The sequence below is a fragment of the Aliiroseovarius crassostreae genome (assembly GCF_001307765.1).
GTDB lineage: Bacteria > Pseudomonadota > Alphaproteobacteria > Rhodobacterales > Rhodobacteraceae > Aliiroseovarius > Aliiroseovarius crassostreae.
In genome coordinates this window covers 1-57,671 of sequence record NZ_LKBA01000007.1, presented here as the reverse complement: position 1 = coordinate 57,671, position 57,671 = coordinate 1, and the positions used below count along the sequence as shown (strand labels likewise).

Annotated in this window: 50 protein-coding genes, 4 pseudogenes and 1 other annotated feature (1 of these 55 running past the window's edge); of the genes and pseudogenes, 21 read left to right on the top strand and 33 right to left on the bottom strand. The window is 54.7% G+C overall.

Annotated features, from left to right (window positions below; translation table 11 throughout):
• The 4 genes from AKJ29_RS10465 to AKJ29_RS10450 form a co-directional block, all read right to left on the bottom strand.
• Positions 1–2,355, bottom strand: the 5' portion of a protein-coding gene (locus tag AKJ29_RS10465; protein WP_074963693.1) for an AAA family ATPase. It extends 279 nt beyond the left edge of the window; the window shows 2,355 of its 2,634 coding nt (coding positions 1–2,355); its start codon is at positions 2,353–2,355; its stop codon lies beyond the left edge, outside the window.
• A gap of 212 nt (positions 2,356–2,567) precedes the next feature.
• On the bottom strand, positions 2,568–4,460 hold the full coding sequence (locus AKJ29_RS10460; RefSeq protein WP_055190665.1) for a type IV secretory system conjugative DNA transfer family protein: 1,893 nt from the start codon (positions 4,458–4,460) through the stop codon (positions 2,568–2,570).
• Complete coding sequence (locus tag AKJ29_RS10455; protein ID WP_055190663.1) at positions 4,453–6,261, bottom strand: relaxase/mobilization nuclease domain-containing protein; 1,809 nt, start codon at positions 6,259–6,261, stop codon at positions 4,453–4,455. Before AKJ29_RS10455 ends, AKJ29_RS10460 begins: the two co-directional genes overlap by 8 nt.
• On the bottom strand, positions 6,248–6,838 hold the full coding sequence (locus AKJ29_RS10450) for a helix-turn-helix domain-containing protein (protein ID WP_055190661.1): 591 nt from the start codon (positions 6,836–6,838) through the stop codon (positions 6,248–6,250). The genes AKJ29_RS10455 and AKJ29_RS10450 overlap by 14 nt, the downstream gene beginning before the upstream one ends.
• Before the next feature lie 211 nt (positions 6,839–7,049).
• Between AKJ29_RS10450 and AKJ29_RS10445 the strand changes: the two genes are divergently transcribed.
• On the top strand, positions 7,050–7,637 hold the full coding sequence (locus AKJ29_RS10445) for a hypothetical protein (RefSeq protein ID WP_235477423.1): 588 nt from the start codon (positions 7,050–7,052) through the stop codon (positions 7,635–7,637).
• Between the two features lie 123 nt (positions 7,638–7,760).
• Here the strand turns inward: AKJ29_RS10445 and AKJ29_RS10440 are convergent, their stop codons facing one another.
• The 4 genes from AKJ29_RS10440 to AKJ29_RS10425 all read right to left on the bottom strand — a co-directional run bounded on the left by AKJ29_RS10440 (position 7,761) and on the right by AKJ29_RS10425 (position 9,772).
• A complete protein-coding gene (locus AKJ29_RS10440) occupies positions 7,761–7,964 on the bottom strand; it encodes a hypothetical protein (protein WP_055190657.1) in 204 nt (67 codons plus the stop codon).
• Complete coding sequence (locus AKJ29_RS10435) at positions 7,961–8,269, bottom strand: hypothetical protein (RefSeq protein WP_055190655.1); 309 nt, start codon at positions 8,267–8,269, stop codon at positions 7,961–7,963. Before AKJ29_RS10435 ends, AKJ29_RS10440 begins: the two co-directional genes overlap by 4 nt.
• Before the next feature lie 448 nt (positions 8,270–8,717).
• Positions 8,718–8,897: a hypothetical protein gene (locus AKJ29_RS10430; protein ID WP_055190653.1), complete on the bottom strand. Its 180-nt coding sequence runs from the start codon at positions 8,895–8,897 to the stop codon at positions 8,718–8,720.
• Positions 8,894–9,772 (bottom strand): ArdC family protein, encoded by an 879-nt coding sequence (locus AKJ29_RS10425; protein ID WP_055190651.1) that lies wholly within the window; start codon positions 9,770–9,772, stop codon positions 8,894–8,896. The genes AKJ29_RS10430 and AKJ29_RS10425 overlap by 4 nt, the downstream gene beginning before the upstream one ends.
• A gap of 491 nt (positions 9,773–10,263) precedes the next feature.
• Between AKJ29_RS10425 and AKJ29_RS10420 the strand changes: the two genes are divergently transcribed.
• Genes AKJ29_RS10420 through AKJ29_RS10400 form a run of 5 tightly spaced genes read left to right on the top strand, consistent with a single transcriptional unit; the run spans position 10,264 to position 18,577 of the window.
• Complete coding sequence (locus tag AKJ29_RS10420; RefSeq protein WP_314732200.1) at positions 10,264–12,468, top strand: type I restriction-modification system subunit M; 2,205 nt, start codon at positions 10,264–10,266, stop codon at positions 12,466–12,468.
• Positions 12,465–13,724, top strand: coding sequence for a restriction endonuclease subunit S (locus AKJ29_RS10415; RefSeq protein ID WP_055190647.1), 1,260 nt, complete (start codon positions 12,465–12,467; stop codon positions 13,722–13,724). Before AKJ29_RS10420 ends, AKJ29_RS10415 begins: the two co-directional genes overlap by 4 nt.
• 2 nt (positions 13,725–13,726) lie before the next feature.
• Positions 13,727–14,335, top strand: a complete 609-nt coding sequence (locus AKJ29_RS10410) for a hypothetical protein (protein WP_055190645.1) — start codon at positions 13,727–13,729, stop codon at positions 14,333–14,335.
• 10 nt (positions 14,336–14,345) lie between these two features.
• Positions 14,346–17,405 carry a type I restriction endonuclease subunit R gene (locus AKJ29_RS10405; RefSeq protein WP_055190643.1) on the top strand — a complete coding sequence of 1,020 codons (3,060 nt, stop codon included), beginning with the start codon at positions 14,346–14,348 and terminating at the stop codon, positions 17,403–17,405.
• 35 nt (positions 17,406–17,440) lie between these two features.
• A complete protein-coding gene (locus AKJ29_RS10400; RefSeq protein ID WP_055190641.1) occupies positions 17,441–18,577 on the top strand; it encodes a DUF4268 domain-containing protein in 1,137 nt (378 codons plus the stop codon).
• 59 nt (positions 18,578–18,636) lie between these two features.
• Here the strand turns inward: AKJ29_RS10400 and AKJ29_RS10395 are convergent, their stop codons facing one another.
• Positions 18,637–18,834: a hypothetical protein gene (locus AKJ29_RS10395; protein WP_055190639.1), complete on the bottom strand. Its 198-nt coding sequence runs from the start codon at positions 18,832–18,834 to the stop codon at positions 18,637–18,639.
• 252 nt (positions 18,835–19,086) lie between these two features.
• Positions 19,087–19,389: pseudogene (locus AKJ29_RS10390) on the bottom strand (integrase core domain-containing protein); the annotation flags it as partial.
• Between the two features lie 43 nt (positions 19,390–19,432).
• Between AKJ29_RS10390 and AKJ29_RS10385 the strand changes: the two are divergent.
• Positions 19,433–20,842: an IS30 family transposase gene (locus AKJ29_RS10385; protein ID WP_074963704.1), complete on the top strand. Its 1,410-nt coding sequence runs from the start codon at positions 19,433–19,435 to the stop codon at positions 20,840–20,842.
• A 7-nt stretch (positions 20,843–20,849) separates the two neighbouring features.
• Here the strand turns inward: AKJ29_RS10385 and AKJ29_RS20045 are convergent.
• The 4 genes and pseudogenes from AKJ29_RS20045 to AKJ29_RS10360 all read right to left on the bottom strand — a co-directional run.
• A pseudogene (locus AKJ29_RS20045) lies at positions 20,850–21,781 on the bottom strand (IS3 family transposase); the annotation flags it as partial.
• Positions 21,378–21,494, bottom strand: a sequence feature (AL1L pseudoknot). It overlaps the preceding pseudogene by 117 nt.
• A gap of 161 nt (positions 21,782–21,942) precedes the next feature.
• Positions 21,943–23,235: a type II toxin-antitoxin system HipA family toxin gene (locus AKJ29_RS10370; RefSeq protein WP_055190632.1), complete on the bottom strand. Its 1,293-nt coding sequence runs from the start codon at positions 23,233–23,235 to the stop codon at positions 21,943–21,945.
• Entirely contained in the window at positions 23,235–23,480 is a 246-nt protein-coding gene (locus AKJ29_RS10365) for a helix-turn-helix domain-containing protein (protein WP_036560649.1), read from the bottom strand. Before AKJ29_RS10365 ends, AKJ29_RS10370 begins: the two co-directional genes overlap by 1 nt.
• Before the next feature lie 97 nt (positions 23,481–23,577).
• Positions 23,578–24,441 (bottom strand): hypothetical protein, encoded by an 864-nt coding sequence (locus AKJ29_RS10360; protein WP_055190630.1) that lies wholly within the window; start codon positions 24,439–24,441, stop codon positions 23,578–23,580.
• Between the two features lie 471 nt (positions 24,442–24,912).
• Here AKJ29_RS10360 and AKJ29_RS10355 point away from each other — a divergent pair, with 471 nt between their 5' ends.
• A complete protein-coding gene (locus tag AKJ29_RS10355; RefSeq protein ID WP_055190628.1) occupies positions 24,913–26,328 on the top strand; it encodes a tyrosine-type recombinase/integrase in 1,416 nt (471 codons plus the stop codon).
• Positions 26,329–26,357: 29 nt separating this feature from the next.
• Here the strand turns inward: AKJ29_RS10355 and AKJ29_RS10350 are convergent, their stop codons facing one another.
• Complete coding sequence (locus tag AKJ29_RS10350; RefSeq protein WP_074963695.1) at positions 26,358–26,978, bottom strand: hypothetical protein; 621 nt, start codon at positions 26,976–26,978, stop codon at positions 26,358–26,360.
• A gap of 849 nt (positions 26,979–27,827) precedes the next feature.
• Here AKJ29_RS10350 and AKJ29_RS19310 point away from each other — a divergent pair.
• Positions 27,828–28,169 (top strand): DUF6626 family protein, encoded by a 342-nt coding sequence (locus tag AKJ29_RS19310; RefSeq protein ID WP_139231389.1) that lies wholly within the window; start codon positions 27,828–27,830, stop codon positions 28,167–28,169.
• A gap of 134 nt (positions 28,170–28,303) precedes the next feature.
• Entirely contained in the window at positions 28,304–28,876 is a 573-nt protein-coding gene (locus AKJ29_RS10345; RefSeq protein WP_055190625.1) for a tyrosine-type recombinase/integrase, read from the top strand.
• 35 nt (positions 28,877–28,911) lie between these two features.
• On the opposite strand, the gene AKJ29_RS10340 is transcribed toward AKJ29_RS10345, so the two are convergent.
• From AKJ29_RS10340 to AKJ29_RS10330, 3 genes are all read right to left on the bottom strand, one after another.
• On the bottom strand, positions 28,912–30,606 hold the full coding sequence (locus tag AKJ29_RS10340; protein WP_055190623.1) for a hypothetical protein: 1,695 nt from the start codon (positions 30,604–30,606) through the stop codon (positions 28,912–28,914).
• Between the two features lie 47 nt (positions 30,607–30,653).
• Positions 30,654–31,715, bottom strand: coding sequence for a DUF4297 domain-containing protein (locus tag AKJ29_RS10335; protein ID WP_074963696.1), 1,062 nt, complete (start codon positions 31,713–31,715; stop codon positions 30,654–30,656).
• Between the two features lie 412 nt (positions 31,716–32,127).
• On the bottom strand, positions 32,128–32,673 hold the full coding sequence (locus AKJ29_RS10330) for an ArdC-like ssDNA-binding domain-containing protein (protein WP_235477419.1): 546 nt from the start codon (positions 32,671–32,673) through the stop codon (positions 32,128–32,130).
• A 477-nt stretch (positions 32,674–33,150) separates the two neighbouring features.
• Here AKJ29_RS10330 and AKJ29_RS10325 point away from each other — a divergent pair, with 477 nt between their 5' ends.
• From AKJ29_RS10325 to AKJ29_RS10300, 6 genes are all read left to right on the top strand, one after another.
• Positions 33,151–34,068 (top strand): GIY-YIG nuclease family protein, encoded by a 918-nt coding sequence (locus AKJ29_RS10325; protein ID WP_055190619.1) that lies wholly within the window; start codon positions 33,151–33,153, stop codon positions 34,066–34,068.
• Between the two features lie 86 nt (positions 34,069–34,154).
• On the top strand, positions 34,155–34,427 hold the full coding sequence (locus tag AKJ29_RS10320; protein ID WP_074963697.1) for a DUF4258 domain-containing protein: 273 nt from the start codon (positions 34,155–34,157) through the stop codon (positions 34,425–34,427).
• Between the two features lie 10 nt (positions 34,428–34,437).
• Positions 34,438–36,141 (top strand): N-6 DNA methylase, encoded by a 1,704-nt coding sequence (locus AKJ29_RS10315; RefSeq protein ID WP_139231390.1) that lies wholly within the window; start codon positions 34,438–34,440, stop codon positions 36,139–36,141.
• Between the two features lie 79 nt (positions 36,142–36,220).
• Complete coding sequence (locus AKJ29_RS10310) at positions 36,221–38,263, top strand: type I restriction-modification system subunit M (RefSeq protein WP_055190613.1); 2,043 nt, start codon at positions 36,221–36,223, stop codon at positions 38,261–38,263.
• On the top strand, positions 38,260–39,516 hold the full coding sequence (locus tag AKJ29_RS10305) for a restriction endonuclease subunit S domain-containing protein (protein WP_055190611.1): 1,257 nt from the start codon (positions 38,260–38,262) through the stop codon (positions 39,514–39,516). The genes AKJ29_RS10310 and AKJ29_RS10305 overlap by 4 nt, the downstream gene beginning before the upstream one ends.
• Positions 39,513–42,746, top strand: coding sequence for a type I restriction endonuclease subunit R (locus AKJ29_RS10300; RefSeq protein ID WP_055190609.1), 3,234 nt, complete (start codon positions 39,513–39,515; stop codon positions 42,744–42,746). Before AKJ29_RS10305 ends, AKJ29_RS10300 begins: the two co-directional genes overlap by 4 nt.
• Positions 42,747–42,896: 150 nt before the next feature.
• Here the strand turns inward: AKJ29_RS10300 and AKJ29_RS18765 are convergent, their stop codons facing one another.
• The 9 genes from AKJ29_RS18765 to AKJ29_RS10255 all read right to left on the bottom strand — a co-directional run bounded on the left by AKJ29_RS18765 (position 42,897) and on the right by AKJ29_RS10255 (position 49,554).
• Positions 42,897–43,427 (bottom strand): uracil-DNA glycosylase family protein, encoded by a 531-nt coding sequence (locus AKJ29_RS18765; RefSeq protein WP_074963698.1) that lies wholly within the window; start codon positions 43,425–43,427, stop codon positions 42,897–42,899.
• 206 nt (positions 43,428–43,633) lie between these two features.
• The gene (locus AKJ29_RS10290; RefSeq protein WP_055190605.1) at positions 43,634–43,831 is read right to left on the bottom strand and encodes a hypothetical protein; all 198 of its coding nucleotides are present in this window, start codon (positions 43,829–43,831) and stop codon (positions 43,634–43,636) included.
• 321 nt (positions 43,832–44,152) lie between these two features.
• Entirely contained in the window at positions 44,153–45,445 is a 1,293-nt protein-coding gene (locus AKJ29_RS10285; RefSeq protein ID WP_055190603.1) for a type II toxin-antitoxin system HipA family toxin, read from the bottom strand.
• Positions 45,445–45,690 (bottom strand): helix-turn-helix domain-containing protein, encoded by a 246-nt coding sequence (locus tag AKJ29_RS10280; protein WP_036560649.1) that lies wholly within the window; start codon positions 45,688–45,690, stop codon positions 45,445–45,447. The genes AKJ29_RS10285 and AKJ29_RS10280 overlap by 1 nt, the downstream gene beginning before the upstream one ends.
• Before the next feature lie 97 nt (positions 45,691–45,787).
• Positions 45,788–46,096 (bottom strand): hypothetical protein, encoded by a 309-nt coding sequence (locus tag AKJ29_RS10275; protein WP_235477416.1) that lies wholly within the window; start codon positions 46,094–46,096, stop codon positions 45,788–45,790.
• Positions 46,083–47,081: a pyridoxal-phosphate dependent enzyme gene (locus AKJ29_RS18760; RefSeq protein WP_161805400.1), complete on the bottom strand. Its 999-nt coding sequence runs from the start codon at positions 47,079–47,081 to the stop codon at positions 46,083–46,085. Before AKJ29_RS18760 ends, AKJ29_RS10275 begins: the two co-directional genes overlap by 14 nt.
• Positions 47,038–48,426: an FAD-binding oxidoreductase gene (locus AKJ29_RS18755; RefSeq protein WP_152972442.1), complete on the bottom strand. Its 1,389-nt coding sequence runs from the start codon at positions 48,424–48,426 to the stop codon at positions 47,038–47,040. The genes AKJ29_RS18760 and AKJ29_RS18755 overlap by 44 nt, the downstream gene beginning before the upstream one ends.
• The gene (locus AKJ29_RS10260; protein WP_055190597.1) at positions 48,374–48,859 is read right to left on the bottom strand and encodes an FAD-dependent oxidoreductase; all 486 of its coding nucleotides are present in this window, start codon (positions 48,857–48,859) and stop codon (positions 48,374–48,376) included. The genes AKJ29_RS18755 and AKJ29_RS10260 overlap by 53 nt, the downstream gene beginning before the upstream one ends.
• A gap of 341 nt (positions 48,860–49,200) precedes the next feature.
• On the bottom strand, positions 49,201–49,554 hold the full coding sequence (locus AKJ29_RS10255) for a hypothetical protein (RefSeq protein WP_235477439.1): 354 nt from the start codon (positions 49,552–49,554) through the stop codon (positions 49,201–49,203).
• Here AKJ29_RS10255 and AKJ29_RS10250 point away from each other — a divergent pair.
• Positions 49,496–50,092, top strand: a complete 597-nt coding sequence (locus tag AKJ29_RS10250) for a type IV secretion system protein (protein ID WP_314732199.1) — start codon at positions 49,496–49,498, stop codon at positions 50,090–50,092. The genes AKJ29_RS10255 and AKJ29_RS10250 overlap by 59 nt on opposite strands.
• Before the next feature lie 99 nt (positions 50,093–50,191).
• Here the strand turns inward: AKJ29_RS10250 and AKJ29_RS10245 are convergent, their stop codons facing one another.
• A complete protein-coding gene (locus tag AKJ29_RS10245) occupies positions 50,192–51,526 on the bottom strand; it encodes an aminotransferase-like domain-containing protein (protein WP_261172604.1) in 1,335 nt (444 codons plus the stop codon).
• Between the two features lie 84 nt (positions 51,527–51,610).
• On the opposite strand from AKJ29_RS10245, the gene AKJ29_RS10240 reads away from it, so the two are divergent.
• Entirely contained in the window at positions 51,611–52,777 is a 1,167-nt protein-coding gene (locus tag AKJ29_RS10240) for an MFS transporter (RefSeq protein WP_055190591.1), read from the top strand.
• A 42-nt stretch (positions 52,778–52,819) separates the two neighbouring features.
• On the opposite strand, the pseudogene AKJ29_RS10235 reads toward AKJ29_RS10240, so the two are convergent.
• The 5 genes and pseudogenes from AKJ29_RS10235 to AKJ29_RS20040 all read right to left on the bottom strand — a co-directional run.
• A pseudogene (locus tag AKJ29_RS10235) lies at positions 52,820–53,314 on the bottom strand (type IV secretory system conjugative DNA transfer family protein); the annotation flags it as partial.
• On the bottom strand, positions 53,281–53,583 hold the full coding sequence (locus AKJ29_RS10230; protein WP_055190587.1) for a hypothetical protein: 303 nt from the start codon (positions 53,581–53,583) through the stop codon (positions 53,281–53,283). The gene AKJ29_RS10230 and the pseudogene AKJ29_RS10235, both read right to left, overlap by 34 nt.
• A 308-nt stretch (positions 53,584–53,891) precedes the next feature.
• Positions 53,892–55,112: a type II toxin-antitoxin system HipA family toxin gene (locus AKJ29_RS10220; RefSeq protein WP_055190583.1), complete on the bottom strand. Its 1,221-nt coding sequence runs from the start codon at positions 55,110–55,112 to the stop codon at positions 53,892–53,894.
• A complete protein-coding gene (locus AKJ29_RS10215; protein ID WP_055190581.1) occupies positions 55,105–55,407 on the bottom strand; it encodes a helix-turn-helix domain-containing protein in 303 nt (100 codons plus the stop codon). The genes AKJ29_RS10220 and AKJ29_RS10215 overlap by 8 nt, the downstream gene beginning before the upstream one ends.
• A 235-nt stretch (positions 55,408–55,642) precedes the next feature.
• Entirely contained in the window at positions 55,643–56,353 is a 711-nt protein-coding gene (locus tag AKJ29_RS20040) for a hypothetical protein (protein ID WP_235477414.1), read from the bottom strand.
• 85 nt (positions 56,354–56,438) lie between these two features.
• On the opposite strand from AKJ29_RS20040, the pseudogene AKJ29_RS20325 reads away from it, so the two are divergent.
• The 3 genes and pseudogenes from AKJ29_RS20325 to AKJ29_RS19305 all read left to right on the top strand — a co-directional run.
• Positions 56,439–56,573, top strand: a pseudogene (locus AKJ29_RS20325) (helix-turn-helix domain-containing protein); the annotation flags it as partial.
• 42 nt (positions 56,574–56,615) lie between these two features.
• Entirely contained in the window at positions 56,616–57,152 is a 537-nt protein-coding gene (locus AKJ29_RS20320; protein ID WP_409360062.1) for an IclR family transcriptional regulator, read from the top strand.
• A gap of 98 nt (positions 57,153–57,250) precedes the next feature.
• Positions 57,251–57,517, top strand: coding sequence for a hypothetical protein (locus tag AKJ29_RS19305; RefSeq protein ID WP_139231392.1), 267 nt, complete (start codon positions 57,251–57,253; stop codon positions 57,515–57,517).
• The last annotated feature ends 154 nt before the right edge of the window (positions 57,518–57,671 follow it).

Below are 57,671 nucleotides of genomic sequence, written 5' to 3'. Positions count from 1 at the left end.
AGTCGCCCGCAATCGACTGTAGAGCGAAGATACTGCCGTTTTGTAGCCCTCATCGTCGCTCTCCTCGAACAAGCGCTTTGCAGCGCGGGCTTCTTTTTCAAGTTTGTCAATCCGGTCTCGAATGCTGGAAGCCGTCCACGGCAGATCCGTGTTAACGATGCCGACGACATCCTGCCCGCGTGTGAGATGCGCCAGCGCAGTCGGCGCATTTCGCTCCGAAGCCAATTGCGCCAGATCGTTTACGAATATCATGTCATGCGTGAACACGATAACCTGTCGCACACCGGCTTCCTTTGCTAGGCGCTTGGCGACTTTTGAGCGCCAGCGATGATCGAGTGATGAAACCGGATCATCGAACACAAGCGCCGATGTATGCGATGCATTGGCTAGTTCGGTGAGGTATGAGGCCAACGCCACACAAGTCTGCTCGCCCTCGCTGAGCACATCATGGACCTTGGCCTTGGGGTTGGCATAGAGCTTTACCTCGTATTGCGGTGAACCGAATTTGCCCCCCGAGCGCACAACCTCGACCCGCACGCGATTGCCAGCCAGCGCGACGATCTCTTGTTGGAACCGATCGCGCATACGCGGCGTGATCAAATTGTCGGCAATTTCGTTCCCGAGCCGCGTGATCGCCGTGGTGGCAGTGTCGCGCAAGCAGTCTTCAATGCGCTTTAGCTCTGCGAGCCTCGAGAGCTCTGTTTTTGCGATATCCAGTAGCTCGTGACATTGTTTCCAATCCTGCAAATTGGCCTGTTCGTTGAGCACGGCTTCTCGTGCTTCGCCCCCGGATGCGTCATCGAGAGAAGCCGCATAGGCGCGGGTCTGCGCGGCTTCCGTGTTTACGGCCTCTGCGACGGATTCAGGCAACGTCAACGGATTCGGAACATCTTCGCCGGAGAGCTGCGCAAGCGTCTGCACATGCACACGCCGCCCAAGCGCGATGAATCGCAGCACTTGCCTTGCGAGCGCGAAGTTGCCGGCTTTCAAACTCCGATAGGCAGCAGAGACCTTGTTTACGTGAACGACCACATCACGGAATTTTTGTTCTGCTTCCTTGAAAACACGCTCAGCCTCAGCTGCTTTGGTTTCTGTGTCGTTCTTGATGAAGTCCTCAAAGCCAAGCATCCGCGCGGCGGTGGGCTCGTCGATCTCCTGATGGCACAGGACGCAGATATCCCCTTGCGATGGTGGAAACGCCGCCCCAGTTTCCTTCGCCACTTGCGAATATGATCTGGCGGATTCCCAGAGAGTCCGCCAAACCGTTTCACCAACGCCCTCAAGCGCCAATCCGGAAAATGCATCATGCGCTGCCGTGTTGGCGGCCATGCGCATGTCGTCGGCACCCTTTTTCGCCGCATGAAGCGCCTGAATGGCCTCGTCATTCAGCGCCAGCTCGATCCGCTTCAAATAGGATTCCAGTTGATCGAGCTGGGCCGCGTAGTCGCGCTGCCCTTGTGCCGCCACGGCGGGGTCTTTAGCGAGATCGCCCTGAAGCTTGATCAGGCGCGCTTCGTCCGCATCCGAAAAGGCTGTCTTGGGCGTTACGGCGGCGATATCGGTATCATGACGAAGCGAAGACAGGGCTTTGCCGAGCGCAGAGCGGCTTGACCAGATCGGATTGACGAAAACAGAGTTACGCTTTTGCTCCAGTGTTTCTTTCTCGGTTGTCAGGCGCGCCTTAATTTCCTGACAGACACCGGCGAGGTCATCCGGAATATCAAGACCGAAGGGGCGAAACCAAACCTCATTTTTCTTCTGAACGTGTACCGAAGCTGCATCACGGTCAAAGACCGTGATCGCGGAAAGCGTCTCAGCGGAACTGCCGTCATCCTGCCACGCGACCGTTTCCGCTGCGCTGCCGGTACGTGTTATTTTCAGATCGGCCTTTGCTGTTCGCGTTGGGGAAGAGCTATAAACATCGGGTATGATCTCACCGGCATGCCGTGAGCGGCACGCCTTCTTGAGAATTCGAGTGTAGCCAGATTTTCCGGTGCCATTCTGCCCGTAAACAATGGTCAGGCCCGATTCCTCAAAGTTCAGGGTCTGGCCGGTTGCGAGCTGGTTGACACCAGAAACATTTGCGATGCCGGACAGGGAAATCGACTCGCCGGAACCAGGATCAACCGGCAGATGGTCCTTCGAGAGTGGCTTGGCTGCCAGCGTCACCGTCTGATCGCCGTGCTCTTTCTTGCAGAGCGACAATAATTCCTCGAACGCCTCTTCATCCGGATAACCGTTCAGGACAATGCGGCGCAGCGCATCGCGTTGCCATAGCGGACGGCTCTTTGACCAAGCCAAGATACGTTTAGGGACAGTATCGTCGTTTTTTTCTATTCTCGCGCTGTCCGACATCACCGAATTAATCTCTCTCACAGAATATGGTTTTCAAAATCAGAAGGCTACAAGTGCCGGGTCAATAACGGAAGCTTAATCCTTTGTTTGCTGTTGAGATTCTCAAAGGCGCAAAAAGCCCATGTGTGTGGATACGTGCGCGACGCCAATATCAGCTTACCTTGGTGGCCGCTCGATAGCCTGCGGATGCAGCGAAAGACTGGACTCCGCTCTCAACTGGTAGAAGCCTCTTCCATAAACCTTTCCACTCTTCCGGTCCCGGCCTGATAATCCCCCAAACTGGCCTGATCACCTGGCTGTGCACTTTGACTGCCGGACGCCAATTCCTCAATCTCTTCACGCCGTTTCCCACCACTTTCGGGACTAGAAGCAGGAACATCCTTCGGCACCTCCAGCGCCCCAATCTTCGCCTCCAACGCCTTGATCTGCCCTTGCAGGCCGCGCATCTGGTCACCGGCCGAGGGATATGGCAGCTCTCCGCTCTGCTTGTCGAAGATCCGCTGAAAGAACCGGTCTTCATAGTATTTGATCCGCTTGGCGCGCACGGGCATTTGCGCGTCGACCACCAGAACAATGTCATCAAGATCCATGCGCCGCGCTTCATCTTCGGGCAGCAACGCGGTCTCTTCGGTCCGTTCAGACATACTGCGACCGGCGAAGGGGTTGCGACCGACTGAGCGCGAGCGGGTCACGACGCGCTTGGTGGTTTTGCCGACAGCCTTGCTGAGCTCTTCGATGGTCTTTTCGTCTGAGGGAGTCAGATAGAGCTTGATGCCCGCATTACCCTGCAAGGCACGGCGGGCGTTTTCACCGTAGATTTCATCTAGCGCCGGGATGGTCTGTGTGACGATCGCGAGGTTGGCCCGGTAAGACCGCAGGGTTTCGATGCTGTCGAGCACGATCGGCATTTTGCCCAGGCGGTTGAACTCATCGAGCATGATCATCACGGGCCAGGGTTCGTCCTTGCCGGGTTCATGGTCCTGCAGCGATGCCAGCAAGTCCGAGAAGAACAAGCGGATCAACGGCGCCAGCGGTTTCACCATCAGCGGTTCGACCACGAGATAAACCGAAAACGGCGACTTTCGGATGTCGCGGAAATCGAAGTCCGACGTTGCGGTCGCACGGTCGATGGCGGGGTTTGACCACTGCTTGAGGCCAGATGTCATCAAGAGCGACAGATAAGAGGTCAGCGTGTCGTTGTTGGTCGAGGCCATACGCATGAAGATCAGCTTGGCGGCTGGATTGACCACTTCATCGGCGCGGCGGCGATACTCCTTCTGCTTGTCCCCGCCTGATGCGGTGATGCGGTAAATCTCGCCCAGGGTGGGTCGCTTGCGCTCGAACGCTAAAAGCCCTGCCGCCACGAATAGATCGATACCGCCGTCGAGAAGCCCTTGAACGCGGTCGTTATCTGCTTGCAGAAACAGGGAGGCCAGGAGCTGCAGCTCCATCTGCTGGCGGTCGACGTTTTCCAGCGCCGATATTCGCAGCAAGGGATTGTAGCGGTGCGAGCGACCATCCTTCCAATCTGTTGGCGCGAACCGGAACACCTTGTCGCCCTGCGCGGCCCTGTGGCGCGCCGTCGCATCGAAGTTTTCGCCCTTCACGTCCAGCACAACCGCGCTACCCTGATAGGTCAGAAGGTTCGGGATCACGAACCCCGTCGTTTTGCCGCGCCCGGTCGGGGCGACGATCAGGGCATGAGGGAACACCTTAGACATCACGAAGGGTTTGCGACCCTTGGGCTTACCCATTTTGCCGAGAACAAAGCCGTGGCCGGGCTTGCCGAAGAAACCGTTTCGCTTCATCTCGGACATTTGCTGCCAGTGGGTTTCCCCAAATTTGGTCAGCGCATCGTTCATCAAGACCGCACTGAGTAAAACACCGGCGCACGTGCAGATCCCCACGATCAAGTGAACGATCTGCATATCGTCCGCATGCGTCGTTCGAAGAACCCCATAGCTGCGTGCTAGCATCAAGAAATCGATATCCGCCCCGACCCCGAACCAGCGGAACGTCAGAAAGGCCGACGCCAGAACATACCCCAGCACCGCGCCAAGAAGAGCAAAGCTCATGACACCGAGTGCGATCCGCGCCTTACCCATGCGTCACACCCTTTTCGCCGTCGGCATCGACATATCGCTCGCGTTGGAGGTCTATTTCCTCATTGGCGATCTCGTCGAGGACATGTTCCATCGCCACACTGTTTGCCAGAGCGGCATCGCTCTGCAGATAGGCCTTAGCCGCATAGAGCCGGTCCAGGCGGGCTTCGATATGTTCCTCCAGCGCGGTCTCATCGCCAATTGCCAAGTCCAGGGTATTTTCTTCACCGGCCAGATCCTCCAGCTCAGCACGAAAAGTCTCACGCTCCAGATCGCTGCGGAATGGATCTGCGGTTGGGTCGTCCCTCATACGGCTCAGGATTTCAGCAGTGGTCGGAGGCAGCCGGTCGATGATGGCTTCCTGCCGGTCGGTCTCCACCGTCCCACTGTCTTTGAGAACGTGCGTCTCGGCCAACACACGGCCCAGATCGCTGTGAACCTGGTCAAGACGGTCAATAGCTTTCTCGAGCTCATCAGCGCGTGACAAGTCAAAGCCGTCCTTCTCCGCAATCGCCTTCAAATCCTGTCCAAGCCATTGCCGCTCGAGCGCGGCATTGCCCGCGCCGATTTCAACGCGGCGCGTCACCTCTTGCACGTCAATGCCGGTGCCTTTCAAAGCCTGCTGAAGACGTTCGGTGAGCGCTGGATCCTGCAAAGCTCCTTGGGCCTCGACCCGTATGTTCGCAGCGGAATAGATCCCACTCTTGGACGCGTCTTCAAGCAAGGTGTGGGACTGCGTTCCCATTGGGCTCAGATGTGACAAAGAACGATAGATGTCGTTCAGCTCATGTTCGAGCGCCGCGCGCCGCTCTACAGGCGCGTCCGCCACAATGCGTTCAGCTTGGTTGATCTTGTCGTGAAAGGCATCCACGACCTCATCAAACGAATGCTGTTCTTCGGCCATGCCATATACCTTTCCATCTGCTTCTATCGGTTTGCCCTGCGCCAAAAGCATCGCGGCCTTGCCCAAGGCTGCTGCAATGTCATGCTGGTTCTCGCGCGAGGCTTCGGCCGCCAATCCGCGATAAAGCCGCGCGTTCTGCGCCACCTCAGCCAAGGCACGATCAAGCTCTGGCCCCACGCGCTCACGCTCGGCCAACCTCTGGCCCGTGGCTTCCGCGCGACGCTGTTCTATATCGCTTGGACCTTTCGTCGTGACCCCACGATCAAGCTTGCGGGTCGCCTCAAGCCGCAGCCCATGGCGGTCCGACACCTCCACCATCGCCTCGCGAAAACTGTCGTAGTTGAAGTGGTGCCCTTCTTTCAGAAAGAAGAATTCACCGTCCTTGCTGCGCCGGTTCAGAACGATGTGCGCGTGGGGGTGGTCCCGGTCCTCATGCACGGCCGCGATGTAGTCGAAGTGGCTGCCTTCGCCCTGAAAGAACCGCTCGCAAATCTCGCGCGTGATCTCAGTAACATCCTCGCCACGCGTGCCAATCGGGAAGGCCATCAAGAGGTGCGAGGTATGCCCCAGTTTGGGATGGAACCCCTCATTCCACTGCGCTGAAAACCGGCGCGTGACCTGCTCGATCTCTTTCACGGACAAGACGCTTTGGCCGTCATAGGTGCCACGGCTGTCGATGATGAAGCTCGACTTGGTGGTTAGATACTCCAGCTGGTTACGCAGCTGAGTTTTGTTGTGCGTTCCGCCGTCGCGAATGGCTTTGAAAATAGCGGGCGAATGCCCCATGGCGGCGCGCGCCATCTGCTTGGCACGCACACGCGGGACGTTGCCGCGAATGCGGCTCCAGTCGCGATCGAAAAAGGCCTCCTGCGCGGCGGCAACGGCGCTATTCCGGGCCATCGGCAATGCCTCCCAGTACGCGGGCAACCTCACCGGATAGCGCACTTCGGCGGCGCTGCGCCATGTCCTGAACTTGGTCTGCGATGTCGAAGATCAGCCCGGCCAAGGCGCGCACCTGATTATGGGCAGAATTGCCATAGGGCGGCGTCTTGCCCTGGCGCTTTGCCTCATTCAGGCGCTGCGCAATTTGGTTGATATTGTTGCCGGTGCGATTGAGTGAGGCCGATAGCCCCTGCATCTGGTTGGCCAGCTCATCGTCGGGGACGAAGAGATCGTTTGAGGCATGGATCAACCGCCGCAACCCGTCGGCGCGGCTGGCGATATCATGCCGCGTCAGCACGGCATCAAAGCGCGCAAGCTCCTTTGGCGTAAGCCGGACATTCACCAGCTCAGAGCGCACACGCGCATCAAGCTTGCGGCTTTGATCGCCCTTCAACGTGTAGAAGATGCTGCGGGGCGTGACGCCGAATTCACGGGCCAGATCCTCGATCGCCACCCCCTCGGCACGCTTGCGCACGATGGCAAAACGCTGGTTTTGCGTCAGTCGCTTGTGCCGTGGTGCGCGCGGTCGACCCATGTGAAGTAATCACCCCTATTTCTTGCCAGCATCATACAGGCAGCCCTGTTATGGCATTTCGCCATAATTGATTCAATATTATAATATTGCATCAACTGCCTGTATTCCGTTTGGAGCAGCGGCGCGCGCTGTCATTGGTGGACGATGGACACATGCATCAAAACACCATTATGTTCCCCGATGCGTACTGCTCAGCTTTTGTTTGGTCGGCGTGATTGACGAGGTTCACCGAACACAGCTGCAAGTGCTAAAAGACAAATACACAAGAGATTTCCGAAGTATGAGCATTTACGATTTTGTCAGTCAAAACCTTCTCGCGACATATGGGGCGGCTGTAGGAACTATCGCCTTAGCGCTGAATTTCATGCGATACCGTCACGCTGTCGCTGGGTCAAAAATCCGCCTTCAGATAGAAGTGTTAACAGAAAAGACCGAAGAAGCGTTTCAAGCACACCTAAATCCACCTGCAGCAGAGATAGAGCTCTTTAGCGCTCCGACGTCCTGCATCACCCATAAAGTAAAGGTCCGGAATATCGGCGGCGTGACCGCACATCTGCAAGACGTATGGGTTGAGACTCAGGATGGAAGAAAAAACGCCACAATGCCTTACGGCGGCAGTCAGCAGAATATTTATGGGGCGGTCTCTGAGCGCGGCAACGTTGAAATCGCTCCTCGCTCCTCTCATTCATTTTCTGTCTTCTCCACAAAAGAGGGTGGATACTTGGAAATCAAGAGCGCCCATGCAACCGATGAAACTGGCAAAAACTGGCGAACATCTCGCTTTAAGCGCCCCACTTAATTACGATTGTGCTGGATATTGACTTAGCAAAACGGCTGACGCGACCATCGGAAACCACATACCCGCTATTGACCCAGTGAACGCGGTTGCCCGCGTCCACTACTGCTTTGATGTCTTCCAAGGTCATCGCAACGCCTCCTCAAGGATTGCGAGAGCCCCAAGACAATCGTCGATATAGGGTTGCTCCTCACCCTCCAGATCGTTCAGCTCCAGCCGGTTCAACACCGCGTAAAGCGTGGCGCGGGCCTCACGGGCAGCGCTACGCAAGCTGACGGTGTCTTCCAGACGTGCCGTCGCAAAATCATCGCTGTGATAGTCAGGGGTCATCGGATTTCTCCCGCCTTGTGCTTCCAACGCGGAGCGATGTCTTTGAACAGCACCGTGAAGGGCGGCAGCGCGTCAAAGCCGTTCGAGCTTTTGACCACCTTCACCTTGGCGCAATCATCCTCGACGCTGAGGATCTCGACGCAGAACACGCCGCCCAAACCCGACGGAACAACGATCTCCTTCAGCTCGTGCCGATGCTTCCCGCAATAGACGCAGGTGCTATAGAGCCCGTCGATGATATGACCGCCGGTCGTGCGATCACAGTCGCAGGTCCAGAATTTCGGGGGCTGATATTTGTGAGCCATTTGTGGCCTCCTCTTGGCTGCTGCGGTTGGGGCTTGGCTCCCCTTCCGCCGATGGGCTGCACACCGGCCAATCTGATCTGACCGAATACGCATGTATTCGGCGGAACAGAGTGGGTGGGGGCACAGCCCGACCCACGGCCCCGGAGCGGCCAGTCAATGGGTCAAAGCCAGCAACTGGCGCGGCCCGCAGCGCGCCCCGCGCGAGGACACGGGTTGCAGGCTTTGACGACGCGCACGCGCGGCGCTTGCCCATTGACGGGACGCGAAAGGGATGTTGGGCGGACCAATCAAATTGAAAGAAGCCTGAAGGAGGTGAGCGGGCTGAAAGCCAGCCGATCCTCCGCACAGTCCGTTTCTCAGAGCGGCCCGTGCGCAGCAGCACGGGCCACAATTTCTCATTTCATCCCCCGAGGCCTACGCTCCGCCACGTGAGGCGGGGCGCAGGTGCTCAAAGCTCAATACCGGCTTTCAAGTTGCCGTCCGGATCCAGCCATTCGCGCGCCTCTGCGCAGTCCAAGCAAATACAGGTGCCACTGCCTGTCACGATGACCGGCGCAAGAAAGATCACCGGATTTGACGCGCCGCATTTGCGGCACGTCATCGGGGGCAGGATTGCGGGGCCGCTCATGCTGCGGCCGCTTTCGATTGACCTGCGGCTGCTAGGACAAAATCGGCTGCCTTCTGCGCCTCGGACGCCGCGCGAAAAATCGCCCGTTTGTCTTCTTTGAGCGCTTTCAACCACCCTTCAACATAGGCGGCGCTTTGACCGAATGCCGGCGCGACGCCAATCTGAGCACCAAGGAAGCAAGCGCCAATTTCCGCCACCAGCTCTTCAAAGGCATAGGCTTCGCGGTTCGCAAATTTCTTGATCCGCTCCAGCCGCTTTTCGCTGCCGGTCCAATGGATCACCTCATGGGCCAACGTCCCATAATAGCCTGCCGCATCGTGAAAGGTGGCAATCGGCGGCATGTGGATGTGATCTTTGGCGGGGCTGTAGTAGGCGCGCGGGTCGTCGCTGGTGAGGATCTCTGCCCCTGTTCGGTTGAAAAACGCCTCAAGCTCAGGATCTTCGGCCGTGCCAAGATCGCGCGGGGCCTCGGGCCGGATGTAGTACTCCTCCGGCAAACCTTCGATCTGATCCGCGTTAAACACGCGATAGGCGCGCGCATAGGGCAACTCCTCCTCGATGCCCAGCTCGTTCTCTCGGGTGAAAGTCCCGTATTTGACCACGGTGGACGACGTCTCACCTTTGCGGACCTGCCCGCCAAGCTCCTGCGCCTGTTTGTAGGTCATCCAGCGGCTCGAAACATAGCCATGCTTGGCCGCCATGACCCAGAGCATCAGGATATTAATCCCGCGATACTCCTCGCCATTGTGTCGGGTCGGCAGGGCAATGCCGGACGCGCTCCCTGTCCACGGCTTGCGCCATGGCGGCGTGCCCGCCTCGATCTCTGCAATAATGGTGTCGGTGACATGCGCATAAACATCAAACTTCGGTGCCATTTGTGGCCTCCTCGATCAAAGTGACGCGGGTGAGGCTTAGTGCCCCTTTCCGCCGATGGGCTGCGCCTCAGCCACCTGATCTGACCGAATACGCATGTATTCGGCGGAACAGAGTGGGAGAGGGCAAAGCCCGACCCATGGCCCTGAACGGGGCTGTCAATCGGCCACATTTGCGAAGAAAATGTCTGCGCCAAAATCAGACGCCAATTTGACCCGCGAGGAATGGCTCGCCCGCGAGACAGGGGAAATTGGTGGCTGATTTTGGGGATGGACTAAGGTTGACCGCCACGGTCAGGGATGTTGGGCGGACCAAAGAAAAGGAATGATGTCTGGATTGGGGTGAGCGGGCCAACGGCCCGTTGAGCCCCGGTGCAGACACAATCACCCACAAAAACACACAACCAGAAAGTGAAGCGTTTATACGCTACTCCGTAATTTGGATGGTAAACGACCGAAATTACGCATAAATTGCCTGCAACAATCTTGAGCAGTTGAGGGCAAATCCTTTGAATCAGAACCACGATAAACTTGTCGGCCTCATTTGGAGCATCGCCAATAAACTTCGCGGCCCTTACCGCCCCCCACAGTATCGTCGTGTCATGCTGCCCATGACGGTGCTGCGCCGCATGGATCTGGTTCTCGCTCCAAACAAAGACAAAGTGCTCGCACAGTACGAAAAGCTGCAGGCCCAGGGCCACAGTGAAGACGCGATCCACAAGATCCTCGGCAAGACCGCAACCGATGACCGGGAGCAACCGCTCTACAACGTCAGCAAATATGACTTTGAAAAGTTGCTCGGTGATCCGAATAACATCGCGCGCAACCTAGTTACCTACATCGAAGGCTTCTCCCCCAAGGCCAAGGACATCTTCTCAAAGTTCGGCTTCGACGCCGAGATCGAGAAGCTCGACAACGCCAACCGTCTGTTCATGGTGATCCAAGAGTTCGCCAAACCCGAAGTTGACCTGCACCCCGACCGCGTCAGCAACCTGCAGATGGGCTACGTTTTCGAGGAGCTGGTTCGTAAGTTCAACGAACAGGCCAACGAAGAAGCCGGGGATCACTTCACCCCGCGCGAGGTCATCCGCCTGATGGCCCACCTCATGTATACCGAGGATGAAGACGTCTACACGCCCGGCATCGCCCGCACGATCTATGACCCGACCTGCGGGACCGGCGGTATGCTTTCGGTGTCAGAGGAATACATCCGCGAGCAGAACCCACAGGCCAACCTGATCCTCTACGGCCAAGAATACAACGCGGAGTCCTACGCGATCTGTTGTTCTGACCTGCTCATCAAGGATGAACCGATCGACAACATCCACTTCGGTGACACGCTTGGTGACGGGAAATCTGAGGACGGACACCCAGACAAGAAATTTCACTACATGATGGCCAACCCGCCCTTCGGTGTGGAATGGAAAACCCAGCAATCCATCGTGCAGAAGGAGGCCGACGCGCTTGGCTTTTCGGGCCGCTTTGGCGCGGGCACGCCGCGCATCAATGACGGCGCGCTCTTGTTCCTTCAAACCATGATCAGCAAGATGCGCCCCAGCCCCGAGATCGGCGGCGACGGCTCCAAGATCGCAATCGTCTTCAACGGCTCCCCCCTCTTCACGGGCGACGCCGGTTCGGGCGAAAGCAATATCCGCCGCTGGATCATCGAGAACGACTGGCTCGACGCGATCATCGCGTTGCCGGATCAGATGTTCTACAACACCGGAATTTTCACCTACATCTGGATTGTCTCGAACCGCAAACGGCCCGAGCGGCGCGGTAAGGTGCAGCTGATCGACGGCACCAAGCATTTCATGAAGATGCGCAAGAGCCTGGGTAACAAGCGCAATGAGCTTGGCGATGGCGAAGATGGCAAGCCAGACCATATCGGCGAGATCACCCGCCTTTATGCCGCCTTCAAACACGATGACACCTCGAGCGTCATCATCGACGGCGAAACCAAAGAGCGGATTTGTTCCAAGATCTTCGACAACCGCGATTTCGGGTATCTCAAGATCACGGTCGAACGCCCGCTCAAACTGAACTTCCAAGCCAGTGCGGAACGCATCGCACGGCTGGCGGGCGAAACCGCCTTTGCCAAGCTGTCCGAAAGCAAGAAGCGCAAGGACAGTGCCGCCATCGCGGCGGAGGAAGAGGCAGGCAAGGTTTTACAGGCCCAGATCATTGCTGTGCTGGAGGGCATGCCAAATACGCTGGTCAAGAACCGTGCTGACTTCACCAAAACGCTGAACGTCGCGTTCAAATCTGCGGGCATCAAGCTCGAAGCGCCGATCCGCAAGGCGATCCTTAGCGCGCTGTCGGAACGGGATGAGACCGCCGACACCTGCACCGACGCCAAAGGCAACCCCGAGCCGGATACCGAGCTGCGCGATACCGAACTGGTGCCGCTGCCCAAGGATATCGAGCTGCCCATGCTGAACGCGGGTGAAGGCGAGCTGACCGATGATCAGCTGCCCGATCTCGTGCACGAACACGTCGAGGCCTATCTGGCCGCCGAGGTGCATCCGCATGTGCCTGACGCCTGGGTCGATCACAAGAAAACCAAGATGGGCTACGAAATCCCCCTCAACCGGCATTTCTATGTCTACGAACCGCCACGCAAGCTCGAGAAGATCGAAAAAGATATCGAGGATGTCACTCGCGACATCATGGAGATGCTAAAGGGTATCACCGCATGAGCTACGCCCCTTATCCGACATACAAGGACAGCGGCGTCCCGTGGCTTGGGCAAGTGCCTGAGGGATGGGAGCCCAAAAAGATCAAGTATCTGGTCAACTACATCGGCAGTGGCAAGACACCACGTGGCGGAGCCGAAATCTACACCGACGATGGCATCATGATTTTGAGAAGCCAGAACGTCTATGACGATGGTCTACGCCTTAAAGACGTTGCTTACGTCACGCCCGAGGTCGAAGCACAGCAAATCAACACGCGAGTGCAGCCTGCCGATGTGCTTTTGAACATCACTGGGGCCTCAATTGGCCGTAGCTCGATCGTTCCTGACGATCTGCCAACAGCGAATGTAAATCAGCACGTTTGCATTTTTCGGCCCCAAAGAACCAAAATCGTCCCAGAGTTTCTGCACGCCTTCTTCTGTTCCTCGATTGGCAAAGAGCAAGTCACCTCCAATGAAAATGGGACATCTCGGGAGGGCCTAAACTTTCAGCAAGCTGGAAACCTTCATCTCGTTCTACCACCTATCGAAGAACAAACCGCCATCGCGGATTTTTTGGATAAGAAGACGACCGAGATTGATGATCTGATCGCCAAGAAGGAAGAGCTTCTGCGCCTTCTGGCCGAACAACGCACCGCGCTGATCACCCACGCCGTCACCAAAGGCCTCAACCCCAACGCACCCATGAAACCCAGCGGCATCGATTGGCTTGATGAGATGCCGCAACATTGGATCAACCCGAGAATTCAGCACGTCGTTCAACTAAGGAGCGGTGAAGCAATCACCTCGGGGAGCATTGCGGACGCGGGCGACTTTCCAGTGTATGGGGGCAACGGGTTTCGTGGGTATTCCGACAGATATACTCACAAAGGCGATTTCGTCTTGGTGGGGAGGCAAGGTGCTCTGTGCGGAAACGTCAATTATGCCTCGGGCAAATTTTGGGCCTCTGAACATGCATTAGTTGCCAACCCACTGCGTGAATTCGTCGTCGATTGGATGGGCGAGCTATTGCGAGCCATGAACTTGAACCAATACTCAGTTTCTGCTGCTCAGCCGGGGCTATCCGTCGACAATATTGCAAAACTTCGCATCCCGCTTCCGCCGATTGAGGAACAAAGAGAAATCGCTACACACATCAAGCGAGAGACATTGGAAATTTCCAATGTGGAAAAGGCTGCAGAAAAGGCTATCAAGAAGCTTAGAGAGTATCGCACTGCCCTGATCACCAACGCTGTGACCGGAAAGATCAAGGTTGCGTAGCGATGCCAATAAACGCCGATGGCTATTTCAATCACTTGAAGACATTCCTCGACACTCGTGAAAGCGTTGGGAAAAGCAACATTCCGCACTACGGTCAGTTGTGCCGAGCGAAAGAACGCGAGGGGCTTGAAGCCAACGAGTTTGTATTGGCCGATACGGACGAGACAACCAAGGAACGCCTAAAAGCCAAGCTGACGTTTTCGGGCCGTGTTCTTGGGCTGCGCCTCGATGCCTGCAAGAACCCACTTTTCCATTTCCTCGATGACGACGGCAAACGCCCTTGGATGCGCAAATGCGACTTTGTCTTGTTTCAGGCGCATGCAAACCGGCTGAAGGCCTATTGCATCGAGTTCAAGAAGGCGCGGACGTTCATCCCAGCCTCCGACGTCATGCTTCAGCTGCACAAGCTGATCGCAGCCTATTCCAACAAGGATGCTCAATTGGAGGTGTCCAAGTACGTTTTCACGGACTGCCAAAACCCTGGACCCGATTTGGACCCGGAAGGCAAATACTTGAAGGATTACCCCGACATTCGCCACTACCTGTTCAGTGACGTTGATGGAATGGCGCTCGAAGATTTGGAAAACGACACGCAAAAAGTTATCGTATAGATTGTAAGTTATGAGCAAACATACCGAAATCCGTTTTGAAGATGCCATCACCGAAAGCCTGACCACGACGGGCGGATATGCCTTGGGCGATCCTTACGGCTTTGACGCCGAGCGCGGGTTGTTCCCTGATGACGTCATTTCTTTCATCAAGGCGACACAGGCCAAACGCTGGGCCAGCCTGCAGGAGTTCCACGGCGACCGCGCCAAGAGCACCCTGCTGGACTCGCTCTGCAAGGAGCTGTCGGGCAAGGGCTCGCTGCATGTGCTGCGCCACGGGTTCAAGTGTTTCGGCAAGACGTGGAAGCTGGCCTATTTTGCGCCAGCCTCTGGCATGAACCCCGACGCGCTGGCTGATTATGCCGCCAACCACCTGACCGCCACGCGGCAGGTGCATTTCGACCCCAAGCAAAAGGGCCTGTCGCTCGATCTGGTGCTGTCGGTTAACGGCCTGCCCATCGTGACGATGGAGCTGAAAAACCAGATGTCCGGCCAGACGGTCGAACACGCCAAGAAGCAGTACAAGTTTGACCGCGATCCAACCTGCCCGATTTTCCGTTTCAAGGAACGGACGCTGGTTCATTTTGCCGTCGATACCGATCTGGCCTCGATGACCACGCGGCTGAGCGGATCAAAGACGGTGTTCTTGCCGTTCAACAAAGGGCATGGGCACGGCGCGGGTAATCCGCCGGATGAGGACAACTACCGCACGGCCTATTTGTGGGAAGAGGTGCTGACCAAGGATAGCCTGATGGATATCCTGGCCCGCTTTCTTCATCTGGAGGTCAAGGAAACCAAGGTCGTGACTGCGCGCGGGATCAAGACATCGCGCAAGGAAACGATGATCTTCCCGCGATATCATCAGCTGGACGTCGTGCGTGGCCTCGTTGCCGATGCCAAAGCCAAGGGTCCGAGCCACAATTACTTAGTCCAGCATTCGGCTGGTTCCGGCAAGTCCAACTCGATCGCTTGGCTGGCGCACCGCTTGTCGAGCCTGCATGATGACAATGACCAGAAGGTGTTCAGCACGGTGGTGGTCATCACAGACCGGCGCGTGCTGGATCAACAGCTGCAAGATACGATCTATCAGTTCGAGCATAAGCAAGGCGTGGTCGAGAAGATCGACGAGAACACTCAGCAGCTAGCGAAGGCGCTGTCAGGCGGTGTGCCGATCGTAATCACCACGATCCAGAAGTTCCCTTTCATCGCGCAGGCATTGGACACGCTGTCCAAAAAGGGCGAAGGTGTTCAGATCGATACGTCTGGCAAGAGCTTTGCCGTTATCGTGGACGAAGCGCACAGTTCCCAAAGTGGCGAGACAGCCATGGAACTGCGAAAGGTACTGAACCGAGAGGGCATTGCGGCAACCATCGCCGAACAGATCATCGATGACGAAGAGGAGCAGAATCTTTCGGACGAGGCGAAGGAAGCCCTGTTCCAAGAGATGCTCAAACGCCCACGCCAGAAGAACATCAGCTTTTTCGCTTTCACCGCGACGCCTAAATTTAAGACGCTGGCTGTGTTCAATGAGCCGGGACCGAACGGGAAGCCCCCATTCCACCACTACTCCATGAGACAAGCCATCGAAGAAGGCTTCATCATGGATGTGCTCAAGAATTACACGACCTACAAAGCCTACTACGGGCTCATCAAGTCAATCGAAGACGACCCTGAAGTGCCGCGCAAGAAGGCCGCCAAGCAGCTCGCGCGGTTCATGAACCTGCACCCGCACAATATTGCGCAAAAGGTGGAAGTCATCATCGAGCACTTCCGCCATCATACGCGGCATAAGATTGGTGGCCGCGCCAAAGCGATGGTGGTCACCGGATCGCGCTTACATGCTGTTCGCTACAAATTGGCTTTCGACAAATATGTCAAAGACAAAGGCTACGGCGACATCAAGGCGCTGGTGGCGTTTTCCGGTTCGGTGAAGGATCCGGACTTCCCCGACAAGGAATACACTGAAGTTGGGATGAACAAGGGCATCAAAGAAAGCGAATTGCCCGAGAAGTTCGGCACGGAGGAATACCAGGTGCTGCTTGTGGCCGACAAATATCAGACCGGTTTCGACCAGCCTTTGCTTCACACCATGTATGTCGACAAGCGCTTGTCAGGCATTCAGGCGGTCCAAACGCTGTCTCGCCTCAACCGACGGACAGCGGGCAAGGAAGACACTTTCGTCTTGGATTTCGTCAACGAACGCGACGAGATTTTCCAATCATTTAAAGATTATTACGAAACCACCGACGCGGGAGAAGCGCCGGATCCGCACCAACTTTACGAATTACAGCACTCTATCGAAGAATGGCGTATTTTTGGCAGCGATGAAGTTGATCAGGTTTGTGAAATCTGGTTCAAGAATCGCAAAGAACCGACTGCTTCCGACCATCGCAACATGAATGCTTTGATCGACTTGGCCGTTGAACGCTTTGCGGCTCTGGAAGATGCCGACCGCGAGCTACTGCGTGGCAAACTCACCAGTTTCCGAAACCTTTATGCTTTCTTGTCCCAGGTCGTACCATATCAGGATTCAGACCAAGAGAAGCTCTACACCTACCTTCGTCTCCTTATCCCTAAACTGCCGAAACGCGCCGAGGACGATCCATTCCAACTCGGCGACGAGGTAGAGCTGCAATACTACCGCCTGCAGAAAATCAGCGAAGGTGGCATCGACCTTTCACAAGGTGAAGCTGAACCATTGAAAGGGCCAACGGAAGTAGGATCAGGGGTTTCTAAAGATGAAGCTGTCCAGCTTAGTTTGCTGGTCGACACGTTGAATGAGCGGTTTGGAACCGAATTCGACAAGGCTGATGAGTTGTTCTTCGATCAAGTGGTTGAGGTCGCAACAGGTAAAGAAAAGCTACGTGAAGCCGCGCGGGCAAACACGCTGGACAATTTTTCCTTGGTTTTCAACTCCATGCTTGAAGGCATGTTCATTGAACGCATGGAAGGCAATGAAGAGATCTTTGCCAAATTAATGAACGATGATCGGTTTCGGGAGGCTGCTGCGAACGGCCTAGTGAAACGAGTTTATGATTCAATCGTCGGCAAGGAGGAAACCTCAGCGGACTGAACGCCGCCGACCGCATTATTGGAGTTAGTTAGCCGATGTTCCGCGTTGATTTGAACAAAAACCGTTTGTCCCGCCTGTCCCAAAAGCGCTTTTCTGAGTTGAACCTGCGCGAGCGCGACCATCTGCAGGAGTGGCTGGCCAACCAGCCTGACGCCCTCGGTGAAGAATTGCTGATCATTCAGAAGGAGTTCGACGGGTTTGATGAAACCCGTGAACGCCTGGATCTCTTGGCGCTCGACAAGGACGGCAACCTCGTGGTGATCGAGAACAAGCTTGATGATAGCGGGAGAGATGTGACGTGGCAGGCGCTGAAGTACACCGCCTACGTCTCGGGCCTGACCAAGACGCAGATCGTCGACATCTATCAGCAATACCTCGACCGCTATGCGGGTGGTGGCAATGCGGCTGTGGGGATCTGCGAGTTTATGGAAGTTGAAGAGCTGGAAGAGACCGTCCTAAACCCAGGCAATGACCAAAGGATGATCTTCATCGCAGCCAATTTTCGGCGCGAGGTGACAGCAACGGTCCTATGGCTCCTCAGCCGCGGAATTCGCGCGCAGTGCTTCAAGGTGACACCATACGCGTTTGGCGATGAGCTGATGGTCGATATTCAGCAGATTATACCGACGCCGGAAGCGGCGGACTTCATGATCGGGATGTCGAGCAAAGAAAACGAAGAGAAAGCCATCCAAGACACACAGAAGAAGCGGCATAAGCTGCGTTTAGACTTCTGGGAAGCGGCCCTTGAACAGCTGCGTGTCGACGGCGTTACACTTTACCAGAACATCAGCCCGACCAAGGATCATTGGCTCAGCGCAGGGTCTGGGACTAGGTCTTGCCCCTATCAGATGATCTTCTCGCGAGATGAAGCGAGGGTCGAGATAAGCTTGCAGCGCTCTGAAACCGCCGAGAATAAATGGTTGTTCGATCAGCTCTATAGTCAAAAAGATGCCATCGAAGCAGCTTTTGGGGCCGAACTCGATTGGCGGCGCATGGACGATAAGAAGGCAAGCCGCATCGTCTACGCTCAACCTTTTGAAGGCTTCAACAGAGAAGCGTGGCCCGAGATGATTGGTTGGCTTGCAGCTCATATCCAAAAACTGGAAGCGGCTTTCAGCGAACCGCTAGCGCGCCTGAATCGGCAGGTTCGATCGCAAGATGAAGCGACCTAGCTGACAAGCTTGTTTTCGCCGAGGAAGGCCAGGGCGGCGAATCCGCCCTGGCGCTAAGGTCACTCAGCGACCGGATCTTCATCGCGGCGCGGGAAGGCGACCATTTCGACATCGGGAAACATGCTGTGTTTGACGTTGATCGACGTGATGTTGCCGCCGTCGTCGGTGTTGACGAAGAGGACGCCGCACCGATCCCAGAAGTTCTTGCCGTCTTTTTCGCCGGATTTGACGTTCAGTTTCAGAGTTTGAGTAGCCATTTTTTGATCCTCACTTTGAGTGTTTCGATGAACATGACCAAAGCTGGCACCAAGGGCCTGTCAGCGAGAAACTTGCCTCGCGAGGAATGCGCTGGCGCAGGGGAATTTTCTTGTTGAAGCGGGGCCTGCACCGCGTCTGACACGGCTGCCCGCTTATGTTCAGCAGTCGGAAACACGGCGTTGAGTATCTGGGATTGGCAATCAATCTCCGTGAACCGCCCCGGATTTGCCGGAGACTGTTGAGTTCGTATTTCAAGCTGCGATTTTGTCTGACTTCAAGGCTTGTTCGTATTTCTCCTCTGCTTCGATTGGTGTGATGTAGCCGAGAGGCTCAAGCAGGCGCTCTTTGTTGAACCAATCGACCCATTGCAGGGTTTCCCATTCGACCTGATCCTTGGATTTCCAAGGCCCCAGTCGATTGATGACTTCGGTCTTGAACAGGCCGATGATCGTCTCGGCCAGTGCATTATCATAGCTGTCACCGACGCTGCCGACGGAGGGTTCCAGCCCTGCGTCTGCGAGGCGCTCTGTGTACTTGATCGATACGTATTGGGCGGATTCAACCGGTCGTCGCAACACCTCATTGATGGAGTTGTGGATGACAAAAACAGGCAGACGAAAGTCCGAACGTTCGACCCGGGACAAATTGAACTCTCCAGGAAGGCCGCCAGTGTGGCAGCGTGAGAATCTATGTCGGTTCTGGCGGGCGGTTGCAGAGGGGTTATCCAGTGAGGATGCCGCCGTTGCAGCTGGTGTCTCTGCTCCTGTCGGAACCCGTTGGTTTAGGAGTTCTGGTGGAATGCCTCCCACACATCTTGCGCCATCGGCGTCCATACCAAAGAGCCGTAGCCTTTCCTTCGCAGAACGTGAGGAAATAGCTTTGGAGTGTGCGAGAGGCGCAGGTGTCCGTGCCATCGCTAGGAAGCTTAAGAGATCACCCAGCACGATTTCCCGAGAGATCAGGCGTAACTCGGCAACTCGGGGTGGAGATTTCGACTATCGCGCGATTAATGCACAATGGCATGCTGACCGTGCGGCGAAGCGGCCAAAAGCGAGTAAGCTCACGCTCAATCCCGCCTTGCGAGACTATGTGCAAGATCGGCTCTCCGGCCGCATCGCCACACCAGACGGCATCGTGCATCATGGTCCTTTTGTGGTATGGAAAGGGCGGCGGGCCATTCACCGGCAAAACCGTCGCTGGTCGTCTGCCTGGAGCCCTGAACAGATCGCGCAGCGGCTGAAGGTGGACTTTCCCGAGGATCCGACGATGCGCATCAGCCACGAAGCTATTTATCAAGCTCTCTACATTCAGGGTCGCGGCGCGCTAAAACGAGAGCTCTCAGCGTGTCTACGGTCCGGCCGTGCTCTCAGATTGCCGCGCGAACGCGGACGCAATCGTGGCAAATCCTTCCTCACTGACGCGTTGATGATCAGCGACCGCCCAGCGGAGATCAGCGACAGAGCGGTTCCTGGCCATTGGGAGGGAGACCTCATTCTCGGCCTTGGCAGCTCTGCGATCGGCACTCTGGTCGAACGCACGACCCGCTTCACCATGCTCCTACACCTGCCACGCATGAAGGGACACGGTACAGGCAAACCAGTCAAGAACGGACCAGCTCTCGCTGGTCACGGTGCCGAAGCCGTGCGCGATGCCATCACCGAGACGATCAGTAGCCTGCCTGCTCAATTGCGGCGCTCGCTGACCTGGGATCAAGGTGCGGAGATGGCCCAACACGCGCAGCTGCGGATTGATACAGGTCTCGAGATCTACTTCTGCGATCCTCAAAGCCCATGGCAGCGTGGCAGTAATGAGAACACTAACGGTTTGCTCCGCCAGTACTTCCCAAAGGGCACTGATCTCAGCAAGCATGATGTTGACGAGTTAAGCGCCGTTGCCAACGCCCTGAACACGCGCCCTCGCAAAACACTCGGTTGGCAAACACCAGCAGAGGCTCTCGACCGGCTGCTCAAAAAGGATATGATCGAAGGTGTTGCGACGACCGGTTGAATCCGCCTTGAGACCCGCGATCTGAATGATGGATTAGGTTCTCAGTAGGCCTGCGCGCATGGATTGCTTGCTCAAGAGCATCCAGGACAAACTGCGTGTCCTGCGTTGTCGATGCCTTCCAGCCCACGATCCGGTTCGCGAAGGTGTCGATCACGAAGGCCACGTAGACGAACCCGCGCCAGGTGGAAACAAACGTAAAATCCGATACCCACAGCTCGTTCGGCATGGAGGCTCGGAACTGGCGATTGACTTTGTCCAGCGGGCATTGGTCCGCAGGCTGTCCCTGGGTGGTTTTGACCTTCTTGCCGCGCCGGACGCCTTGAATGCCAAGCTGGCGCATCAATCGCTCGACGGTGCAGCGGGCGATATCAATCTTCTCACGCTTCATCGCGTGCCAAAGCTTCCGCGCGCCGTAGACGGAACGGTTCTTCTCCCAAACGTCCTTCATCTCCTTGCAAAAATACGCATCCCGCTTGGCCCGATCTGAAGCTCGGCTGGGGTCACGTTCGATGGCAAGGCGCTCATAGAACGTCGAAGGGGCAATCTGGAGAACTCTACAGATCGGCTCGACCCCATGCGCCCCGCGATGATCTTTGATGAAGGCAATCATTTGCGGAATGGGCGGTCGAGCTCCGCCTGTGCAAAATAAGCAGACGCCTTTTTGAGAATCTCGTTCGCCTGACGCAATTGCCGGTTCTCGCGCTCAAGCTCCTTGATGCGATCCCGCTCGGCAGTCGTCATACCGTCACGTTTGCCGGTATCTGTTTCATGCTGCTTGACCCAAATCCGCAGGCTGTCCCTGCTGCACCCAACCTTCTGAGAGATCGACAAGATTGCCGCCGATCTGCTCGCGTATTCTTCCTCGTGATCCAAGACCATCCGCACCGCTCGCGCGCGCAGTTCCTCTGGATAGCGTGTTCCGTTCTTCGTCTTTCCCATGACCCAGTATCCTTACTTCAGGGTCTCCGGCAAACAAGGGGCGGTTCACCGGGCTGGTCCATCAAAGCTGGCCCGGAACGCTGCAACTACTGTATCGGGCCTGCAGATTGCTCTCAGTAAATATGATCTGCCGATCATAAAGCGGAAATATAATCTGCGGATCATACGGCGCAAAAGGCAGCTGCGCGACGTCTTGCGCCAGCAACAATAGCTTCGGCCAAAGGCTGTGGAAACCCATCTGGCAACTCTGCGAGTGTCTTGTCCAAGGCGGGTTCAAGCTCCGTCGCGATGTCCGACAAGACTTCTTCAGCCAGCGCCACACCAAAACCGGCCGCCTTCGCTGCCTGCAGGAAATGGCGGGGCACCACCTCATTGATCCGGTAGTGCCCGTCGACCACCATCGCGAGGCGCATCCGGTTCTGGCGGATTTGACCGTCATCCACGGCTTTTTGCGCGCTCAGCACATCGTAGAGCGGGGTCATACGGAAACCGCCGGGGCGCAGTGCGATGCTGAAATTCTTCGCGTGACCGTCCGTCGCGCCCAAGAGCCAGAACAGTACCTGCGCGCGGAAGAAGGCGCGTTGATCTGCCTCTGGGTCATCACTGCCCTTCAGCAAACCGATCCCTTCGGTGATCCCAGGCCCGCCATCCATTTGATATTTCTGGCTGGGTGGGACCGATAGGGCCTGACAAAAATCTTCCTGCGGGAGGCGGATTAAACGGCCATCTTTGGTCCAGCGCCGATCAAACCGCGTCACAACAAGGCTCCGCACGTCTTCGAAGTCGGCGATCTCGACCTGCGCCACATCCAAACCCATGGCGTGGCAGAAGCTCATGCAGAAAAACTCATTCTCAACACTGTCGGACAAATCGATCCCTGCAGGCAGAACTCCAAGCTGAGTCTTGAAGATATGGGTCGTAGGAGTGAGCCCCGATGGACGGATCCACGCGCCCTCGTGGCGCAGCAGCGCTGTTTTCTCCTGCGCCCCGGCGATGGAAATGCGGAAGTCGTCTTCCTCATCCAGGCCGAGCGGAGCGCTTGCGAGGTTGCGCAGCATATCAGCAATCTGCGGCTCAGATACGGGTTCTCCTTCGAGCGTGTCAAACTCGGGTATCTCACCCGAAACGAACTGCAAGGCCCCCACGCAATCGCGCCCGATCTTCTCCAGCATGTGCCATGCGTCCGTGCCGCCCGCACGCACACGTGCCGCAACGCGTTCTCGTATCGCCTGATTGTCCGGCAGCAGGTTTTCCAAGTAGGCGATCACAGGTCCGCCCTGGTGCGCCTCTTCGCGCAAAGGCAGCGAAAGCGAGATGGGCATGGCATGTTCCCATGCCAACCATTCCGGATCATAGGTGAAGCTGATTGCGCCTGAGCCTGCAAGACGCAAAGCCCCCACCAGCCTTCCATTCAGAAGCACCTGCATCGTGCCACTACGCCCGTGTTTTGCCATCAGAAGATGTCCTCAATCTCAAGCGAGCCACCGCGCTCCACCAATCGGAACTCAAGCCCAAGCGCGGCCATGACGGCGAGCACAGTGGCAAGCTTGGTTCCCGCGTCACCATTCTCGAGCGACGAAATCGTCGCAACGCGCAAATTCGTGCGCGCGCTGATATCGCTTTGGGTCCAGCCGCGCGCCTTTCGCGTCCGGCGGAGTGCCTCGCCGATCTGCTCGGCCGTTCTTGCTGTGAGGTCCATGATGTGGCTCCTTTTACGGCACAGCGTAAATCAAAGAAAATTACGCTGCAAAGTAAATATTCAATTTTTACGCCATAGCGTAACAATCGAGACACACTCATGCCTGTAGCCCCGCAGCTCGAACCTGCTCAGGCGTCACCAGCTTTGAGGCAATCAAGTCCTCGATCTGCCGGTTGGTGATATGGCGGCACAGGGGATGGCGCTCGTGGATCCACTCGGCGAGGCTGGCGCGGCCTTTGGCTTCGGCCTCTCGCGCCTTCTCGCGGTCGGCCTGGATCTGGGCAAGCCCCTTCTCCCATCGACGCATCTTGAACCAATTGTCCGAGAAACAGACCTTGCTGCGTGTATAGCCCTCGCTTTCCTTCGCATAGGCTTTGACCGCCTGATGCAGGTCATCGGGCTTCACCCCGGCCTTCACAGCTGCTGCGATCAAGCGCAGAGTAGTCCGCCAGTCTCGGATCCTGTCTTCGGGATAGGCCGCCAAGATCTTCTCAGCTTCAAGATCTTCAACCTCCGCCGCCGCCTCGCGCTTGCGCGTAGGTGGTTTATGGATGGTTTTAGGATGGTTTGGGGTCCACCGTGAACCCCGTACCCCGTTCACCGTGGACCCCGTACCGGGTTCAGGCTGGACGGGGTTCACAGTGACCCCCGTCTCAATGTCGGGCTCAGCCGTCGGTTCAAGAGCGGCCACGCGCTCTAGAACGATGCGGTAAATGACGGTGTAGCCGTTCTTGCACTGCCGCCGCCCAGTCTCAATCAGAACGCCTTCGCGCAGGAAGTCGATAATGGTGCGCTTCACCGTGCTCTCGCTGAGCTCTGTATGGCGCTGGATCGTCCCTTTGGAGCACCAGATTCCTGAGCCGTCATCGCTCGCCTTATCGGCCAGGAACATGATGATCTGCTTGCGCGCAGCGCTGCCAAAACGGCGCTCGGCGCACTCATTTGCGATGCGCCAGCTCATTGGACCACCTCACCGGTCAACGGCCGCGAAAAAGCGGACTGAGCGTTTGCGGTGTGGCGCTTGCTCATGCTAACGTACTGCGAAAGCTGACAGGCTTTTTCTATTTGGCCCCGGTTCACAGTTGCCGCTGTGACGGGGCCTTTTTCGTTTTGAACCGGCGAATTTGGCTTTGAAACTTTCGCTTTTTGTTCACTTTTTGTCAGGGGGTATTTTGCACCCTTAAGTCGTTGTTTTCGCTTACGCTCTTTCTGGATTGCAAATCCGTGTACACCGGTTCGATTCCGGTACTCGCCTCCAATATCTAGTATACCCCCAGAGCCCCGACACAACATATGCGCAAATCAAGCGCATATGCGGCTATTTCACTACCGTACACAATTCGTACACAGTCCGCGTGCAGTTTTTGCTGCGATTTCGCCATGCTTTACCCTATAGTGTTCAATAACAGTCACTTAACAAAAGAGCTGCGTGATGAGCTACGGTGTAGGCACAGTAACTGTGCACAAGAAATTGAAGCTGGATAAGCGAAACGGCAGTGACAACTGGTATGCACGGCTGACGCTTGATAACGGCAAGCGCATCGTGAAAAGCACCAAAACGGATGATTTGGAGGAAGCTAAAGAACGCGCGATTGAGCTTTACCACAACACCAAAGCGCGCATTGCCAACAACCTCCCTGCCCAAACACGTAAATTCAAGCACGTAGCAGAATACGCCATTAAGAGAATGCAAGATGCTTTGGAAAATGGCACAGGCAAACAAGCCTACAAGGATTACATCTCAGCACTGCGCATTTGGCTTATCCCGTTTTTTGAGAAAACAGATGTAGATAAGATTGATTTGGCTGCACTGACTGCGTTTGACTTATGGCGCACGGAAACGAACAAAAGGCCATTCTCGCAAAGCGGCATCAACAATCACAACGCGGCCTTAAACAGAGTATTCGACGAAGCTGTGCTGCAAGGTTGGCTCGTACAATCAATGCGCCCTACCTTGTTAAACAAGGGCATCAAAAGCCAAAGCAGGGGCAGCTTCACCGACGATGAGTACAGGAAAATCTTTACTGCTCTTCGCACCTGGCACAAAAAGACCCAAAACACTCAAGCTGCGGCAACGCGCGAAGTGCTGCGCAACTACGTACTCTTCCTAGCCAACAGCGGTGTGCGGCACGGCACCGAAGCGCTTGGGTTGCAATGGCGAAACATTGAGTGGCAGGAAAAGGATAAACAGCGCTATTTAGTCGTTAACGTCGACGGCAAAACAAGCAAGCGCAGCGCTGTAGTCCGAGACAAAGTTGAAGACTATTTAGACAGACAGCGGAAGCTAAACCCAGCAACACAAAGCGGCACCTTCGACGAACTTATCGCCGCGAAGAACGACGCGTTTGTGTTTACAACGCGCCTTGGAAACGTGGCCAACATAGCAAGCTTAAACCGAGCATTTAATTCCTTGCTAGCAGATCTGAATCTGAAGACCGACGCTGGCGGCAAAGCAAGAACGCTATACAGCTTGCGGCACTACTACGCGACGCGAGAACTGAAGCACGGTGTTGAAATTCATGCGCTCAGCAAACAGTTGGGCAACAGCACCGCAATGATCGACAAGCACTACAGCAAATACAGCTCCATTCTAAACGCTGACATTCATAGCGGGCGTCACTTACGCGGAAAAAACAACAAGACGGCTATGGAAGGCGCACAAAGCGTCGTAGACACCGCTTTTGCCATGCTCGCTGCGGGGCAATTGGACCAGCAGACGTTGCTAGCGACGCTTGGCGTTGAACGTGAAGGCTATGTAGTGACGGAAGAACTGAGGCTAAGAGCATTGGAGGCTAAGCGTGATGATTTGATTTGCGGCGAGACGCTTCTGAGAATTGTGGGCGGTTAGATATGCGCTGCTGAGCATTTCTTACCGCTTCAATTGGAGGCCAGCTTTCTTAAAGCCTTCTTAGACGCAATTCGTTGCAAAATATCGCTTTCCCTAATCTCTCCATCCACCAGTTTGTCTAGCTCCCGTTCAATTGCATCGATTTTGACTTGTCGTTTCGAACGCCTTAATCTCAGCAATCCCCCACCCCGATTTCGTGTACCACGCGAAGTAACGACACAAGGAAAGTCATCTGGACAACTATGTGGCGTATTGCTCGCGTCAAAATGAACGTTTCTATCAAACCAACCCTCTAGAGAAGGATTGCCGACCACATTTTCTGCAAGATACTCAGCAACCCGACAAAACTGAGCATCAGATTTATCAAGAAGCTCCCTTGCAATCTTATGCCTGCCTTGCTGGCTCGCAGTTTCTGCTTTGACGTATGTAAAAGTCGCCTGCTTTAATAGTTTCTCGTACTTCAAAACCTCTTTGGGTTTATTTTCCAGCACCTCGCGTAGCTCAATCTGTTGCTGCCAGTCGTCCTCAAACCGTGCATAGGCCTCTTCACCTAATAGGGAGCGCAATTGACGGTTTTGCACGTTTTTTCCACCTGTAAGCTTCTCCAAAACTGATTTCAGCTTAGCGACGCGTTTTTCTTCACTTGCCACTTCAACCCCACAGTCTTCATCACCACCGGATAAGTTAATTGTCCTTAAAGGTCGTTTTCGTGCACCTAAACTTCCCTAGTATCCGCTGAACCGTTTCTGCAAACAGAAATGCTATCTAGTAGGCAACATACCCCCGCAAATGAAACTCCTTAGCTCACTCAAGATAGATATCCGGGTAATCACCGGTCGTCGGCTCGCAGATGATAAATAACTTAGCAAGCTAAGGCACACGCTGCTTGTCCATAAACTGACCATAAGGTTGGCACGCCAGTTCATAATCGTGCTGAGAATCCGTTCTGATGTGAGACGGTCAACTCAAACGCATTGTCAGTTATGCGCTTCAACAGTCTACCCTGCCATCACGCGCAGGATGCCACTAAAAACGCGCCGCCAATGCGGAACCGCGTTTACTGTTGTCGGAATGGTTGTAGCGCAGAAATGCGCGAATTTGAGTGAGACGGAATGACACGCTGCATTGCAGTACCCGTCATCGCATTGGACCCAGCTTTGCTACACCAGCTCCAGTGCGTGCGTATGATGCCCCTGTAATTGAGATGATAGCAAAACCTGCTCTTCCCTAGTGGTTTGGTGAGTGTAGCCTATTACGCGACGAGTAAAGTTGCGCTTTTAGATCGCGCCAAGAAGAGGCGTGATCTATTTGCTCTGAGTAAAGCCCTTCAAAAAAACCAATATCTTTTAAACCAATATTATGTCCAGAAATCTAATTCGAAGAATGCTGATGCTGTGAATGCGAAGCGTAAGCGTAGCTAAGAACAGCTTCAGCTGTTGATGCAGAGCATCAACATAAATCCACTTTCAATCCAATCCACATATTTAAGGAGAAATCATATGTTACTAATGGAAAGCATTTACAAAAAACTTAAGGCTGAATCTTTAGTCGAAAATGCAGAAGCCTTCAGTCAGAAATGGTGCAATCGAAGCCGCAGCTGGTATGCAGTTCAGAAATGCAGCAATAGCGATCTTAGCGTGCAAGCTGCTGTCGCTTGCCTTCGACGCTCCCAAGCCAGACTTATTATCTCACACCTTCAAAGGAAACGATTGGGTAGCGCCATAGATGCTGAAATTGAAACGCTGCGAGACGTTATTTCCTGCTTGGAAGCCCACCTAAGAGACAAGCACTGCATTTTATCTGTGGTTCCGGTAGAGGTGCGAAAACCCAAAATGTTATGAATTGTGTAGAGTTTAACATTTCAGCAAATCTGTTTTTGACTACAAAGGTTTAGCTTCACTGCCTTTTTAGGTCGCTTTGCAAAATGTGTGATTTTACAATGACTTGTGACAGAAGCATACATTTTAGGTGAGACATGAAACACGCAAAGCTACTGACACAAGCAGAACAGAAACGCGTTTACGCAGTCATTGACGCTCATCGCTACAGCGCGCGAAACCGTGCAATTTTTGCATTCAGCTTTTTTGCTGGACTGCGTGCATGTGAGATTGCTGCGCTGAAGGTTGGCGACGTGTTTGATGAACATGGCAACGTGCGTGACACGGTTTATTTAGCAGCTACGCAAACAAAGGGAGATGAAGCTGGCACTGTGCTTGTGAGCAAGCGATTAAATACAGCTCTTGCTTCATATGCTGCAACCTACCCCCGTCATATCAGTAAGCCCGGTGCGCCGTTATTTTTCAGCGCAAAACGTGGTGGCTTTAGCGCGCAAACGATAGTGAACTTGTTCGCCAGGTTTTACGACTTAGCAAACGTTAAAGGTGCAAGCAGTCATAGCGGTCGCAGGCAGTTTTTGACGGAGCTTGCAGACAAGGGTGTTAATGTGCGTGTGATACAAGCACTGGCGCGGCACAAGGACATTAGCACTACGCAACGCTATATTGATTACAATGAAAGCAAGCTGCGCAACGCAATTGAATTAATTTAGTCCAGCATGAACTTTGCCCGCGAGCAGTCTCTTCTCTAGTCCGTGAGAACTGCGTTGAGAAACGGCAACATAAACTTGCGAACTGGCTCGTACTGCTCAGCTTGTAGCAACTGCTCTTTGTTCACAGGATTAATTTCCCGCCCTTCAAAATTCACTCCCTGCAAACTTCCAGTCGCAAGAACCAACTGGCTTCCCTTTGGTCTTTCATTTATCGCAAAACTGATCATTCGTTCTGAATTCTTAGGATCTGGATCCTGCTGAAGTGGAGTATCCACGACGATTGGGCAGAAACACGAAGTAGAGAACTCATTGATCGTATGCAAAACGGCATAGCAGTAGGCGAGTATCAGCCGCGGCGCCCTGTTTCCTGTCTCTCGAATTGTGGGGCGAATATTATCCCACATATTGCTTGGAACGTTTTCAACACCAAGTTTCGTACAAAATTCTCGTAATTTGCCCGCGTAGAATTCTATTATTTTGTCCTTATGTTCTTTCTTTTCGAAAGCACTCATCTCTTTCTTGGCCGCAGCAATTTTTTCGTTCAGCACGCCAATATCGCCGTCAATAGCGCGCTCTTCTTCTTCAAAAGTACCATCTACCAAGCGCTCGCTCTCGTCGCGCAACATGTCGCCAAGTTTGATTTGTCCCCTTGTCTCTTCAAGTATGGACTGAATTTGGTCAATACGGGTTTGAAGTGCTGGGATACTCTTCAGTTGGAGCGATATTTCAGATTCCAGTTTTTCAACTTTCCCTCGCGACTCCAAAAGAACAATCCTGCACGCGTCAGCGTCATTGTGCAGACCAAAGCGATTTGCAAAGTCGTTTTCATGAACAGTACTGCAAACAGGGCATACAATCTCAGCATCGCTTAACTTTTGAGAAAATTTTATGTCCGCTTCCAGCTCAGACAAAACCCTAGCGGCAATTTCCACTTCTTCTTGCGAGGCGGTTCTTTGAGCCTGCAAATGTGAAATTTCATTGCGAATTTCATCATAAGATTTTTGCAGCGCATTTTGTTCTTTCAACAGCGCTTTAATTCTGTCCTCAAAAGTACCCACATCTAATGAAATTCCAACATGTTTCCGCTTATCCTTAAACCTCTTCCTAGCTTTGGTAAGCGCTGCTCTTTCCTGAGCAAGCTCCCCCCTTTCAACTGTTGCCTCATCCTTTGCTGCCTTGGATCGATAGTATTCTTTTGGTCGGATACCAGTGTGGTAACGCGCGATATCGTCCTTATAGGCGCTGACCATTTCAAGCCCAGAAAAAGATGCCCAAGTATCTACCCACCCCTTTTCTTGGTCCAGATAGAATGGCAGAAAGCAGAAGGCTGGTGGAGGAACAGCATTCTTTCCCCCTTTTAGCTTCAGTGTCACCTCAAAGTCTAAAAGCTCCCCTACCTTTGGAGCTAGCGCTTTGACGACTGAGTTTCCTGTCCAAGTAAGCTTACCCCCCTCATCAAACAGTGCAAAGCGCCCTGCTTGCTTGAGGACAAAGAATATGCTCCCGTCCACTTCAATCTCAAGAAGAGACTCGACTTTGGCATTTTTCCAAGGTTCTGGCGTTCTGGAAGGATCAGCACCCAGCGTAGCGTATAAAGATTTTACCAGACTAGATTTCCCAAAGTCATTGTCAGCCACAACAGCTGTTGTCAGGTTGCTAAAATCCTCAACTCTCGCTTTCTTTTCGCGACTTGATAGCAGCCAGAGTTTTCTGAATTTCAGCCTTTTCATGCCGCTTTTTCCTCAGATTTCGAATTAAAGTTTTGTAGTTCTCAAGCTTAGTCGATTGAATACGCTTCATATAAAATCATCGCCCTTATTCGTTGGTCCGTGGCTGTTCTTAGCTCCGCTCGAGCTTCTGATGCGACCGCTGCATAAACTTGGTTTACTAGCTCGTTCAAACTCAGTGCATCCAAGTCGTTGTCCTGGATATAGTTTGAGATCATGCGACGCACTTTCCGCACTGCCTCATTTGGATTTAGAACTGCAACACGATAGGCGTTCCATTCCTGCCCCAAGCGAATTTTTTGCAGTGCTGGCAATTGAATATCAGGTGCAATCTGTTCCCACTTTGGGCAGTTCACAGTAGAAGAAACGATTTGCAACCAACTGTCTGTGTCAACTCGAGTTATGCCGCGGCGCGACACAACTTCATCGAAATCGCTTAGATCAACATCTGCGGCACGCGATTTTCTATCGCATTCCTCAGAAACCGCTTTGAACAACGCCGCCAAAGAAAACTCGACCTCACCCAAATTTTCAACCACGAAGGCATCCAACTTACCTTTCGCGTGCGCGTCCGCATCTTCCAAACTTAGGTCTGTTTGTGAGACCCAAAGTAGCTCACTCTTAATGGTGTCTTCACCTGAGAATTCTTCCTCAAGTTTTTTAGTGATTTTTTTGAGACTTTCGTCGTCGCACTCGCTCAGGCAAAAATTTGATTTGTTCGCTGGCGAAAAGTTTGCTGGTGCATTTGAAAGAAATGTTGCTGATTCCACGCTGTCGCCAAATGAAATCACATTTTCATACATTTTCCCCAAAAACGAACGCGCAGAGTCACCTTTTTCCTTGTCACGCTTGGTTAGCGATGCTGGTGTCCAGTTGCCGCTTTTTTTTGACTTCACTTGATAAAACTGAACGCTCTGAGGCGCACATTGGTCGTCAAAAACAGCTATATCGTCATGATATTCAAACACCAAAGCATAGTCGCCATCCAATTTGTGTCGCTCCAGGACAAGAACCAGACCGCATAAGGCTTGGTAATGGTATCTACTATTTGTTGGCGCACCGCTATCTTCTCTAGGCGGCGTGGTTTCCAGCTTATTCTTAAAACTACTCACAATTTTGGCCCAAATCAGACAACCATAGAGTGCACTCTACTCAACTACACAGCGCTGACAACAAATGATGTGAGCTTTCATCCGTTTTTTCAAAGAAAGGGCCCAGTCTACTAGCGCTAGGTTGCAATATTGGCTAGTGAGCCTTTCGCAACTCAACTGGATTCAAACGATTCACTGACGATTTGCTTTATCCCGTCGTCACTGTTCCAAAGCCAGCTGGAGCACGGGCCGTAAGAGACGCCTCCGCGTCACGTCAGCAAACCCCATGCTCCCCTGTTCTTCAGTGCCAAGCGCGGCGGCTTGGCGAATTAGTAAACAAGCACACGTGCAAGTAAAGCTAATCACTACTTGCCAGCCAAGCGCCAGCGACTCTGGCACTTGGCAATCGTATGCATTTATCTATGGGTTAGAACTACAACTCACACTGCTGCCGTATAGTGCTGTGCTTTTGTGGCAGACGATTTTGCCATCCAAAATTCCTCGCCAATGCCTTCCCTCTTGAACTTCGACCACCGTCGGGATCAACCTCAGTGCCAAGATCGCGCGGGGCCTCGGGACGGATGTAGTACTCCTCCGGCAAACCTTCGATCTGATCCGCGTTGAAGACGCGGTATGCGCGCGCATAGGGCAGTTCTTCCTCAATGCCCAGTTCGTTTTCTCGGGTGAACGTCCCGTATTTGACCACGGTCGACGACGTTTCGCCTTTGCGGACTTGGCCGCCCAGCTCTCGCGCCTGCTTGTAGGTCATCCAGCGGCTGGACACATAGCCATGCTTTGCTGCCATGACCCAGAGCATCAGGATATTAATCCCGCGATACTCCTCGCCGTTGTGTCGAGTTGGCAGGGCAATGCCCGACGCGCTTCCGGTCCACGGCTTGCGCCAAGGCGGCGTGCCCGCCTCGATCTCTGCAATAATGGTGTCGGTGACATGGGCATAAACATCAAATTTCGGTGCCATTTGTGGCCTCCTGTTCAAAGTGACGCGGGAGAGGCTTCACGCCCCTTTCCGCCGATGGGCTGCGCCTCGGCCACCTGATCTGACCGAATACGCATGTATTCGGCGGAACAGAGTGGGAGAGGGCACAGCCCGACCCACGGCCCTGAACGGGGCTGTCAATCGGTCACATTTGCGAAGAAAATGTCTGCGCCAAAATCAGACGCCAATTTGCTTCGCGAGGAATGGCTCGCTCGCGAGACAGGGGAAATTGGTGGCTGATTTTGGTGATGGACTAAGGTTGACCGCCACGGTCAGGGATGTTGGGCGGACCAAACAAAAAGAATGATGTCTGGATCGGGGTGAGCGGGCCAACGGCCCGTTGAACCTCGGTGCAGTCCGTTTGCAAAAGCCGTCCCGACGGGACGACAATCATGTAATTTCGTGGTTAAAGTGTGCTGTACAAGAAATTATTAGAATCATGTTTTCAGGGAAAAAATCGTGCAAGCAGAGGGCTCATTCGGTCGAACAATCCAGCTTTTTCTCGTCGACGGGAAGCCAACTGGGCTGCGAAAAGCGACAATCCATGGTTGGACCGGTTTGCTTTTTGTAAGCGGAGCTTCAGCTTTCGGCGACCTGACCGCTCGTGAAGAAGTTGATCGGACCGGTATCTATATCCTATCGGGTCCTGATCCCGAAAAAGCCGGTGCAACCCGCACCTATATTGGCTCCGGAAATTCCGTGGCCGAGAGGATCAAGCAAAGCGCGATCAAAAGAGACTTCTGGGAAACTGCCATCACCATTACGACAAGTGACGATGACCTTTCCAAAGGGCACGCGGAATACCTGGAGGCGCGGCTCATAGAACAAGCCGCCCAAGCAGGCCGCGTCACATTGGATAACGGCACGCAGCCGGACACCAGCAGGCGGCGATTGCCCGAGGCCGACGTAGCCAACATGGAGCAGTTTCTATCAAACCTGCGGATCATCCTGCCCGTAATCGGCCTGGATATGCTCAAGCCACAACCGCGCGCGGTGACACAGACAGCGAAGCCAGTCGACGAACGAACCGCAGGTGAAGTGCAGTTTGAGATCCGCCACAAGAGTGGTGTCAAAGCGACCGCTGTCGAGGAAGATGGTGAATTTGTTGTACTGGAAGGGTCTGAGGCGCTCACCGAGACCGGCTATGTCCAACAAAGCTATGGCAGCTTGAAGGAAAAGCTTATATCCGACGGCACTCTGGTCGCCGACGGCAATCAAAAACTCCGTTTCACGAAACCTTGGTCATTCAATAGTCCTTCAGCCGCCGCTGCTGTCGTCCTGGACCGAAACAGCAACGGACGCCTGGAGTGGAAGGTCAAAGGATCGAAGCAGACCTACCATGACTGGCAACAAGCTGAAGCTAGCGCCTCGTCCTAACAGGACCTCGTGACAATAAAATAAAATAAGGGGTTGATTTTTAAATCAGGCGCTCGTATCTCTTGGTCATCAAGAGGAGCAAGTCGATGCAAGTCACAAACCACATGGATTGCAGAATGAACCAGCGCGGCATCAACAAGCAGATGGTAGACCTTGCGTTAGAACATGGCATTTTTGAAGGCGACAAAATCGTGTTGCGCCGCAAGGACTGCGACGAAGTCGCGGCCGAACTTCGCCAAACGCTGAAGCTCCTTGAGCGCGCCAAGTGCAAGGGCGGGATCACAGTCGTCGTTGCGGGCGACTGTCAGATCACGACATACAACACGGGCAGTTTCGCACGTCCGGCGTCAAAAAAATAAGGGGCTGAAAGTGACCAAACCCAATCAAAGACAAGCCCTTTCAGCTGTGCGCCAGATTCCCGGCATTCAGCATGCAGCCCGTATTTTGGCCTTCAACGGCGCATCTCGCTTGGACCCTGAGAAATCGATGCCCACCCCAAATGATTTGGAAGCCGCGAGTGAACATGCAGGCGGGAGAGCTTTTGATGAAGCCACTCAGGCACTTCTTGATCTTTCTCCGACGGAACGTCTGGCCGCGATTGACGAATTGATGGCACCTAGTCATGGGAGCCACGAGCCATGGCTGCCCAAAACCCCAGCAAAGCGCTTTGCAGAATTTGTCGATAGCGCCAGTTCCGTACGCTGCTCGTTCGAGGCCTCCCTTCACACAGCACTTTTGCTGGCAATGCGCGGCAAGGCAGTGCTCTTCGTGTCGCAAAATAAGGACATTTGTGACTTTGCACAAAGCCTTACCGTTCTCTTGGAGTGCGAATTGAAGGTCCAAAACGCTGATCCTTTGGCGCGCAACAATACCACCGCTTTTGACGCAGAAGTGGCCCTTCCCCCTTTCGGCACTAGACCCGCAAACACAAGCCAGTTTCCGCGACGCACACTCGCGGTATTGGACGCAGAGGAAGGGAAAAAACGCTTAACCGAAGATGCACTTGCTCTAGCGGACGCGCTGGCACAAACCAGCGGCCTTACTATCCTTTGTGTGCCCGACGGTTTGATGTTTCGGGGAGTTGGCGTTGAACCTTTGGCGCGCGAAGCGCTCGTCGCGTCCGGCCGTCTGAAAGGGATCCTTGCGGTACCCGGTGGCATGATTTTCCCAAACACAATGATTAATACAGACGTTTTGGTTCTCGGCCCTTCGGGCAAAGATTATCCCGAGGTCAGAATGCTCGATCTTTCTCATCCACAGTTCTCTGGGAGAACCCTTAGGGGGCGCCCTGAAATACTTCCGGGCACAAACTGGGCCAGTTTTTTTGAGGAAAGCACCTTAATCGATGAAACCTTCGCCAAGGATGTCTCGCTCAGAGAGATCAAGGAGAAAGACTTCATCTTGAGCATAAACCGGTATTTGCTTCCGCCAGCTGCAGCCGCACTTGATAGCTTTCTAGAACGCTCAAGCACGATTGAGTTGGAAGATGCTCTCGAATTGATCCGGCCTCTGAGCTTGGGCAAAGCGGATGACGGCGAATTCACTATCTTCGAGGCGTCACCGGCAGATGTTGGCGATAGTGGTCTACTGATGAAACCAAACAAAATATCGACGCTCGAACGCGCGCAGATGCGCAAAGCTCGCAACCAACGCTTACTTCCCGGCGATGTAGTCTTGTCGGTCAAAGGTACGATCGGCACCGCAGGACTCGTTCCGGCCGATGCGCCGACTGGCGACGAAGATGGGTTTTGGACGGCTGGGCAATCCTTCATGATTTTGCGCCCGAAACGCGGAGGAATATCCGGTGTGGTTCTTTATGAATACCTGGCAAATCCAACAGTCGTTGAAGCACTACGCACACTTGCTGGCGGTGCAGCGATCCAATCAATCGCTATCAAAGACCTGAAGGCTTTCCGAGTTCCAATTCCCTCCGACGACGACGCCGAACGCGCAGAACACACATTTCAGTTTAGGCAAGAGCGGCATTCTCAGATCGAAGCAATCATGGCCGAGATTGAAGCCGAGCGCACAAACTCTTGGCCAAGCCGAAAGCTGCACCTTGAGGAATCCTGACCGCCCGCTTTCAACCCAGACCAATTCAATTCATCTTCACGCCAAGCGTGAAGCACCCAATCAGAACGAGACCTGACCCTTGAACACACATGCATCACCCGCATCCAAAGCCAACAACACCCACACGTCACTCGCGGATTTCATCTGGAAGAACGCGGACGACCTGTGGGGCAACTTCAAACACGTCGATTTCGGCAAAATCATCTTGCCCTTCACGCTTCTCCGCCGCCTGGAATGCGTCCTTGAGCCTACTCGTGAAGAAGCCGCCAAAATGCACAAAATGGCCGTCGAAAACGGGCTCGACGTCGATGTCATCCTGCGTCAGGCAACCGGCTACCCCTTTTACAACACGTCAAGCTACAGCCTGGAAACGCTCGGGTCTGGCCGCACCCGCCAGAACCTTGAGGACTACATCGCGAAGTTCTCCGGCAATGCCCGCGTGATCTTCGAACAGTTCGATTTCATCAACACGATCAGCCAGATGGACAAGAAGGGCGTTCTCTACAAGATCTGCCAGAACTTCGCCGCCATCGACCTGCACCCCGACGCGGTTCCAGAGCGGACCATGTCCAATGTCTATGAACACCTGATCCGCCGCTTCGGGGCCGAAGTGAACGAAGCAGCCGAGGATTTCATGACGCCCCGCGACGTTGTCCACTTGGGCATCGAGCTCCTGCTCGAACCGGATGACCAGATGTTCATCGACAACCCCGGCATCATCCGCACGCTCTACGACCCGACGATCGGCACCGGCGGCTTTGTCTCGGACGGGATGGAGCACGTTCAGTCATTGCAAGATCGCTATGGCACCGCCCCGACCCTTGTTCCCTACGGCCAGGAACTGGAATCCGAAACCCACGCCGTCTGTCTGGCGAGCATGCTTCTGAAGACGCTCAAATCCGACCCTGGTCGCGACCTGTCCCAGAACATCAAGCTTGGCAGTACGCTGTCGGCCGACAAATTCCGCCACGACAAATTCCACTACTGCGTCTCCAACCCGCCGTTTGGCAAGAAGTGGGAGTTGGACCAGGCCGACGTCGTGCGCGAACACCGCGACCAGAAATTTGAAGGGCGCTTTGGCCCCAAACTGCCCCGTGTCAGCGATGGCTCCATGCTGTTCCTCCTGCACCTGCTAAGCAAGCTTGAAGACCCTGCAAAAGGCGGCGGGCGCGCGGCGATTGTGCTGTCCGGTTCTCCCCTCTTCAATGGCAACGCCGGGCAGGGTGAATCCGAAATCCGCCGTCACCTGCTTGAGCAGGACGTGGTCGAGGCCATCATCGCCCTGCCGACCGAGATCTTCTTCCGCACCGGCATTGGCACCTACATCTGGGTTCTGTCCAACCGCAAGCCCGCTGACCGGCGCGGCAAGGTTCAGCTGATCGACGCAACCGAGATGTTTGAACCGCTCCGCAAGAGCGAGGGCAACAAGCGCCGTAAGATCGGCGAGGACCAAATCCGCGATATCGTGCAGCTCTATGCCGATTTCGAGCCCACGAAGAAAAGCCTCATCCTCGATGCGCAGGACTTTGGCTATCGCCGTATCAAGGTGCTGCGCCCGCTACGCCACAAGATCCTTGTGTCAGACGCGGGGTTCGAGGCACTGGCCGAACACAAGGCTTGGGAAAAGCGCACGGATGATCAGCGGCAAGGCTGGCGCGAGGTGTTGGCAGAGCATGCAGGCACCGACCATGATTGGCATTGGATCGAAAGCTTTGCCAAGGCGGCGGCGAAGAAGGACCCGAGCCTCGGTAAAGCCGACGCGGCGCTGATCAAAGCGTTTCAAAAGGCCTTTGGCGTGCGGGACGAAGATCTGGACCCGGTGAAGGACAAGAAGGACAACCTGATCCCCGACGATGACCTGACGGATTATGAAAACGTGCCCATGGGAACCAATATCCATGACTACCTCGAAACCGAGGTCACGCCCCACGCCCATGACGCCTATATCGACGAAACCTATGTGGACGAAACTGATGGAGACATCGGGGTCGTCGGTTATGAGATTAACTTCAACCGCTATTTCTATGAATACGTGCCGCCGCGCGATCTGGACGAGATTGATGCAGAGCTGAAGGCCATCGAGGCCTCCATCGCCGAAGTCTTGGCTGAGGTGACGGAATGACCCCGAAGGATTTCCTCGACGATTTTGTCGGCACTTCTCTGTGGTCAACTCTGCCCGCAAAGCATCGTTTCAAGTACACGAAAGAACCAAACACTGGGATGAAGGAAAGCCACCGTCTGGCCTTGACCATGAAGGGCGTCATCGATCGATCGTTAGACGATAACGAGGGGCTTCAATCGTCTGACTACGGTTCATACCAAATCTTTGAACCGGGTGACTTGGCCTTCAAACTGATCGACCTTCAGAACATTAAAACGAGCCGCGTCGGCTTGGTTCCTCGTCGCGGAATCATGAGCCCTGCATACATTCGTCTGGTTCCGACGTCTGATGTTGTGGTTTCCAAGTTCTACTACTGGTATTTCTACGCCGCTTACATCGGGAACATTTTCAATGGTCTTGGCGGCGGTATCCGTCAGAACCTGAGCCAAACGGAACTCCTGAACTTTCCGGTGCCAGATTTGTCTCAAGACGACCAAAACGCAATCGCCGACTATCTCGACCGCGAGACCGCGCGAATTGATGGGTTGATCGCACAAAAGACCCGCTTCATTGCTGTTCTGGACGACAAAGAAAAAGCGATGATAGCCCACTTCGTTCGTCGGGGCATCGATGCCAGCGCACCAACGAAGGACAGCGGCGTCGAATGGCGGGGGGCCGTGCCTGCCCATTGGCAACGTGCGCGCATGAAGAACCATTTCAAACAGGTCAAACGCCAAGGGTTTGACGACCTGACCGTGCTGTCCGTCTATCGTGAGTTTGGCGTCATCGAGAAAGCTTCGCGAAGCGACAACATCAACAAAACGCCGGAAGACCTGTCCAAATATCAGCTGGTCGAACCAAACGACTTGGCAATCAACAAGATGAAAGCATGGCAAGGGTCGATGGGGATTTCGCCCTTCTTAGGCATCACATCGCCCGACTATGTGGTGATGAAGCCAGTTGGCGAGCACAACCCCAGATACATGCACCATTATCTTCGCGCGAGACCGATGCCTTGGGTTTATCGCTTGATTTCCAACGGTATTCGGACCGATCAATGGCGTATGGAACCAGAGAAATTTTTAGAATTGCCGATTTTCCTGCCACCAATGGATGAACAGGAAGCTATTGCGAACCGGATTGACCGCGAATTGGATCGAATTCGGGGTTTGATTGAAAAGACTGAGCGCTCCATCGCGCTTTTGAAAGAAAAACGCGCGGCGCTCATTACGGCGGCGGTGACCGGTAAGATTGATGTGAGGGCCGCAGCATGAGCGATTTGCACCACGAAAAACACCTCGAAGCCTATATCGTCAAGAAGCTGACGGAACAGGGCTGGCTGCTTGGCGACACCAAAGGCTTTGACCAGGACACCGCCGTCTACACCGAGGATTTGGAGGCCTGGATCCAAGAGACCCAAGGGCCGAAGTGGGACAAGCTGGTCGCCCTGAACGGTGACCGCGCCCGCGAAACACTCCTCTCCCGCCTCGATGCCGCCTTGGCGAAACAAGGCACCATTCAAGTCCTGCGCCGTGGATTTTCCATCGCAGGCTGCGGGCAGATCGACATGTCCGAAGCCGCGCCCGAAGATCAGCGCAACGAGACAATCATCGCACACTACGCCGCTAACCGGCTGCGCGTGGTGCCCCAGCTGAAGTATCATCCCGGCCGAGAGCTGGCGATCGATCTGGGCCTCTTCATCAACGGGCTGCCCGTCGCCACGGTCGAGCTCAAAACTGACTTCACCCAATCCGCCGAAAGCGCGCGCGAGCAATACAAGCGCGACCGCCTGCCCGAAGACCCCGCCACCGGGCGCAAACACCCGCTGCTGACGTTCAAACGCGGTGCCATCGTGCATTTCGCGATGTCTGATAGCGAGATTTGGATGGCGACGAAACTGGCGGGCGAGAACACCTACTTCCTGCCCTTCAACCGTGGCCATGACGGCAAAGGCGGCAACCCGCCCCGTGACGACGGCGAATACCCCGTTGCCTATTTCTGGGAAGAGATTTGCCAGCCCGATGCCTTCCTGCGGATCTTCCACAGCTTCGTCTATGTCGAGAAGAAGGATGTGGTGGACCTGAAGGGCAACTGGTCGGTCAAGGAAACGCTGATCTTCCCGCGCTTCCACCAGCACGACGCGGTCAACAAGATGATCGCGGACGCCAAGGAGAATGGCCCTGGACATGCGTATCTGTGCGAACACAGTGCGGGATCGGGCAAGACATCGACAATCGCATGGACAGCCCACGACCTGACCAAGCTGCGCCATGACGATGGCAAGGCGGTCTTTGACACCGTGATCATCGTGACGGACCGGACCGTGCTGGATGGCCAGCTGCAAGATGCCGTTCAACAGATCGACCACCGAAAGGGCATGATCGCTGCGATTGATCGTGAGACAAGCTCCAAGACGAAAACGGCGCAGTTGGCGGAAGCTATTCTGAAAGGCGTTCCGATCATCGTGGTGACGCTGCAGACCTTCCCGCATGCGATGGAAGCGATCCTGACGGAAACGTCGTTGAAGGACCGTAGTTTTGCCGTGATCATCGACGAGGCGCATACATCACAAACCGGCAGCACGGCTTCGAAGCTGCAGGCGACGCTCGCCCTATCGTCGGCCAAAGACACTGCCAATATGACCGTCGAAGAGCTCTTGACCGAGATCCAAAAGAGCCGTGCCCGGCCAAAGAACCTGTCCCATTTCGCGTTTACTGCGACGCCAAAGCACTCGACATTGATGTTGTTTGGAAGGCCGCAAGACACGTCCCGTCCGGCAGGCCCAGACAACCTGCCGCGTGCCTTCCATAAATACGAGATGCGCCAAGCTATCGACGAGGGTTTCATCCTCGATGTGCTCAAGGGCTACGTTTCGTACAAGACGGCCTTCAACCTGGGAAAAGAGCTGGAAGACAAAAAACGCGTGGACGGCAAGGCGGCCAAGCGGGCGCTTGCCAAATGGATGAGCCTGCACCCCACGAACGTCACCCAGAAGGTGCAGTTCATCATGGAGCACTTCCGGCACAACGTTTCGCCTCTCCTTGACGGAAAGGCGAAGGCAATGGTTGTGACGAGCTCGCGTGCGGCGGCTGTTCGCTACAAGAAGGCCTTCGATGCTTTTGTCATTGCGAACCCGCAGTACAAAGACGTTCGTGCGCTGGTCGCTTTCTCGGGGAAGCTCAGCGGCAAGGACGTCATGCATTCAGATGACGCGCAAATTTCAGGGGATCTGTTCGTTTGTGACGATGATGCGGAATTCACTGAAAGCAACATGAATGCGGGCGTTGAGGTCAAGGACCTGCGGATCGCATTTGATCGGCCGGAATTCAGGGTAATGCTGGTCGCCAACAAGTTCCAGACCGGCTTCGACCAGCCGAAGCTTGTTGCCATGTATGTCGACAAGAAGATCGCGAATGAAGTCGAGATTGTTCAAACACTGTCGCGCCTCAATCGCACTTTCCCTGGCAAGGAAGAGACCTTCATTGTGGACTTTGTCAACGACCCGGAAGCGATCCGCGCTGCGTGCAAAAAATACGATTCCGGCGCGCAGATCACGGAGGTTCAAGACCCAAACGTTGTCTACGACATGAAGGATACCCTTGACCAACAAGGCATCTACTCGGACGAAGACATCGAGGCGTTCAAGGTAGCGCGCTTTGAAACCGCCAAGGCTTTCGACACCGCCGAAGAAGATCACCATAAGGCGATGTTTGCGGCCACCCAAAAGCCGACAGACATGTTCAACGCCCGCCTCAAAGCGCTCCGCGAAGAAGCCGCTCGATGTGAAGTTGAATTCCTGAAGGCTACCGAGGGGGGAGACGATGCCACTGCGAAAAAGGCCGAGCATGAAAGGATGCAGGTGGAGGAAAGTATCGGGCGGATGCTCGAGTTCAAATCCGGTCTGTCCAGGTTCTCCAGAACTTACACCTACATTGCGCAATTGCTGGATCTGGGAGATCCCAGCATGGAGAATTTTGCCGCTTTCACAAAACTTCTGGCAAACCGCCTCAATGGCGTTCCTCCCGAGCACGTAGATCTCAGAGGCATTTCCCTGACGGGATACGATATCAAAAAGAACGATGACCAGGGCAACAACGGTGATGACCCAGATCCAAACTTAAAGCCCACTGGACCGGGCGGTTCAAATGCGCCCGGTAAGCTTCCTGTCTACCTCCAAGAACTGATCGAACGATTGAACGGTATCTTTGGCGAAGCCGCTCCGATCAAAGACCAAGCAAGCTTCGTAAACCAAATCGTTTCGATTACCCGTGAAAACAGCATCGTAAGAGCGCAAGTTGAGGAAAACTCTAAAGACCAAGCGTTGAAAGGAAGCCTTCCCGGCGCGGTTCAAGGCGCGGTGGTGCGTGCCATGAGTTCGAACAACGCTTTAGCCACGCATCTTCTCAAGGAAGACAAACAAGGCCTCGGCATCCTTACGAACCTTATTTACGATCTAATCAAAGCGAGGAAAGATATCGACCTTGGAGAGCTCGGCGATGTATGAATCGAGCTCTTCCAGCGCCGATTGGCCCAAAAAACATGCGCCAAGAAAAGCGGGCACTGGGCAACCATTTCGACGTCGGGAATCATATCGGGAGTTCGAACTCAGAACAGAGGCAGCGCAATTTCGCACGCTTTGGGCCGTCCGCCGACTTCACTCAACTGCAGCGAATTGGTCTTCAGCCCAGCAACGGATTTTTTCTTCTCGCGGCATGCCTCGATATTGGCGCGGAATATTCCAGGCTTGGGCTGATGGGTGCCCTGTTCGGTAGGCTCTTATCTCAGGCATATGCGCTTCAAACACTTCGTGGGCGAACTGTGCCGCCTTTCCCAGATAAACGATGATTTCGGGCTGAACGCGTTGCAAACGGGCAATGAGCCTAGCTCGGTTCTCGGGTGCCAGAACATCCTGTTTGCGTGGCTGCGTGCTCCCATCGTATCCCTCGCGCTCGGGATATCGTGGCAGTGAGTGTGCATTGACTAAGCTGTAGGCATCTATTTGCGGCGATGGAAAAACCTGCGGATGTAGGACCTGCAAGCGTCGCAGCATGATTTCAAGATTTTGTCCGGACTGCCCTGCGAAAGGCCGTCCGTCCCGTTCTTCTTCACGTCCAGGACAGGCCCCGACCAGCAGTACTCTTGGATGTACATCGACAAATCTGAAATCAGCAGCGTTCCTACACATCTCGAAAACCTAGCCGACCATGATCGGAAACCCAAGGGCACTGGCGACGGTGTGCGAATACATCCCTACAGTCCGGCCGATAGCGAAGTGAAGAAGGTAGAAATCAATCGGCCATGCCTACGAAATTTCACCTGAAAGCCGAACTACAGCTTAGCTCTATCGCCCCCGAAGAAAGCCAGGGCAGGAACCCCGCCCTGGCGCTGAGGTCATTCGGTGACCGGCTCTTCATCGCGGCGCGGGAAGGCGACCATTTCGACGTCAGGGAACATGCTGTGCTTGACGTTGATCGACGTGATGTTGCCGGTGTCATCGGTGTTCACGAAGAGGACGCCGCAGCGGTCCCAGAAGTTCTTGCCGTCTTTTTCGCCGGTTTTGACGTTCAGTTTCAGAGTTTGAGTAGCCATTTTTTGATCCTCACTTTGAGTGTTTCGATGAACATGACCAAAGCTGGCACCAAGGGGCTGTCAGCGAGAAACTTGTCTCGCGAGGAATGCGCTGGCGCAGGGGAATTTTCTTGTTGAAGCGGGGCCTGCACCGCGTCCGGCACGGCTGCCCACTTATGTTCAGCAATCAGAAACACGGCGTCGAGGATCTGAATTGGCCATCAATCTCCGGGTTGGTCCGTCAAAGCTGGCCTGGAACGCAGCAACTCCTGTACTGGGTCTACAGATAGCTCTGCATTCAATATGATCCACAGATCATAAAGCGGAAATATGACCTGCGGATCATACGGCATCAAAGGCAGCTGAGCGACGTCGTGCGCCAGCAACAACGGCTTCGGCCAATGGCTGTGGGAACCCATCCGGCAAGTCTGCAAGTGTCTTGTCCAAGGCGGGTTCAAGCTCTGTCGCAATATCCGACAAGACCTCTTCCGCCAGCGCGACACCAAAACCTGCCGCCTTCGCTGCCTGCAGGAAATGGCGCGGCACCACCTCATTGATCCGATAGTGCCCGTCGACCGCCATTGCGAGGCGCATCCGGTTCTGGCGGATTTGACCGTCATCCACGGCTTTCTGGGCGCTCAGCACGTCATAAAGCGGGGTCATAAGGAAACCCCCAGGGCGCAATGCGATGCTGAAATTCTTTGCGTGCCCGTCCGTCGCGCCCAAGAGCCAGAACAGCACCTGCGCACGAAAGAAGGCGCGCTGATCTGCCTCGGGGGCATCACTTCCAGTCAGTAATCCGATCCCTTCGGTGATCCCTGGCCCGCCGTCCATTTGATACTTTTGGCTGGGTGGGACAGTCAGCGCTTGGCAAAAATCTTCCTGCGGCAGGCGGATCAACCGGCCATCCTTGGTCCAGCGCCGATCGAACCGCGTCACGACAAGGCTTCGCACGTCTTCGAAGTCGGCAATCTCGACCTTCGCCACATCCATGCCCATGGCGCGGCAAAAGCTCATGCAGAAATACTCGTTTTCAACGCTGTCGGATAGATCAATCCCTGCGGGTAAAACACCCAGCTGAGTCTTGAGGATATGGGTCGTTGGGGTGAGCCCCGATGGACGGATCCACGCGCCCTCATGGCGCAGAAGCGCCGTTTTCTCCTGCGCCCCTGCGATGGAAATGCGGAAGTCGTCTTCCTCGTCCATGCCTAGCGGAGCGCTCGCGAGGTTGCGCAGCATATCGGCAATCTGCGCCTCAGACACGAGCTCTCCCTCGAGTGTGCCATCCTCTGGGACCTCACCAGAGACGAACTGCAAGGCCCCTACGCAATCGCGCCCGATTTTCTCCAGCATGTGCCAGGCGTCCGTACCGCCTGCACGCACCCGAGCGGCTACGCGCTCACGTATCGCCTGATTGTCCGGCAGCAGATTTTCAAGATAGGCAATGACAGGACCACCTTGGTGCGCCTCTTCGCGCAAAGGCAGCGAAAGCGAGATGGGCATGGCGTGTTGCCACGACAGCCAGTCCGGATCATAGGTGAAGTTGATTGCGCCTGAGCCTGCAAGACGCAAAGCCCCCACCAGCCTTCCATTCAGAAGCACCTGCATAGTGCCGCTACGCCCGCGTTTCGCCATCAGAAGATATCCTCAATCTCAAGCGAGCCACCGCGCTCAACCAATCGGAACTCAAGCCCAAGTGCCGCCATGACAGCGAGCACAGTGGCGAGCTTGGTTCCCGCGTCGCCATTCTCGAGCGACGAAATCGTCGCGACGCGCAAATTCGTGCGCGCGCTGATATCGCTTTGGGTCCAGCCGCGCGCTTTGCGCGTCCGGCGGAGTGCCTCGCCGATCTGCTCGGCCGTTCGTGCTGTGAGGTCCATGATGCGGCTCCTTTTACGGCGCAGCGTAAATGAAAAAAAATTACGCCGCAACGTAAATATCAACTTTTTACGCTACAGCGTATCACTCGAGCCGCGTTCATGCCTGCAGCCCCGCAGCGCGCACTTGCTCGGGCGTCACCAGCTTTGATGCAATCAAATCCTCGATCTGCCGGTTGGTGCTGTCGCGGCATAGAGGATGGCGCTCGTGGATCCATTCGGGGAGGCTGGCGCGCCCTTTGGCTTCGGCCGCTCGAGCCTTCTCGCGGTCGGCCTGGATCTGGGAGAGTCCCTTCTCCCACCGGCGCATCTTGAACCAGTTGTCAGAGAAGCAGACCTTGCTGCGCGTGTAGCCTTCGCTTTCCTTGGCATAGGCTTTGATCGCTTGCTTCAGGTCATCGGGCTCCACACTGGCTTTGGACCACTTGAAATATTGCGCTATGATCAATGTTCCCGCCGCACAGGACTACGATGGACGTGCTTTCAGTACTTAACGCTGACTTCTTCTTGAGGAATCCAGCATACGCAAGCGCTGCAGCCCCCTCCACCAGAAGACCGTCAGAGCACGCAAGGTCTCTATATGCTGCCAATATTTCATCTTCGGTGCACAAAACCAAGCCGTCCACCAATGCCTGACAGAGTTCAAAAGTGATTGTATCGCTATCTATGCCACCAGAAATGCCCTCGGCAAAGGTATCCAAATGCTCAACATCCACAATCCTCTTGGCAATAAGGCTTTTGTGCATCGCACATGAATTTGCGGCCGAAACCATCCAAATATTTACTTCTGGAACATTGGCTTTGAGGACTGCTGCGATACCGGCAATCAACCCGCCTCCGCCCGTCGCAACAAAAATGTTTAATGGCCGATCAAGCGGCACTTGTTCAAGCAATTCCAATCCTATTGTGGCCTGTCCTGCAACTATATCCCAATCATTGTAAGGAGAAACGTACATAGCATTTCTTGAAGGGGCAGCTTCCCGAGCCCACGCCTCAGACTGACCAGCTTCATCGCCGAATGTCAAAATGTTAGCACCAAGGTCTTGGAGCTTTCTTACTTTCTCGGCATCCGCAGCCATCGGAAGGACTACAGTTACATTTGCACCAAACCATAGACCAGCTTGCGCGCAAGCAATTCCATGGTTTCCTGATGAAGCAGTGATTACTTCTATGGCAGTACACCCATCCCCACGTATGCTGGCAATCTTATTAAGTGCGCCGCGTATCTTAAAGGAGCCAGTTCTTTGGAACTGCTCACACTTAAACCATAAATTTTCGATTTTCTTAGACCGAACCGTGGGTGAAGGCTTCAGCCAGGACGCTTGCCTCTGTTGGGCAAGTTTAGCGGCCTCAATCAATACAGACAGTTCTGGAGAATAGTGATTCCTTGTCATATTTTCGTTGAACCTCCAAAAGCCTCTTTCGAATGCCAGGATCGAATGCAGCTGCATCTCGTCCATCTTCATCACAGCCGAGATAGTTGATGTAGCTGGAGTCCGCCTCGAGAATACCTAACTCAGCGTATGTTTTTCGAACCCATCTGAAGTTATCTTCGTCATCTGCATCACTATCCCAGTTTGCATTTATGAGAAAAAGGTTTTTGCAATCTCGATGGCCAAAGGCACTCGTGGATTCATCAAATTCCATGACTCTTCCGTGCAAGTGATCAAACGTAAAAATGGTATGTACAGAAGGAACGCTCTCGAACGCAGAAATTACACTACTTATAAAGTCATCGTTAAGCTCTCTAATATAAGCTGACTTCCAATAACTACGACGTCCTTCTCTCAAGTCGTCATCGTTCGATCTCTGAAATTTCCAATACTCTTGCCAATTCCAATCACTCGAAATGGACCCTGGGAAATTTTTAATGCTCTCAATTGTTGGATCAGAGCTAGTATCCTCACCGGCGAAACACCCATCTATTGCGATCCGCTTCAAACCATCGACATCCGTAAAAAGGACGCAATCCAAAGTCAGATCATTGGATGCAGTCTCTACAAACTCAGCATAGGCAGATAATACTCTACTCGCCTCGGAAAAATCAAAAATAGTAGACCCACAATATACTTTGTTTAGCGGATAGGCTTGCAACGTAAATTCAAGGACAATTCCCACTCCCCCACCTCCACCGCGCAGCGCCCAGAGCAAGTCACTATTTTGACTCTCGCTGGCTTCAACGATCGTACCATCCGCGAGCAAAACAAGTGCAGAGACCAAATTATCACATGAAAGACCATAACGCCCCATCAGCCAGCCAAGTCCGCCGCCTAAGACGAGCCCGGCAACTCCGGTACACGATATTATCCCACCAGTCGTAGCTAGTGAGAATAGCGAGCATTCCCTATCCAAATCACCAATTGTGGCACCCGGTTCGCAAGATACTTGGGACCTAGAAGGGTCGACACGCACCGACCTCATGTCACGTAAGTCGATTACAACTCCATTCTCTATTGTGCTTCGACCAGCAACACTATGGCCTCCCCCCCGGACAACAAATGGCAATGCATTCAATCTAACATATTCCAAAGCCTCACAAACATCGCTGACCCCATGGCACAACAGAATAAGCGAGGGCCTTACATCGATCTGCCCGTTGAAGAGTAGCCGCAGCTCTTCATACCGTTTGGTACCCGGCTCAACAATTTCACCCCGGAAATTCTCGGAAAAATCTGGGTGTTTGTTATTAGATCTTCGAGTTGGAAACATATCTACTAGTCGCTCTGTTAATTTGATCAATCGCGCGCAAGAATTCGCAGTGCTCTCTTGCCAAGGCTACCCTGTACCATTTGTCGCATCCATTGGATTCACCTTCGTCAGATAGGGAAAAGACCTGTAACGGTAGCATCGAGAACTTTGGAGGTATGCTAAACCAAGGAGGCAACGCCTCTTCGGAGTTCCTGTAGAGTTCCACCCCTTCAATTAGCTCAACTCCAGATTTTGCTTCCGTTTCAGCCAATTGGACCAAGACTTCGAGTGTCCGTGACGACCAGTCTAAGATCCTCTTATCATCAGGATCAACAAGGTAGACATGCCAAATAGCTGTCGCAACAATCGACGCGGAGTCCACCGCAATTTTGTCTGCCATCACCGTGACTTCGTAGCCCTGCCGCGCCAAGATCGTGGCAGTTGTCAGCCCTGACAAACCAGCGCCAATCACTAGAATTTTCATTTCGTCTGTTTGCCTCGACCATTACTCCGTGATCTGCTTGGGTTAGTGCCGTACCTGTCGGTCAGAATGTTTTTTCCAGTTAAAGATTTGACTAAGCCGAATTGGAAAGCAACCATGAACTTTCGTTCGCACATGGAGTTGGTGTTTTGCCGGATTGAGCTATCACGCTCTTTGGCCGAGTTCTGCCAATGAAAACATCCTCTTGGTACGTGCATTTTCTAGCCTTCGTTTCACCGTACATCTAAGCGGTTTTGGATTGTCCTGTAGCCCGACAATGGCCGCATTTGCTCATTTTACTCCGAGCTTGAGCGTAAGAAACGAGCTTTCGAAGCAGGTGCCTTTCACGCCTGTAGCCCCGCACCACGCACCTGCTCAGGCGTCACCAGCTTTGACGCAATCAAATCCTCGATCTGCCGGTTTGTGATGTGGCGGCATAGAGGATGGCGCTCGTGGATCCATTCGGCGAGGCTGGCGCGCCCTTTGGCTTCGGCCGCTCGAGCCTTCTCGCGGTCGGCCTGGATCTGGGAGAGTCCCTTCTCCCACCGGCGCATCTTGAACCAGTTGTCCGAGAAACAGACCTTGCTGCGCGTGTAGCCCTCGCTTTCCTTGGCATATCTAAACGCCGCAGGCGACAATATGCATTGGATGGCTGGCGCAATGATTGGTGCGATCGGGGCATTCCTTCTGGGTGTCATCGGTGCCCTCTGCGGCTTAATCCTCATCTTTGCAAAAATTATGATCTCCTTCATGATCGGCATTGCCCCCATCATGATTGCCCTTTCCCTCTTTGACGTCAGCAAGGATTACTTCCACCGTTGGCTATCAGCGACGGTCTCCTACGCCCTCTATCCGCTGGTGATTGCAGGGGCGTTTTCCACGGTCATCGGCATGGGGCGCTCGCTCATGGGCGAACTCGGCGATCCATCTGGGGCAAGCAATATCGGCGCGCTGGTGCCCTTCTTCATGATGATGTTCCTCGCAGGCGGGATGATCATCGCCACGCCACTGATCGTACGTACGATTTCCGGGAACTTCCTGATGGCTGGGCCGCCGAGCATGACGGGGCCGATGGGATTTGCGAAAGGTTTGGTGGGGACCAGAGGGTCCAAGGCGCGGGCGCGGTTTGGGACCAGGACGAACGCGGAACTGGCTGGGGCTGGGATCAGACAGACGGGGTCTGGGGCGGCGGCTTTGGCGCAGAGGGTGGCGGAGCGGGCGAAACGGTTGGGGTAAAGTTTTGCAAATTCAGTGTTTTTAAACGGTAGCAGCCACTTTGACCGCTGCTGTGCTCTGTACGAATGTCGGATCGGCAATGCGAAAGGCTAAGCCTTTTTATTGCGCTATCTCTTCTACAGTGAGGCGAACCGTTTCAAGAACTCTCTGTAAATCAGCCTTTGGAATACCACCAAAAGCAAGACGCAACGCTTGTGGAACAGCGGTTGTTGTCGCGAATGGCTCCGCACCGGATGCCGAAATCCCTCGCTTTTTCAATGCAGCGACAATCGGCTCGGCGCGCTCTCCGTTTCCAAGCCAGACCCAGGAAAAACCGGCGTTGGGGTGGGCGCTGAGCGACAAGTTCGGCAATGACGTTCGGCAGATAGCCTGGCGTTCTGCGCCGTCTCGTTTGCGGTCGTCTTCGGATTTAGCCAATGTTCCATCTTCAATCCAACTCGTAACAAGACCGGAAATCACTGCTGGGGCATTCCATGTCGTTGCCCTGATTGCCTCAAGGAGGCTGGGAATATGCCGCGACGGAGTCACGAGGTAACCAAGGCGCAGCCCTGTTGCGAGGCTCTTGGAAAACCCTCCGACATGAATTGTTCGCTCGGGTGCAAGTTCGATAAAGCTCGGCGGCGGATCACTTTCCAAAAATGCGTAAGCCCCATCTTCGATGACAAGAAGATCGTGCGCCCGTGCAACTTCGACAATGCGCTGCCGTGTGGTCGCGTCTATGACCGAGCCTAGCGGATTGTGCACAGTTGGCATGAGATAGACTGCACGCAGTTTGCGCACGCGGCATTGTCTGTCCAGCGCGTCCGGGTCCATGATACCATCCGTTCCCTCCACCGGAACGACATCCACCCCCTGAAGCGCAGCGACAGATTTGAAACCGGGGTAGGTCAAAGTGTCGGCTGCGATGGCCTCACCTCTCTGGAGCACACCGAAAGCGATGGTCGCGAGGCCATGCTGACCGCCAGAGGTTATCAGCAGATTTTCAGGCAGGACTGTACCAAGGGTGGGCTTGAGACTTTCTGCAATGATCCGGCGCTCGTGCGTGCGCCCGCCATGTGGCTGATAGCGCAACATTGCTTCAAGATCGCCAGCGGATGAAAGTCGCCGCAGCCCGCCCCTGAGTATTTCAGCGTCCCCCGCGCCACCTGGCATATTGAACACAAGGTCAATTAGGCCTTCGGTATCAGCCTGATGAACGCCAAGCGTCGGCGGCAGACCAAGATCACGCACGAATGTACCGCGCCCTGCCTCACCCACGACCTCAGCGCGCCGCTCTAACTCTTTGTAAACCCGCGTTGCCGTCGCCAGAGCCACATTGCATTGCTCGGCAAAGGCACGATGCGTCGGCAACTTTGTTCCGGGGGCCAACTTTCCTTCGCTGATCGCGGCAGACAGCATGTCCGCCAAACGCAGGTATCGGGGGTTCTTCTTCAATGAACTGTACCTAGTACAATAGAAAAATTGTCATACACCAGTCATCATGGCATTGCGGATCCATGTCAACCCCGAGGTCCCCCTATGCCCAAACTGATCCCCATCTCATTGCTTGCACTTGGTCTGTTCACCGTCACCTTCGCCGTAAACCTTCAGGCTCCGCTCTATGATGCCTATGCAGCACAAAGCGATGTTGGGGCAACGGCTGTGACCATTGCTTTCGCAGCGTATGTGGGCGGGTTGATGCCAACATTGCTGCTGCTGGGTGGGTTGTCCGACCGGATTGGCAGACGGGTTCCCATTGCTCTCGCTTTGATCCTCGGGGCCGCAGCGACAGCTCTCCTCGTGCAATTGCCCAGTTGGACCAGCCTTGTGATCGCCCGATTGACGCTTGGGGTAGGAACCGGTCTCGCGACAACCGCTGGAACCGCCTATATGACAGAAATCCTCGGCGCAGATCGGGCGAAAACGGCTGCATTGATCGTGACCTCGGCCACATCTCTCGGCTTCGGTGGTGGAGCATTGGCGACAGGGATAAGCTTGGGGTTCCAAGGCCCGACATTGCTGCCTGTCAGTTACATGGTCTTATTTGTCATTGCGCCCGTCCTTGCGATGGCCGCGCTGGCTCTGCCGCGCGTGGATACTCCCCGTACTGTCTCTCTGCTGCGCCTCCCGGTGTTTCCGGCAGGCACATGGGTGTTCGGCGCAGCAATGGCCCTCGCATGGTCCACCACTGGCATGACCATTGCAGTGGTGCCGCTGGAACTGGCTGCGAATAATCTGGGCGGCTGGACCGGGCTGGTTATCTTCCTCGCAATCTTCGTCGGGTTCCTGTGTCAGCCGATTGCGCGTCGTATGACCAACGAACAGGCTTTGGTGCTTGGCTTTGTCATGATCCCACTTGGGTTCTTCGTGCTACTGGCCGGGGTATGGCTGAAGCTCCTGATCCTCGTTCTTTTGGGAACCTGCATCACGAGTGCCGCCAGCTACGGATTTACCTACCTTGCCTCGCTCGCTGAAGTTTCGCTGCGCGCACCGAATGACCGTGCGCGCGCAACGGCAGGTCTGTTTGTCTATGCCTACGTTGGGTTTTCACTGCCGGTTATCGCCAGCGGATTTCTAGCGGACAGGTTTGGGCTTCTGAGCGCAATGCTTGTTTTCGCGGTCGCACAGAGCATTACCACAGCACTGATCATTGCGATTTGGAAAAGGCGTGCGTCACTCCGGCTGTCCGACCCAAATGCAGGGTGAAGCAGCCATACGCACGGCTGCAGCGAAATGGCGGGTTTGACGTCATCCATCTGCCGCCCGCTCCATAAATTGATCGACCCGTGCTGACGCGTCCTGATAAGCCTCAACGGCTGGCACCGACTGCGGTTCAGCACCGGCATCTTCAGCAGCTAACGCATCAATTTCAGAGCGCCTGGCGGGTTTTTCTTTCTTCCCAGAGGACATTTGCACCGACCCAATCTTCTGATCCAACGCGTGGATTTGCCCCTGCAGGCCACGCATCTGATCCGAGGTCGATGGATACGGAAAATCCCCTGATTGCCTGTCAAAGGTCTCTTTGAAGAACCGGTCCTCATAATATTTGATCCGCTTGGCTCGCACCGGCATTTGCGCGTCAACCACGAGAACGATGTCATCCAGATTCATGCGCCGCGCCTCGTCTTCCGGCAATAGCGCCGTTTCCTCTGTCCGCTCAGACATGCTGCGACCTACAAAGGGGTTGCGCCCAACCGACCTAGACCGTGTCACCACCCGTTTGGTGGTTTTGCCGATGCTGCGCCGCGATCCTTAAAAGTAGCCATTTTCTCTTTGTTTTGGCAATTATGCCCTCTCAACCAGGCCAGAAAACAACCATTCGTTCCAATAGCAGAGAATTCGGCGAGGAAAGCGACCATTTCGACATCGGGGAACATGCTGTGTTTGACGTTGATCGAGGTGATGTTGCCGCTGTCGTGGGTGTTGACGAAGAGGACGCCGCAGCGGTCCCAGAAGTTCTTGCCGTCTTTTTCGCCGGATTTGACGTTCAGTTTCAGAGTTTGGGTGGCCATTTTTTGATCCTCATTTTGAGTGTTTCGATGAACATGACCAAAGCTGGCACCAAGGGGCTGTCAGCGAGAAACTTGCCTCGCGAGGAATGCGCTTGCGCAGGGGAACTTTCTTGTTGAAGCGGGGCCTGCACCGCGTCCGGCACGGCTGCCCGCTTATGTTCAGCAATCAGAAACACAGCGTTGAGGGTTTGAGTTCGGCACTCAAAAATCGACCTGCCACGTCATCACGCGTCGAAATGACCAAAGACCTCAAAATCCCGCTGCAGCCAAACGGCTCTCGGTCAATCCAATTCCACAGCGGCCCCAGCTCACGCTAGCGCCAAATCCGCTTCCTCGTGCTCGAAGGCTGTCGCCATCTCCTTGATTTCCCTCGCCGGAGCCCCCAAAGCCCGAGCAACGTCACGCCAAGCCATAGTTGCTTCGGCTACCTCTGCAATGATACGGTCTGCCTTGCCGCGTTCGAGAAGGTAGGATTCATGTTGCGCGCGGTGCAGGGCAATGCTGGCGTCCGGATTGTCGTCATCAACGTAGCTTTTGAGCACGCGCGGTTGGTTCGGCACTGGGTTGATGTCGTAGGCCGGTGAGAGGTGCCAGCCGCCCCGCCCCCGCAGAAACCCGTGATTGCGCATATGGTCATCGAGGTTCGTGACGAGAATGGAAAAGGCAACCCGCCGGTAGAGCTCTTCGCGGTCTTGGTCAGGCGTGACGCTTTCTGAAGTGATAACATCCGCCAGGTCCAAATAGCTGTAGCTTTCGCCATCCTTGCCGCCCAGCATCGCCATGGCTGAGATGAACGGGATCCTGCCGTCACCGTTCCGGTCAAACCGATGGGACAGGAAAACCGGCTTATCGCCTGCCATCTCAAGCGTGTGGTCCGAAACCGTAATTCCGGCGCGTCTTGCGAGCTCCAGTGCAATGGCTTCCCAGCGTTCCACGCAATAGGTGTCCGTCTCTTTCGGGAACTTGGCGACAGAAAGACGTCCGTGCTGGTCAAGGATGCTAGCCTTCGGCCGTGCGCCACCTAGCGAGCTTCCCGGTGCAAACAGCATCTTGAGGTCCTCAGCGGTCTCCTCCCCGCGCAGAACGCGCTGAGACGCATGAAGCAAATCCCCGAGGCTTACGAGCGCAGGCACGCCGATGCCTTCGCGCGCTTGAAACTCGCTATCAACCTTGAAGCGCAGCGCACCCAAACGGGTCTCGTCATTCACCCCAAGCAGGTAGTCGGTTTCTTGCAGCACTCTCGGACGTCGCCCCTCGGCCTCTGCCATGCGCCCCTCATAGCGCCGCATCACCGTTCGCCCCCAGGTGTCGGGGGCAGAATCCCCAAGCGGTGCAAGCATATCTTGCCCGGCTTCAGGCGCGAATTGCCCTTTGACGAGTGGCATGTCCGGCGAAAGCCCAAAGGCATTTTCGTCGGCAAGCCAATCGTCATGATAGGTAAAGGACACCCGCTCTCGGCCACGCCCCGCTGTGCGGTGGAGCGTACCGACCTGTTTCAGCCCCTTCCAGTCGATCCAGACCTCAACCATTTTTCAATCTCGCACGCTGCGGGAGCTCATCCAGGGCCATTTGCTCGCCAACCGGGTCATCGATATCCCCCCAACCTTTCAAAAGGCCGAGCGCCTGCAGTACTGCCACGTAAGTGCCGATCTTGACCGCTGGGTTCCCGCTTTCGATCTTGGCGATGGTCTGCCGCGTTGTGCCAGCACGCTGAGCAACAATCTCAGCGGTCAGTTTGCGGCGCAGTCGCGCAACACGAATGTTTTCCCCAAGTGTCTCGAGCTCCTTGCGCGCTGCCCTGGGCATTTTGATCGGAACAGCCATAATGATATCTCCAAGCGACACTAAGCGGCTATATGGTACACTGAGAAAACATTAATGTCAATTTTCGCCGCTCAACCTGACGATCCAACGCCCCTGCTCGCGCCACGACTTATGTTATCTCAATATAACATTAAGAGAATTAAGGTTACCATTCCGAAACATGGCCTGGTTACCTCACCGCACTCATACAACGCGTCTGCCCGAACGAAACGATTGCGCTGCCTTCCTTCGAAAGTCATGCCTGCAGCCCCGCAGCGCGCACCTGTTCGGGCGTCACCAGCTTTGACGCGATCAAATCCTCGATCTGCCGGTTGGTGATGTGGCGGCACAGCGGATGGCGCTCGTGGATCCACTCGGCGAGGCTGGCGCGCCCCTTGGCTTCGGCCTCTCGCGCTTTCTCTCGGTCCGCCTGGATCTGGGCAAGCCCCTTCTCCCAACGCCGCATCTTGAACCAGTTGTCCGAGAAACAGACCTTGCTGCGCGTGTAGCCTTCGCTTTCCTTGGCATAGGCTTTGATCGCTTGCTTCAGGTCATCAGGCTCTACCCCTGCCTTCAGGGCCGCAGCGATCAGGCGCAGACTGGTTCGCCCGTCTCGGATCCTGTCTTCCGGATAGGCCGCCAAGATCTTCTCAGCTTCAAGATCTTCAACCCCCTCCGCCGCCTCGCGCCTGCGCGTAGGTGGTTTAAGGATGGTTTTAGGATGGTTTGGGGTCCACCCTGAACCCCGTACCCCGTTCAGCGTGGACCCCGTACCGGGTTCAGGCTGGACGGGGTTCACAGTGACCCCCGTGTCGATGTCGGGCTCAGCGGTGGGCTCGAGCGCGGCCAGAGCAGCATAACGTTCGATAATGTTACCAGCATGGCGAAGCCCCCACCCCATGGTGACGGCAATTTCCTGAAGCGAACACCCTGCACGGAGCAACTCAGTCGCCGCCGTGCCACGCATATCATAGAGATGTAACTCATGGGGCGACGATGCCAGCTGTCTGTGCTAAAAGGAAGATCCCAGGTTCCTCAGTTCGGTCGAACGCGGATTTCTGGTACTGGACGCCTTGTCAGAGAGCACGGGACCAATGTCGCTTACCGAAATCGCCAGGAATACTGGCCTCACAGTTCCTACTCTGCAGCGGTTGACCGCCACACTTGTCAAAGCAGGATACCTTGAGAAAGAAGCGAATTCCAAACGGTACGGAACGACAGTCAAGACAGTGGATCTACTCTTCAGCTATCTTTCTCGAAACCAATTCGCCAAACGGGCATGGCCACATTTGGTGAAGCTGCGGGAAGACCTTGGACTGGACGTTTCGCTTTCCGTTCCAGCCGGCGACACAATGATTTATGTTCATCGCCTTCCTGGATACTCGGGGAACTTTGAAAACACCCTTCCCGGACGGAAAGTCCCCATTCATCTGTCGGCTAGCGGCCGTTGCATAATGTCTTTGCAAGATGATGAGCAAGTACGCCAGCTCTTGAACGTGACGAACCTGACTGCTGTTACTCCCTGGTCAAAGACCAACCCCGAAGAAATCCTGGTAGAGATTTCCAAGTGCCGGGAATTGGGTTTTGCGGTTGTGAAGCAAGAAACGTCAGCGGGGACAATAACGTTGGCAAGTCCGGTAACGAAAGGGTCAGATGCAATCGCTGGTGTTTCGGTGCATTCACCTATCGCTGGCCAGGATGAGAGTGAATTCATCGCAAAAACTCTTCCGCCGGTGGTAGCTGTGTCCAGAGCGCTGAGTATGTAGCGACCAGATCACAGTCGTCGTTGCCGGCGACTGCCAGATCACGACATACAACACGGGCAGTTTCGCACGTCCGGCTTCAAAAAAATAAGGGGCTGAAAGTGACCAAACCCAATCAAAGACAAGCCCTTTCGGCTGTGCGCCAGATTCCTGGCATTCAGCATGCAGCCCGTATTTTGGCCTTCTACGGTGCATCTCGCTTGGATCCTGAGAAATCGATGCCCTCCCCAAATGATTTGGAAGCCGCGAGTGAGCATGCAGGCGGGAGAGTTCTTGATGAAGCCACTCAAGCACTTCTTGACCTTTCGCCGAAGGAACGTCTGACCGCGATTGACGAATTGATGGCATCTAGGGTCAGGACCTATTAATCTGTCAAAAATAGAAGTGAATTGAGGTTTTTCGGCTTACCGCCACACCAGCGAGTTCTGCCAGCTTTCTGAATATTTTTTCGCCCGTGTTCTCAGCGAACACCTCTGAAAGCGTGATTAGATCGAGCAACTTTTCCCGATCTTCTATTCGCTC

What these genes read in the sequence shown, in the direction of transcription:
- AKJ29_RS10250 (WP_314732199.1), top strand. Translation starts at nt 49,496, where the DNA reads ATGCATTGGATGGCTGGCGCAATGATTGGTGCGATCGGGGCATTCCTT.
- AKJ29_RS10260 (WP_055190597.1), bottom strand. Translation starts at nt 48,859, where the DNA reads ATGAAAATTCTAGTGATTGGCGCTGGTTTGTCAGGGCTGACAACTGCC.
- AKJ29_RS10360 (WP_055190630.1), bottom strand. Translation starts at nt 24,441, where the DNA reads ATGAGCTGGCGCATCGCAAATGAGTGCGCCGAGCGCCGTTTTGGCAGC.
- AKJ29_RS10385 (WP_074963704.1), top strand. Translation starts at nt 19,433, where the DNA reads ATGACAAAAACAGGCAGACGAAAGTCCGAACGTTCGACCCGGGACAAA.
- AKJ29_RS10355 (WP_055190628.1), top strand. Translation starts at nt 24,913, where the DNA reads ATGAGCTACGGTGTAGGCACAGTAACTGTGCACAAGAAATTGAAGCTG.
- AKJ29_RS10455 (WP_055190663.1), bottom strand. Translation starts at nt 6,261, where the DNA reads ATGGCCCGGAATAGCGCCGTTGCCGCCGCGCAGGAGGCCTTTTTCGAT.
- AKJ29_RS10340 (WP_055190623.1), bottom strand. Translation starts at nt 30,606, where the DNA reads ATGAAAAGGCTGAAATTCAGAAAACTCTGGCTGCTATCAAGTCGCGAA.
- AKJ29_RS10365 (WP_036560649.1), bottom strand. Translation starts at nt 23,480, where the DNA reads ATGGACCTCACAGCAAGAACGGCCGAGCAGATCGGCGAGGCACTCCGC.
- AKJ29_RS10400 (WP_055190641.1), top strand. Translation starts at nt 17,441, where the DNA reads ATGTTCCGCGTTGATTTGAACAAAAACCGTTTGTCCCGCCTGTCCCAA.
- AKJ29_RS10410 (WP_055190645.1), top strand. Translation starts at nt 13,727, where the DNA reads ATGCCAATAAACGCCGATGGCTATTTCAATCACTTGAAGACATTCCTC.
- AKJ29_RS10330 (WP_235477419.1), bottom strand. Translation starts at nt 32,673, where the DNA reads ATGGCACCGAAATTTGATGTTTATGCCCATGTCACCGACACCATTATT.
- AKJ29_RS10430 (WP_055190653.1), bottom strand. Translation starts at nt 8,897, where the DNA reads ATGAGCGGCCCCGCAATCCTGCCCCCGATGACGTGCCGCAAATGCGGC.
- AKJ29_RS10440 (WP_055190657.1), bottom strand. Translation starts at nt 7,964, where the DNA reads ATGACCCCTGACTATCACAGCGATGATTTTGCGACGGCACGTCTGGAA.
- AKJ29_RS10370 (WP_055190632.1), bottom strand. Translation starts at nt 23,235, where the DNA reads ATGGCAAAACACGGGCGTAGTGGCACGATGCAGGTGCTTCTGAATGGA.
- AKJ29_RS10215 (WP_055190581.1), bottom strand. Translation starts at nt 55,407, where the DNA reads ATGGCTGTTCCGATCAAAATGCCCAGGGCAGCGCGCAAGGAGCTCGAG.
- AKJ29_RS10240 (WP_055190591.1), top strand. Translation starts at nt 51,611, where the DNA reads ATGCCCAAACTGATCCCCATCTCATTGCTTGCACTTGGTCTGTTCACC.
- AKJ29_RS10405 (WP_055190643.1), top strand. Translation starts at nt 14,346, where the DNA reads ATGAGCAAACATACCGAAATCCGTTTTGAAGATGCCATCACCGAAAGC.
- AKJ29_RS10230 (WP_055190587.1), bottom strand. Translation starts at nt 53,583, where the DNA reads ATGGCCACCCAAACTCTGAAACTGAACGTCAAATCCGGCGAAAAAGAC.
- AKJ29_RS18765 (WP_074963698.1), bottom strand. Translation starts at nt 43,427, where the DNA reads ATGTGTAGGAACGCTGCTGATTTCAGATTTGTCGATGTACATCCAAGA.
- AKJ29_RS10450 (WP_055190661.1), bottom strand. Translation starts at nt 6,838, where the DNA reads ATGGGTCGACCGCGCGCACCACGGCACAAGCGACTGACGCAAAACCAG.
- AKJ29_RS10255 (WP_235477439.1), bottom strand. Translation starts at nt 49,554, where the DNA reads ATGACACCCAGAAGGAATGCCCCGATCGCACCAATCATTGCGCCAGCC.
- AKJ29_RS20040 (WP_235477414.1), bottom strand. Translation starts at nt 56,353, where the DNA reads ATGCGTGGCACGGCGGCGACTGAGTTGCTCCGTGCAGGGTGTTCGCTT.
- AKJ29_RS10435 (WP_055190655.1), bottom strand. Translation starts at nt 8,269, where the DNA reads ATGGCTCACAAATATCAGCCCCCGAAATTCTGGACCTGCGACTGTGAT.
- AKJ29_RS10285 (WP_055190603.1), bottom strand. Translation starts at nt 45,445, where the DNA reads ATGGCGAAACGCGGGCGTAGCGGCACTATGCAGGTGCTTCTGAATGGA.
- AKJ29_RS10280 (WP_036560649.1), bottom strand. Translation starts at nt 45,690, where the DNA reads ATGGACCTCACAGCACGAACGGCCGAGCAGATCGGCGAGGCACTCCGC.
- AKJ29_RS10300 (WP_055190609.1), top strand. Translation starts at nt 39,513, where the DNA reads ATGAGCGATTTGCACCACGAAAAACACCTCGAAGCCTATATCGTCAAG.
- AKJ29_RS18760 (WP_161805400.1), bottom strand. Translation starts at nt 47,081, where the DNA reads ATGACAAGGAATCACTATTCTCCAGAACTGTCTGTATTGATTGAGGCC.
- AKJ29_RS10305 (WP_055190611.1), top strand. Translation starts at nt 38,260, where the DNA reads ATGACCCCGAAGGATTTCCTCGACGATTTTGTCGGCACTTCTCTGTGG.
- AKJ29_RS10415 (WP_055190647.1), top strand. Translation starts at nt 12,465, where the DNA reads ATGAGCTACGCCCCTTATCCGACATACAAGGACAGCGGCGTCCCGTGG.
- AKJ29_RS10395 (WP_055190639.1), bottom strand. Translation starts at nt 18,834, where the DNA reads ATGGCTACTCAAACTCTGAAACTGAACGTCAAATCCGGCGAAAAAGAC.
- AKJ29_RS10425 (WP_055190651.1), bottom strand. Translation starts at nt 9,772, where the DNA reads ATGGCACCGAAGTTTGATGTTTATGCGCATGTCACCGACACCATTATT.
- AKJ29_RS10345 (WP_055190625.1), top strand. Translation starts at nt 28,304, where the DNA reads ATGAAACACGCAAAGCTACTGACACAAGCAGAACAGAAACGCGTTTAC.
- AKJ29_RS19310 (WP_139231389.1), top strand. Translation starts at nt 27,828, where the DNA reads ATGTTACTAATGGAAAGCATTTACAAAAAACTTAAGGCTGAATCTTTA.
- AKJ29_RS10220 (WP_055190583.1), bottom strand. Translation starts at nt 55,112, where the DNA reads ATGGTTGAGGTCTGGATCGACTGGAAGGGGCTGAAACAGGTCGGTACG.
- AKJ29_RS10290 (WP_055190605.1), bottom strand. Translation starts at nt 43,831, where the DNA reads ATGGCTACTCAAACTCTGAAACTGAACGTCAAAACCGGCGAAAAAGAC.
- AKJ29_RS10460 (WP_055190665.1), bottom strand. Translation starts at nt 4,460, where the DNA reads ATGGGTAAGGCGCGGATCGCACTCGGTGTCATGAGCTTTGCTCTTCTT.
- AKJ29_RS10320 (WP_074963697.1), top strand. Translation starts at nt 34,155, where the DNA reads ATGCAAGTCACAAACCACATGGATTGCAGAATGAACCAGCGCGGCATC.